Below are 57,671 nucleotides of genomic sequence, written 5' to 3'. Positions count from 1 at the left end.
ATAATACCCAATGTTCCACCTCTTGATAAAACAAAGCTTTCTCCTGCCGCAACATGGATACAAAACTCTAACTCCGGATCTACTTCTGCATCCACATTGGCAACTTTAGCAACCAATACAAAGAATGACGAATATGGTGTATTTATGTGGTATGACCTGGGAGGAACTAATGTTGCTAATTATCTGAGTACCGGTTCCAATATTCTTTATAATGAAAATACTCAATTAAGCGGCCAGTTGTATTCATGGAGCCAAGGCCAAACCTGTGATCCGCCTTTGGGACTTGATGTGAGCAATGTTACAGGGACTTCAGCCAAATTAAACTGGACTTCTAATGCTTCTCAAACCTATAATATCGACTATAAACCAGCGAATTCAACAACATGGGTGAATGTAGCCAGTAATTACTCAGGAAATAATTTGGTCATCAGTAATTTAACTTTAAATACGGATTATGACTGGAGAATACAATCTAACTGCTCTCCGACATTGACAAGTACTTACCTTTTTGCTCCTAGATTCAATTCTGGGAACGGATGTGCAACGCCTTCAGGATTAACATCCGGAAGCTATCTTGGAAATTCAACTCAGTTGTCATGGGATACCGGAACAGCTTCTTCGTATACATTGCAATACAAACAACTGCAGCTACTGCATGGAATGAAATTCAAAATATTAATGTCAATAGCTATTCTTTACAGAATCTTACCCCTAATACAAACTATGTATGGAAAGTACAAGCAACATGTAATGGAGGAACTACAAGCAGTTATTCAGGAGAAGGAGCGTTCAATAGTGGTTTTGCACCCGTATCAAGCCCTGGGCCAAGATCACTTTCCTTTAACGGAAGTACAAATTATCTGAATGCGGGACAATTTAATTTGAGTGGAAATGCTGTAACCATTGAAGGCTGGGTAAAAGTAAATGCATTCAAATCTGCTTTCCCTAATATTTCATCAGTTCTTGGTATTGAAGTAGGAGATAACAACTCTGCGATGTTGAGGTTCGGGGATGGTGGTCTGGCCAATAATAAACTTCAGTTTATCCTAAGTTTCGGTTCTTCTCAGGTGAAAATGAATACCAATACTGCATTTAATACTAATACATGGTATCATATAGCCGCAACGTATGATGGAACCGCCATGAAATTATATGTGAATGGTAATCTTGATGCAAGTACTCCGGTTACAGGGAACTTTACAGCAAATGGTATTCTTTATTTAGCCAGAAATTATGACAATTCCCGTGCTCTGAATGGTTCTTTGGATGAATTCAGAGTCTGGAAAAGAGCATTAACGGCTCAGGAAATTATGGATAACAGATGTAATGTGACGGCAAACTCACAAGGGCTGGAAGCCAATTGGAAAATGGATGAAGGAAGTGGAATAGGCGCTCTGGATACCACTCCGAATACGCATTTTGCAACATTGGTGAATATGAATGATACCAACTGGAAAACAGAAGTTCCTTGTAATGGATCTTTATCTGTAAGAGATGTTGAGACTGTAAAAGAGAGCAATGCTGTGTATCCAAATCCTGTTAAAAGAGGAAGTGATATTCACTTTACCATTACTGATAACTCTAGTGAAGTTTCGTTCTATGATGTTTCAGGAAAATTATTAAAAAAACAGCATGTTACTCAAAATAATAATACGGTGAATACGCAGGATTTAGCCACGGGTACTTATATTTACAAAATTGCATCCTCAAAAAATAAAGAAGTATCATCAGGTAAGATTATCGTGAAATAACAATCAGTTATAGAAATGTTTATCTGAAATAAGATAAAAGACCAATCATAAAACGGGCAAGCAGAATTAGCTCTTGTTTGCCTGTTTTTTAAGAGTAGAATTGTTAGAATTTAAAATAAAAATAATAATGCAGAATATAATAGGAATCGATATTGGAGGGTCACATATTACGCTGGCTCAGGTAGACCCTGAAAAACGTGAGATTATTACTTCAACCTATGTAAGAGAGCATGTTAATTCCTTTGATGATAAAGAAATTATTTTCTCTGCGTGGGCTTCAGCTATTGAGAAAGCGACTCACGATCTTATAAAAGCAGATCTTTTAATAGGAGTTGCAATGCCGGGACCTTTTGATTATGAGCAAGGAATTTCTCTGATGCAGCAAGGAAAATTCATCGATATATACCAAATCAATATAAAAGATGAGTTGGCTGCAAGATTATCCATTTCTCCAAAACAAATTCATTTTGTAAATGATGCCGCAGCCTTTATGGAAGGTGAAGTATTTGGCGGCTGTGTTCAAGGGTATAAAAGAATTTTTGGAGTAACACTTGGGACTGGATTAGGAACTACGTTTATAATGGAGATTTTGCTACCGATGAAGACTTATGGGATTCCCCTTTTAAAGATTCGATCTGCGAAGATTATCTGGCAACACGATGGTTTGTGAAACGCTATGAAGAATTAACAGGCGAGCAAATCTCTGGAACCAAAGATCTTCTGGATAAACCTTTAGAAATACAGCAGCAGATATTTGATGAATATGCAGACTCTTTCTCTGGGTTTATAGTAAAATATGTAGATCATTATAAACCGGAAGTTTTAGTTTTAGGAGGCAATATAGCAAAAGCTTATCCTTATTTTGAGCAAAGATTTATTCAAAATGTAACAGAGAATAATATTAACTTGCAGGTCAAAATTTCTGCCATCTTTGAAGATGCTGCCATTCTGGGAGCAGCCAGTTATGCATTAAAAAAGCTTATATAAATTAACAAACGAAACGATACAATGAAGTCTATTTTTTCTACTTGCTTTCTTTTATTACAGGCTCTGGTCTTTGGGCAGAATACATCTCCCGTAGATTATGTAAATCCATTGATGGGAACCCAGTCTAAACCTTCATTATCCAACGGGAACACATATCCGGCGGTCGGACTTCCATGGGGAATGAATCTTTGGACAGCACAAACCGGAAAGATGGGTGACGGATGGGCATATACTTACGATGCAGACAAAATAAAAGGATTCAAGCAAACCCACCAGCCTTCTCCATGGATGAATGATTATGGCGCATTTTCCATTATGCCGGGAGTAGGGAAGCTAAAATTTAAAGAAGATGACAGGGCAAGCTGGTTCAGTCATAAAGCTGAGGTTACAACACCTTATTTCTATAGCGTTTATCTGGCAGATATCAATGTAACTACTGAATTTACGCCTACAGAAAGAGCTTCTTTTTTCAAATTTGATTTCCCAAAAACGGATAGCGCTTATGTCGTAATCGATGCTTTGAATAAAGGATCGTATATCAAAATTTTGCCTAAAGAAAGAAAAATTCTGGGGTATACAACGAGATATTCGACAGGGAAATATGAGAACTTTAAAAACTATTTTATTGTTCAGTTTGATAAAGATTTTGAGGTGACAAAAACCTGGAAAGATGATAAATTGATCAACGATCAGTTAGAAATTACCAGTGATCATACCGGAGCAATAGTAGGATTTAAGCTTAAAGATAAAGAAACTGTTTATGCTAAAGTGGCCTCTTCATTCATAAGCTTTGAACAGGCCGAACTGAACCTTAAACGAGAGATCGGAAGCAGAAACTTCGAACAGGTAAAAACCGATGCTAAAAATATCTGGAATAAAACCTTGGGCAAAATAGAAGTAAAAGGAGGTACGGATCAACAAATGAGAACTTTTTATTCCTCACTATACAGAACTTTATTTTTTCCACAGAAGTTATATGAAGTTGATGCTCAGAACAAAATAAAACACTGGAGTCCTTATAACGGAAAAATTACAGACGGAAGAATGTTTGCCGGAACAGGTTTTTGGGATACTTTCCGAGCTTTATATCCTTTCCTGAACCTGGTTTATCCAAGTATCAATGTAGAAATGCAGGAAGGATTAGCCAATGCTTATAAAGAAGGAGGATTCCTTCCGGAATGGAGCAGCCCTGGATATTCTGATATTATGATTGGAAACAATTCAGCATCTGTAGTTGCAGACGCTTATATCAAAGGACTTCGCGGGTATGATGTGGAAACACTTTGGCAAGCTGTAAAACATGGAGCCAATAACGAAGGGCCAATAGAAGCCGTAGGACGCGCAGGTGTAAAATATTATAATGAGCTGGGCTATGTTCCTTATGATGTGAAAATTAATGAGAATGCAGCCAGAACATTAGAGTATGCTTATGATGATTTTTCTATTTATCAGCTTGGAAAAGCATTAGGAAAACCTGCTTCAGAAATTGATATTTACAAAAAAAGAGCGTATAATTACAAAAATCTGTTTGATAAGGAAACAGGATTGATGCGCGGTAAAAATAAAGACGGGAATTTTCAGAAACCTTTCAATCCATTCAAATGGGGGGATGCCTTTACAGAAGGAAATAGCTGGCATTATACCTGGTCGGTTTTCCAGGATATTGATGGCTTAGCCCAGCTAATGGGTGGTAAAAAGAAATTTGAAGCTAAACTGGATGAAGTATTTTCGCTGCCACCAGTTTTTGATGATAGCTATTATGGCGGAGTGATCCATGAGATCAGAGAAATGCAGATCATGAATATGGGACAGTACGCTCACGGAAACCAACCTATTCAGCATATGATCTATCTGTACAACTATTCCGGAGCACCTTATAAAACTCAATATTGGGCAAGACAGGTAATGGATAACTATATCACGCTACTCCAGATGGTTATTGTGGAGACGAAGATAATGGGCAGACCTCTGCATGGTACATCTTCTCAGCATTAGGCTTTTATCCGGTAACACCAGCAACAGATCAGTATGTATTGGGGGCTCCATTATTTAAAGAAGCAACCATTCATCTGGAAAATGGGAAGAAAATTGAAATAAAAGCACCGGAGAACAGTGCAGAAAACTTATATGTACAATCATTAAATGTGAACCAACAACCTTATTCAAAAAATTGGCTAAGTCATAAAGAATTGATCAAAGGTACAGTCCTGGATTTTAAAATGAACAACAAGCCCAATACAGACCGAGGATCTCAGGAAAAAGATTTTCCCTATTCAATGTCAAAAGAAGAATCAGGTAAATAATTTTAATTAAGAAAAACAAGGTATATGAGTGCAGAGAAAAGAGAAATATTTGAGAGCGTTGAAAAAATGCTGCAGACCCAGGGTTTTACGATTGCAGCAAAAGATGAAACCAGACCATGGGGAGGTTTTTTTGTGATTGATGAAACACAAGCGCAGGATTTCGCTAATCAATACTTTGATGGAATTGATGTAGAAAGCCTAAAAATAGGAGGCAAACTAAGTCCAAAGATTCTTATTGTAGCTCCTGAAGCACGATTAAGCTGGCAATATCACCACAGAAGAGCTGAAATCTGGCAGGTAGTAGAAGGAATCGTAGGAATCAAAAGAAGCATGACGGATGAAGAAGGTGAAATTGGAGAATACCATCCAAAAGATCAGGTAAAACTTCAGCAAGGAGAAAGACACCGATTAATTGGTCTTTCAGGCTGGGGAATAGTAGCCGAAATCTGGCAGCATACCGACGCCTCCAATCCTTCAGACGAAGATGATATCGTAAGAGTACAGGATGACTTTGGAAGATAAAATAAAAAAGCAGCATCAATTTTGATGCTGCTTTTTTTGTTTTGGTAGGGAAGCTGGATGCTGGAAGAGAGAAGTTACTTGACGTTTTCATCATACCTTTCCATCATTTTTATAAACTTAAAAAAATATGCGGACACTCAAACCTTATAGGTTTCTAAAACCTATAAGGTTTATCACCAATATATTTATCACCCCTAATTTTAAAAGGATTTTTATCCCATTAAAAAACCAGCATCAATTTGATGCTGGTTTATATTTTTAAGGATATTTCTGTTCAGAAAAAAAGAAGTTAAAAGGATTTCAATTAATAAGATGTCCAATAGTACTTCCAACTTTCAGCATCCATCATCCCTTATCTAAAACGTCACATCCAATCCCACATAGAAATTCGCTTTCATAATCGGAGCATATACCATTCCGCCATCAAAGTAGTTTCCGAAAGGATTTTTAAAATCGATGATTGCATTTTTCTGATAATATGAAGTAAGATTTTCTCCCCCCACATAAGCTCTAAGCTTCTTGTTGAAGTTCTTTGAGATCTGTGCATTCAGTACAGCATAAGAATTGGAATAAGTCGGTAATTGAAACTCTGCCGGATTACCTTCCATATTCGGAAGTCTTTGCTTTCCTACCCAGTTTAAAGTAGTATCAAAGCTCCAGAATCCACCTTTATCGTTCTTATTCGTAGCGTAAGCAAGATTGATAAATCCTCTGTGTTTTGCCATAAAAGGAACTTCTCTTCTTCCCCCCATATAATCAGCCTGTACATCGTAGTATTTATAAGCTAATCTTACATCAAAGTTTTTGAATGGGGTAAAATCCCACTGCGTTTGGAAAGAGTTAGCAAATGATTTCCCTTCCAGGTTATAAAATGTAAGTTGCTGTGGAGATCTATCTAAATCTACCAATACCTGATTCTGGAAGTCTGTTCTGAAGAAGTCAGCAATGATCGTAGACTTTCTTCCAAAAAGTTTAAATTCCTGCTGTAAACTAGCTCCATAATTCCACGCAATTTCAGGCTTTAAACCATAAATGTTTCCTCCATTCGGTAAAATATTGATCGCTCTGTTGGAAGCAAAATATTGTTGGCTTTCCGCAAAAACATTTGCTGTTCTAAATCCTCTTCCTGCAGAAAGTCTTAAAATAGTTTGTGGAGTAAAATCGTATTTAAAATTTACTCTTGGAGTAAACTGAGTTCCTGCCAGATTATGGAAATCCACTCTGGTTCCTGCTACTAAAGTATATTTTAATCCTGTTAAAGTATATTCAGCAAAGATTCCCGGAACGATTTCGTTTCTCTTAATATCATCTGTCAGATAAGTTTCCTCATATCCATCATACAAGAAGCTAGCTCCTGCTTTATACTTATGGTTGGTATTTCCAAGGATACTTTCAAAAATTAGATTTGAATAATAGGTATGCTGCTTTCCGGCATAATTTCTCAGTCCAAAGAAGCTATCTTGTTGGTGGTAAACATATTGGTTCATCCATCCGATACTTTGGTAAGGTTTTCCTTTAAAAACATATCCTGTTTTATTCCACACCTGGAATCTTGAAATATCTATTCCCACCCCATAAGCAGGTTGTTTATCCTGAGCTAATTTTTTATCAAAGCCAATCTGCCCTGCCGTTCTTTCATCTCTGATAAAGTTAATACCGAAATGCGACCCAAGACCTGACTTTTCCAAATCATTGTAATTAAGAAGATAAGCCGCATTGATTTGCGTTCCTTTTGGCCTGTCAAGAAAACCGTCATGATTCATATCTGTATTCCCAAAAGTTCCGTTTCCGTGAAGAAGAAAAGTTTGAGACCATTTGTCATTGATAGGCGCTACACTGGTGATATTCACTTCAGCTCTTCCATTAAAATCAGAAAAAAGATTCAGGGAAGTTTCAGGCGTTTTCGCGTTTTTCAATAATTCAGTGTTGATCTGTCCGGTAATACTCTCATACCCATTGGTTACCGTACTTCCTCCCTTAGTCAGCTGAATACTTTCGATCCATCTTCCCGGAATAAAATTTAACCCATAAGCCGAAGCCAATCCTCTGATTTCAGGTAACTGTTCTTTAGTTAAACTAGTATATTTTTGATCCAAGCCGAGCATTTTCAGCTGTTTGGTACCCGTCACTGCATTGCTGAACGATACATCTACCGTTGCATTCGTTTCAAAACTTTCAGATAAATTACAACATGCTGCTTTTAAGAGCTCTTTTTTGTCAATATTAAAAACTAACCCTGCTTCTTTCTTACTTAAAGAAGTGGCTGATTTAGAGCCTGTTACTACAACCCCGTCAATGCTTTTCTCTTGCTTGCTGTGAGATTCATTGTTGGCTTGAGCCGTATGACCTTTATGGTCTTCATGTTTTGTTTCCTCTTCATAATGAGCGGTTGGATTAGGTTCTCCAAAGGTAAAATCTCTATCGTAGAGGCAACATCCCGGAAGTCCTTTGTAAACATCATCTGAAGCCTTATATTTTTCGTTATCATGCCCTACATCGGCAATAGCCTTTAAGATCTTATCTGATGAGGTTTTTGTTGCATCAAAATTTAGAATTACGGTTTGTTTTTCTGGACTCCATTCCGCTGAATTAGCTCCTGCATCTTTGGCTGCCTTTTCAATTCTGGTTTTGCATGAAACACAGTTTCCTCTTACATAGAATTCATTTTCCTTCTTAGCCGTACCCGTAGTATTGGTATGATGCTCATGATGGGCTTCTGCTTGTAAAGATTGTAGATCTCTATCATATAAGCAACATCCCGGAAGACTCTTGTAAACATCATCCGAAGCTTTGAATTTTTCATTGTCATGACCTGCTTCTGCTACTTTTTTAAGAATGTCATCTGTAGAAACCTTATCCGTTTCTATAGTTAACGTTTGAAGATCAATAGAATAAACAGCAGTTTTCGCACCTGCTTTTTTAGCCGCTCCTTCAATTCTTGTTTTGCACATTTCACAGTTCCCTTTTACTTTGAACTGGTTTTTCTGAAGATTTTGAGCCGATATAAATTGTGTAAATAAGAATAATGCACCAAGTATAAACCTGGAAATATATAATTTCATTTGTTTAAAAGTTTAGATTAAATAAAATACGGTTCGTTATAGTGTATAACGAACTCAAAATGTTTTAATTAACCTATTTTGGGCGGTTGCCAGATTTCCTTTAAACGGTCTGAAAGATAAGGGTCTGAATATTGAAACTGAAGATTCTTATTTGCTTTGTAATAAGACAGTTCCAGACGTAGATTTTTTGAAAAAGGAGTCTCAATAAAAGTATAACAGGCAATGCATGAAGAACAGCAGTCATCATTACATGATGATTTTGTAGAATCATTTTTTCCGCCTTTTTTTGAGGAGTGATTTTTACAACAGTCACTCTTTTTCCCAGATTCTGCTTTGCAGCAGGTTTCCTGCATAGATTGAGCATAGAAGCCATCCTTAGGAACTAAAAAAATTCCTAAACAAAATACTATTGCCAGTATGTGAAACAGCTTCATATCTGCAAAAATACAAAATTTATGGTAAAGGATCACCAACTTGTATGGAACAACTGTGCCAAGGCTCTCCGTGAGCAGGGTTCATTTTTGGTTTTTCTCCCATAGCGAGATTTTGTGAGGCTACCTGAGCCGGGGTTGGAGTAGGAGTTACCTGTATATTATTTTGTGCAGGTTGAGGAGTCGGAGCCGGTTTACTGCTCAAAGGTTGTCCTACAGGAATATCACATCGGTGTCCTGGTTGTCCGTGTGGCGGATTCATGCCTGGAGCAGTTTTCACTGGTTTAGCATTATTGTCAGCTATTTTCGATGGAGATACTGAATTAGGATCAATTTGAATGGAATTATTAGCTCCTACATTGATATTTTGAGAAGCAGGAGTCGCTGATGGCTGACCATTTAAAGGCTGCCCCACGGGAATATCACATCGGTGTCCCGGTTGTCCGTGAGGAGGATTCATGCCCGGAGCTGCAGCCATAGCAGCTGGAGCTGCAGTGGATTGGATTCCTGCCTGATCCATCAGAGAGGTCTTTGGAGTAGTATTGGTAGCTACAGAAGGCTGTTGAGAACCAGCTTCTTCTTTTAAATAAGTTGCTCTTTCATCTTTCTTACAAGAAACAGCTAATATTGATACAGAGATCAAACCTAAAAACGTATTCTTCATATCCTTGATTGGGTATAAAGCAAAATTAGCAAAACATTTTTAATTGTTTTGCTAATTTTATGTTTATAATACGATTTTTTTGATTAATTTTTTACAAGAAGTCTAAATCCTTCTCCGTGAACATTGATAATTTCCAATCCTTCGTCATCTTTTAACAGCTTACGAAGCTTAGCAATATAGACGTCCATACTTCTTGCTGTAAAGTAATTTTCCTTTTTCCAAATCTTTCTTAGAGCAAGATCTCTTGGCATAAAGTCGTTTCTGTGAATGCAAAGAAGCTTTAATAATTCATTTTCTTTTGGTGAAAGCTTATATTCTTTATCACCTACCTTCAGTTGTCTCAACATAGAGTCAAAGAAGATATTGCTGATCTTGAATTGCTCCTGCTCTTCATTTTCCAAGGTAGAGCTTCTTTGAAGAATCGCTTTGATCTTATATAAAAGAAGTTCAGTATCAAATGGTTTTGTGATATAGTCATCAGCTCCCAGTTGATATCCCTTAAGGATGTCTTCTCTCATATTTTCTTGCCGTAAGGAATATGATCGGTGTATTTTTTTTATCAATCTTTTTTTACATCTTCAGCTAATGAAAAACCCGTCTTTTTTTTTAGGCATCATTACGTCGAATATACAGATGTCGAATTCATTTTTCTGTAAATTCTTTCAATCCCTGTTCTCCATCAGTAGCAAGGGTAACTTCAAAAATTATTGATTGTTAAATAATCTTTAAGCACCGCCCCGAAACTCTGATCGTCCTCTACTAATAATATTCTGTTGCTCATAACTTTTACTAATTACTAATTAACAATTAAGAATGAACTTCCTCACTCTCTCTTCTTATATTTTGTTTTTGGTTTCTTATTTTATCATTACCCCATTGGTAATTTTATTGTAAAGGTACTTCCATCCCCTTTATTGGAGTCTACAATAATCTCCCCTTTATGAAGTTCTACAATCTTCTTAACATAGGAAAGCCCTAGCCCTTGTCCTTTTACATTGTGAATATTTCCGGTTTCTTCTCTGAAGAATTTCTCGAAGATCTTTGTTTTATTCTGGGTTTCCATTCCCATTCCCTTATCTGAAATTTCAATAACATACCAATGACCTTCATTTCTGGTCTCCACATGAATTTCAGGCGCTTCCGGAGAATATTTATTGGCATTATCCAATAAGTTCACCAGCATATTCGATATATGAAACTCATCAATCTTAAAATTATAATGAGTAGCATTGAACTGCTGAGTCAGAGTACCATTTCTTTGTTTTACAATCAGATTAAAGGATTCTGTCGTCTTTTTAATCAATTCCCTTACGTTGGTTTCTTTCAGGAATAATTCTACTTCATTTCTCTCAAGCTTAGACATGTTCAGAATATTTTCCACCTGTTTTTTCATCCTCAGGTTTTCCTGCTTAATCAACTCTGAATAATATTTTACTTTATCCGGGTTGGTAGCAATCTTATCATTCGCTAATGAATCTGTTGCCACAGAAATAGTTGCCAATGGCGTTTTAAATTCATGAGACATGTTGTTGATAAAGTCTGTTTTTACTTCAGCAAGTTTTTTCTGCCTCATCATATAATTGATGGAAATAATATAAATCCCAAGAATGGTAAGCAATGAAAGGAAAGTTCCCAAGAGCATCGGCCAGTTGTTCATCGCCAAAGAATATTCTTTTTTAGGGAAAACTAAGGCAAGATTATATAAGGTATTATATTTTTTATCCGTGAAAAGAGGATAACTATACGTGTTGCTGTCTTTTTTCTCTTTATAGGCTTTGTTGGCAATGCTGGTAAGTTTATTGTCTTTGTCTACAATTCCATACCCGAATTTTGCGGTAATTCCTCTGATTTTTAATTCTTTCGTGATTACCGAATCAAGCGTGGCAGGACTTACCCTTTGGGCAATAGGTAAATTGTTTCCATATACCTTTACAAACTCTTTTACGGCGTAATCCCCGGTTTCAATATCCTGATTGATGTCCGAGGTAAGTATTTCGCGGTTTGTAGTGTCTCTTTTTATTTTGTAAGCAGCTTCATCAGTGTATAAAGTCGTTAGCTTTACAGAATCTCCTTTTTTAGAAATAGGAAGCTGTGCATTGGAAATAATATTCTTAGAATAGATGATCTGTCTTTGAGTTCCGGAATCTTCTACCTGTTGAATGGTAGTAAGTGAAGGATTTTTGCTGTTGGCAAGAATGGTATTTCTGTTATCCTTGGTCAGATATTTATCAGCTTCAATTTCTTCAATTGTTTTTGATGTACTTTCCAAAACCGAGTAAACTTTATTTGAAAAATCCTGTTCCAGTACCCCATAATAGCCTTTCAACCAATAAAATTGGAGCGTAACAAAGACAATCAGTGAGATCGTCATAAACACCGAAATTATTGGGATGAATTTATTATTCATTATTTAATTATATATGTTTTGGAAAAATGAATGTTAAAATTAATTGTTTTAAGACTACGTAAACAAAAAACGAGCCAAAAAATTATGGTTTTTATCTTAAAAGATAGTTTTTTAACAATTATTTATGAATTATTGTTTACTTGTCATATGAAAAGTCCTTTGTGTAAATAAAGAGCTAACTTTATTTAAAATTATTACTTTATGGAATCTAATATCATTTTCAACAAAGATTTTGACTCGAAAAGCGTCTATGTAATGATTATTTACAACGCTGATGTTTCGAAAGTGTGGAACTATTTTACCCAATCCGAATTATTGGATCAGTGGTGGGGGCCTAGACCCTGGAAATGCGAAACTGTGCATCAGGATTTCAAAGAAAACGGGATCTGGCTCTATGCTATGGTAGGTCCAAATGGAGAAAAATCCTATTCCCAATCGAAATATGGAGAGATCATGGAACATAGGAGTCTTGACTGGACGAGTGCTTTCTGTGATGAAAACGGAAATGTAAATGAGGATGCTCCAAGATCCCAATGGTTATTTGGTTTTACAGGAGTAGAAGAAGGAACAAAAGTGACTGTTAATATCCATTATCAATCTGAAGAAGTAATGAAGAAAATGTTGGATATGGGATTTGAAGGTGGATTTAAAATGGGACTTAACCAGCTTAAAGAAATCATTGGGTGATTTGAAAATGAAAAAGAGATAATAGATCATTAGTTTGATGATATGAAAATAGGGTACCTCAATCGAGGTACCCTATTTAATGAAATATGGAATGAAAAATGTTTTTTTGTTAAGCCTTACAGTTTTTCTATATTAATAAATGTTCCATCTGTAGGAACAATTTTATAAACGTCGGCAACTGTTAGAATAGAAACACCTCCTGAAACCTGTACTTTAAGTTTGTCTCCTTTGTCGAACATGGCTAGAAATTCCATGGTTCCAACTCTGTTGGCTCCAGCAGTAATCAGAATGGCTTCATTTAAAGGAACATCATTTCTGGCAAGAGTCGCCCCATTTTTTAATGCCCTGAAAGAGATGACAGGCGGGCTGACGTGAATACCCGAGGTCTTTACCTTCAAACTGATAAGAATCTTATAAAATCCTGACTCTTTGAAGGTGAAATTGTTGAAATTATTATTCACGTTTCCCTGAGGATCAATAATGCCAAGTTTATCACCATCCAATGTGTTGTTATAGAATCCAAACGGAACATCTTTTTCACCACATCCGATAAGTACACATCCTACAGAAGGGAAATCGCTTTCTACAGTTGTTGGATTCATGCTGGCGCGTGTAGTTCTTCCTCCGGTTTCGTAAAAAGTAGGCTTCCATATATCCCCGTCATACACAACAACTCTTTGAATATCTTTTCTATACATGATCATTCCCTGCATAGAAGGATCCTTGTCAAAGTGACTGGCTTGACTGGCATTGTATAAAGGTAACTCCATTTCATTGTTTACCGTTGGGATCATTATTCCCTTAGATCGTACCAGATTATCCTCTTTATTCACAATGCTGAACATAGAATTAGAACTTGGATTGGCTGCACTTCCGATAATGACTTGGGAATAAGTCATCTGAGCTGCCAATAAAAGGACAGCGATATAAATATTCTTTCTCATCTTAGTTCAATTTTTCTATATAGATAAAAGTATCTTTGTCATTCATTTTAAAGTTGACACCAGCGCCTACATTCAATCCTGTATCAGCTTGAATGCCGGCTCTTAAACGGATCTGATCTCCAGCATGCAGGTATTTTGTAGTGGAAAAATTATTCACAGAATTGGCGCTGCCCGCTGTTACCAACAATCCATAAAGCAAAAAGCTGTTTTCATGAATCTTTTGCCATCCTTCTGCTGTTGCATTGGCGTACAGCGCCTGAAGAGAAATAATAGTGGCGGCATTTCCTACAGATAGGCCTCCGGCACTGCTTGACTTTACTGATGGATTGATTCTGTAGAAACCATCTGCCGGAATGCTAATTTCTCCATTGGCATTGACTGTAAGCCCTAAATTATTGACATTATTTCTATCAAAATCATTTAAAATATTAAAAGCTAGGGTAGGACGCCCCGTAATTCCTAATACATTAGCGACAGATACATCTGCAGTATTAGATCCCAGAATACTTACATTTTTATAATTTTTGATACTTCTCTCTGTTGCGGCAATCCATCTGTAGCCATCATATTTTACCACATCCTTGATCTCCTTGCTATAAAATACCAAACCATTATCTTCAGGTTTATTTTCATATAGATCTGGGTGCGAAGCGTTGTAATTAGGGAGTTGAGTATGGTTTTCAACAACAGGAAGTATGATGCCTTTTGTATTATGCTCTATCTGTAAAACCGCTCTTGGATGAATCGTTTCAGGTCTTTTCCCCATTTTCATCTGGGCAAATCCTAATGTGCTTGCCGCTGTTAAAATAAAGACTTTGAGTGTAATCGTTTTTCTGATCATTTTAATCACTTACTTTGGTGAACATTATTTCTCTTGGATAGTATTTGGCGATATTGGCATTGGCAGAAGCGGTAAGAGTAACTACTACAGATACTGTTGCCAATGGAGAATGTATTCTCGAGACAATATAATCTCCCGGATTCAAACGGATTCTTGTGGTGGTAAAAGCTGCCGTATTGGTATCTCCACCAATTCCCAAAATTCCGTAATAGTCAGGGTAGAATGTGGTGAGCTTAACCTCATTATAACTTCCGTTACTTTGTTTCAGATAGGCTCGCAGCTGGTATTGAGGCCCGCTTGTAAGAGATACGGCTCCTCCCGTTTTAGAAGGAACATTCAGGTAGATGTCATATACCCCTGCTTCATTGATGACAAACTTGGCATTATCAAAATTTTTGTCTCCATAAAGTCCTCCTCCTGCTACTACAGCTGTTTCCCTGGTTATATTAAGGCTGTTGTAAGATTGTTTTCCATCAACAAGAGCGCCGAAGCCAAGACCTACATGTCGTCCGCATCCCAAAAGAACACAAGCTACATAAGTTTCTTCATCGGCAGTGGATAAAAATCGGGATTGTTTCATTTTGAAGTCGGCAGCCGTAGGTTCATTGTTCCATTTTGCTCCATCATAAGAGTAAAAGGTAGCATGCGTTTTTTCGAACATCATCATTCCTGTCATCTCACTGTCTGGAGTAGGGGAATTATGTAATGGGAGATTCTCTGGTACGGATACTTCAGGAAGCATCATTCCGTAACTCTTTCCTTCATATTTTCCGTCTACCTGTAAAATGGCCTTATTGTGGATTTCAATAGTTAGATTTTTTGAAATTCCTACTTGTGAAAAGGCCATGTTGATCATGAGCAACATTAAAGAAGTGCTAATTTTTTTCATGGTTTGATTTCTATTTAAATTTTAATCTGTTTTCTTCAGAAGAATTTTTTCGAAATACATAGTTTTTCAGTTCTTAGTTTTGTGTGTAATTTTTTCAAATTTTTATCCTGCCCGGCTCATGGCGAGTCGGGATATCATTTTGCTTTTGTCTTTTTTTTCAGAACTATACACCAAGTGTAAGGCTGAAGAAATTGACCATAGTATTCTGAGGGGAATTGACCATAGTGACAGGTCAAAAGAATGTGGTCTGAAGTGCCTAAATTACAAATCTAATATGGAATATGCCTATCAAATTCTAATAAATTGTGAACTATGAATAGTATATTCGTAAAATAAGCATCTAATAGCTTGGGAATGAAATGGTTTAAAATATTAACTATAAATAAAAAAATACGATATTTTTTTAATATCAATATTGTTTTTGTTTAAAAAAAATAGAGACAAGCCGAAAGCTTGTCTCTATTTGTATAAGGGATGCAGTGTTTTAGTAGTATTTAGCTAATAATACTAGTATTTCATTAGGGAATGTCTAAACTTCTGCGTTTTTGACTTAAATAAGTTCTTCCTCCTGAAAGTACTGAATAATTGCCTTTTTCATCAGTAAGGATTGCTCATTTGGCTTTAGTTCAGGAAGATCTTCCAGTTTGTCGAATTGGGGCCACCCATCTTCATAATGAGTGAATTTGTAATATCCAAAAGGTTCAAGCAGTCTGCAAACAGCAATATGAATCAAATTTACTTTGTCTTCCTTTGTATATTTCTGTTGTCCGCTGCCTAGCTCCTGTAGTCCTATTAAAAATAATAAGGTCTCAATGGGTGGGTTCTTCTCAGTCTGGAAATTGTCCTCGAAGAACTGTTCTATTTTTTTCCAGTATTCAGATTCGTTCATATTTTTATAATTGTCACTTTTTATGATGACAATACATTTTATTAATTGTTATTTTCTTTATTATTAAGATCTTCTTCTTTCGCTTTTTTCAGCATATCCTTAAGTTTTTCCTCTTGTTTGGACTTAAACTCTTCTCTTTTTTCTATTCTTGTTATTTTCTGTTTTTGTATCAGATAATAAATAACAGCTATTGAAATCAAAATTAATAATACCATAGGTCTTATATGTAAGAGATCGCAAAGAGAAAGTTAATCAAAACTATTTTTTGTTAATCTTTAATAAGAACGCATATTCTAGCGCGTCTTCTTTCAGGGACTCAAATCTTCCGCTTGCTCCTCCATGACCGGAACTCATATCTGTTTTAAAGATCAGAATATTATCATCAGTTTTCAATTCTCTAAGCTTTGCAGTCCATTTTGCGGGCTCCCAATATTGTACCTGGGAATCATGAAATCCTGTTGTAATCAGTATATTTGGATAATCTTTTGCCTCAACATTATCGTAAGGTGAATAATCCTTCATATAATGATAGTATTCTTTGTCATTAGGATTTCCCCATTCGTCATATTCTCCGGTTGTTAAAGGGATTGTATCATCCAGCATTGTAGTCACAACATCTACAAAAGGAACCTGTGCTACTATTCCATTGAATAATTGAGGCTCATAATTCATGACTGCACCTACCAATAATCCTCCGGCGCTTCCCCCCATAGCATATAAATGATCGGATGAAGTGTAGTTTTCCTTTATAAGGTATTTTCCTGCATCTATAAAATCGAAGAAAGTATTTTTCTTGAATAACATTTTTCCATCTTCATACCATTCTCTTCCCAAATATTCACCTCCGCGGATATGAGCGATAGCATAAATGAAACCGCGATCAAGAATAGAAAGTCTTACATTGGAGAAGCTTGCATCCACAGTATGACCGTAGCTTCCATATCCATAGAGTAAAAGTGGAGTATCTGCTGATTTCTTCGTGTCCTTATGATATACAAGAGAAATTGGAATTTTAGTTTCTCCATCTCTGGAATCTGCCCAGATTCTTTCGGAAACATAATTTTCCGGGAAGAATTTTCCGCCCAAGACTTCCTGTTGTTTCAGAAGTATAGTCGTTTTATCCTTCATGTTATACTCGTAAGTAGAACTTGGCTGCGTAAGGGACGTGTAGCCATAACGTAAAACCTCCGTATCGAATTCAAGATTGATTCCTATATAAGTAGTGTAGGTTGGATCAGAGAAAGGTAGGTAATAAGATTCCTTTGTTTTTTCATCAATAATTTTGATTTGAAGCAGTCCTTTTTCTCTTTCCTCCAGAACCAGGTGATCTTTAAAGATTTCAAAACCTTCCAATAAAACTTCAGCACGGTGAGGGATTACATCTACCCAGTTTTCCATACTGCAATTATCAATCTTTGTTTTTACAATTTTAAAGTTCGTAGCGTCATCAGCATTGGTGATAATGTAGAATTCATCTTCATAATGTTCTACAGAATACTCAAGATCATCTATTCTTGGCTGGATGACTTTCCAGTCTGCAAAAACATTGTCTGCAGGAATGAAATGATGTTCATCGGAAATGGTGCTAGAACTTGCGATAAAGATATATTGTAATGATTTTGTTTTAAACACATTTACATCAAAGGTGTCATCTTCTTCATGGAAGATAAGAACATCTTCAGCAGGATCCGTTCCCAGTTTGTGTCTGTAAACCTGGAATGCACGAAGACTTTTATCTTTTCTAATATAGAAAACATGTTGATTGTCATTCGCCCAAACTGCTTTTCCTGTAGTATTTAGAATTTTATCCGGAAGAATTTCACCGGTCTTCAAATTTTTGAAGTTTAATGTATAGATCCTTCTTCCTACATTATCTGAAGAAAAAGAAGTCAGTTCATTATTAGGGCTTACTGCTACGCTTCCTACTTCAAAGAAATCTTCACCTTCCGCTAAAATATTGACGTTAAGTATAATTTCTTCCTCATTATCCAGGCTTTTATATTTTCTGCAGAAGATTGGATATTCTTTTCCTTCCTCATACCGTACAATATACCAGTATTCATTAAAGATATAAGGTAGAGACTCATCATCCTTCTTATAACGGGCTTTCATCTCTTCGAAAAGTTCTTCCTGAAGCTCCTCGGTGTCTTTCATGATGAATTCTTCGTAAGCATTTTCTTCTTCAAGATATTGAATGACTTCCGGGTTTTCCCTTTCATTAAGCCAGAAGTAATGATCTACTCTTCTGTCGGCATGGGTTTCTAATATTTTTTCTATTTTTTTTGCTTGTGGAGCTTTCATCTATATTCTAATTTTTTACGTCCTGTGTTTTTTTGCAGAAACGTTGCAGTTGCATTCAATATTAATTCTTGTTCAAATATAAGAAAGGCTATCAGATTTTTGATAGCCTTTTCTTTAATATTGGATAATGGAGTTATTTTTTTATTGTTTTAATCGTTTTTATGCTCTCATCTTTCATTTTTAAAGTAACGAAATAAAGGCCATCTTCTAAATCCCTCATATCAAGTGAAGAAGAGGGCTTTTCAATTGTCTTGATCAGCTTTCCTGATATATCTGTAACCGATATGGACTTCACATCATTGATATCAGAGATGATAAGTACATCGCTAAAAGGATTAGGAAATACTGTGATCTTCTTTTTATTGTCAGCTACTTCATGAGTTGACAAGGTGCTGTCATCGTATGCTGAAATTTTGAACTTGCCATTTACTATATTTCCTTCGTATTTCCATACACTGACATACAATGTGTTTCCCGGAGTCTGTCCCGTTAATGTTATTATTGAAAAGTCATCACTGCAGCTGATTTCACTTAAAGTCCCGCAGTTGCCACTATAAACTGTAGTGGTGGGGTGATCAAATTGGGATCCTGGGCTTTTTTTAGTTTCGATCTTAAGGTTTCCGCTTGCGGTACCGTTGCTGTAAACCATATATTGTCTGCAGCATCTTCATTACATGTAGGCAATGTGCTGTCGGTAGTCGCTTCAACATTATTGGAGGTGATTGCTCCTGAATTAAAATTTGTTCCTATCGTCAGCGGAGTTGCCTGTGAACAACTGTTATTGTCTGGTGGGATAAATCCATAGGCTGAAATTTTAAACTCGCCTGTCCCGTTTGTCTGATTAAGTTTCCATACGTTTACATATAACGTGGCTCCCGGAGTTTGTCCGGTCAATGTTATTAATGAAAAATAATCATTTTTACATCCAATTTCAGTTAGGGAGCCACATGTTCCACTATATATACTAAGTCCAGCGCCAGAAAATAGGCCATTACCACTATCATTGACTTCTATTTTTAGATTACCATTTGTGGGACAATTACTTTAAACCAGATGTTATCGGTAGTGCTGGTTTGGCAGGATGGAATTGAGCCATCAGGAGTTGCTCCTGTATTGTCTACATTGATTGCCCCCGAATTGAAGTCTGTTCCTACGGTTAATGATATTGCTCCTGAGCATGGGTCATTGGCTGGTGGAGCAGGATCGAAAGCTGAAATCTTAAATGCTCCATTGCTAATATTTGAATTAAGTTTCCATACACTGATGTAGATGATTTCACCTGGAGTGCGGCCGTTAAATACTAATGGAACGTTGTAGCCGTAATCCTTGCAGCTGATTTGAGTTAATGAATTACACATGCCTGTATAAACGGTAATAACAGGATAAAGAAAAGAGGTTCCTGAAACTTCTCTCATCTCTATTGTTAGATTTCCGCTTTGGGGTACCGTTGCTTTGAACCATACGTTGTCAACGGCAACTGAGGTACAGGTGGGAGGAGTGCCATCGGTAGTTGCGCCGTTGTTATTTGCTGTGATGGCTCCTGATGTAAAATTTGTTCCTACAGGTAAATTGATTGCCCCGGTACAGTTGTCGTTTTGGGCGCTTACAAATACAATAATAAGTAAGAATAGAGAAAATAATAACTTTTTCATATTAGAGTTTTTTAATTGGTTCTAATATAAAGGATTTATAATGAGTTATTGAAAAATAGGAATAACTTAATTAATTGATTGTTAATTGTTAATGTTATTTTTTTTAATTAATATTTCACAAAAATAATTACGTCTATATAGATTAAGTTATTGAAGATTTCTGTTGCGTTTTTTGGTGTTTTTTTACATTTATGGTATTGTATGGGGTTGATCAGAGTTTATTTTATAGAAAAAATCAATTTTTGTTATATAAATGATATTGTTGATTGTGTTTTCTTGCCAGGGTTAGTGTGTTAGAGACAAAGATTCTTACAGATAGGAAAATAACTCATGTATGATCGTTATTTGGTGTTTATAAATGCGACAATATATAATAAGCCAATTGCTTGATTTTCGGTTTTGAACGGTTGATTAAAGTGTTCTTAAATAAAAAAACCATCTTTTCATAAAGGAAAGATGGTTGAGTTTATTTCTGTATTAAAGACTATTTGTGTAGAGCTTTAATATATTTTTCAAGAGCCATGGTCATAGAAGGGGTTTCCTTCGTAGGAGCCATTAGATCTACTTTTAATCCAGCTTCTTCAGCGGCAGCTAAAGTGGTGTTTCCAAAAACTCCGATCTTAGTTTCATCCTGCTTGAAGTCCGGAAAATTCTGTTGCAGAGACTTGATTCCTTGTGGGCTAAAGAAGATCAACATGTCGTAATCTTTAATGTTGATGTCCGTCAGGTCACTGCATACAGTACGGTACATGATTGCTCTTGTCCATTCTATATTGGCAGAATCCAAAGTTTTTACAATATCCGGGCTTAAAACATCTGAAGATGGCAACAGATATTTTTCAGTAGGAAATTTCTTGAACAGAGGAAGAAGGTCTGAGAAGTTTTTCTCCCCAAAGCTGATTTTTCTTTTTCTGTACACAATGTGTTTCTGAAGATAGTTGGCAATAGCTTCCGACTGACAGATATATCTCATTGTATCCGGAACTGCAAAACGCAATTCTTCTGCAAGTCTGAAGTAATGGTCAATAGCATTTTTACTGGTAAAAATGATACCGGTATATTGCGTCAGATCTATTTTCTGAGTTCTGAGTTCTTTATTGTCAACCCCTTCAACGTGGATAAATGGACGGAAATCAATCTTTATTTTTTCCTTCTTCGCTATATCCAGATATGGAGAAGATTCACTAGGCGCTGGTTGAGAAACCAATATGGACTTTATTCTCATCATTGACATTTATTAAAAAAATAACAATTTCCAAAGCAGTAATAATGGTGCGATTTGGAGCGTGCAAATATACAAAAATTTATAATACCATTTCTCCGGAAGAATCTTGTTCTTGTGAAATAAATAGAAAAAAACTTTGAAAATGAATACAAAAGAAAAGAAGGAGAAATAATATAAGAACATTTTATTTCTGTCTATAGGGAAGTAATAGTGGGTTACACACAAAATTATCAACAAAAATGACAGAATAAAATAGAACTTTGTCGAGGTGAAATAAAAAATAGTCCATTTCTTTCCATCCCCGATACTTTGGTAAAATAAAAAACCCAATGTTGACTTGATCAGATAAAAAAAGATAACTGCCAGCAGCGTATATCCAAATTTATTAAGCTGATATCCCAGAACCTGTAGATCTGCAATATATTTCGGAACTACCGGAATGTATTGTGAAATCAGAACAGATAAAGTAAGAGTAATCACACAGGAGGTGATAATCCAGCTTGGTAGATTGTTACTCGCGTCAAAATACTTTTGAAGCAGAAAATCTTTAAGACTCGCATCTCTTTCTATAATGTTCATCATGAAAACATATAAAAAGATACAGCCTATAAGTATAAAAATGACCCAATCGTTGTTCTCAGGTATTCTTACATAATTGATGTAGTTCGGTGACGATGGCAAATTTTTAAGTTTTTATTTTTTTATTTAACTATAAATAACACAACTTGGCATAGATTTTCTTTATTGCTTCATCTGCTAAATTTGATGTTAAGCCTATTTTTCAATTGATTTTGTGCATCATCTAAAATTATTGAATGCTATTTTTATTTGACCCACGAATCATTGAAAAATTTTTTGCAAAATTATAGATTATTTTGTATAAAATAAAAAGGTTAAATAAACTATCTTTGCAAACTGAAATGAAAAAACTCGTCATAATCCCAACGTATAACGAAAAGGAAAATATTAAAAATATTATTTCCGCTGTTTTTGCATTGGAGGATGACTTTCATATCTTAGTAGTGGATGATTCTTCTCCGGACGGAACCGCTGAAATCGTAAAAGAGCTGCAAAAGAGGTATCCACATTACCTGCATCTGTCAATAAGACATACAAAAGATGGTTTAGGTAAAGCCTATATTCATGGCTTTAGATGGGCAATCGAGAATAAATACGATTATATTTTTGAAATGGATGCCGATTTTTCACATAGTCCTAATGATTTACCTAAGCTTTTTGAAGCTTGTCTGAATGCAGATATGGCTATTGGATCTCGTTATTCAAAAGGGGTAAATGTAGTAAACTGGCCTATGGGAAGGGTTCTGTTGTCTTATTTTGCATCGAAATATGTGAGATTTATTTTAGGACTTCCTATTCATGATACAACAGCCGGTTTGTTTGTTTCTCCCGTAAAGTATTGGAAGAGATAGGATTGGATAATGTGAGATTGAAAGGATATGGATTTCAGATAGAAATGAAATTCAGAGCTTTTAAAAAAGGTTTCAGAATTGTGGAAGTTCCTATTATCTTTACCAATAGGATTTTAGGAGAAAGCAAAATGAATGGTGGAATTATCCATGAAGCTGTTTTTGGTGTTTTAAACTTAAAATGGAAGTCAATCATCAATAGATTGTGATGCAAAGATCAATTCTTCCATTAAAATTATAAAATTAAGCTGATGAAAAAGTTGATCCTTGTTTTTGCCTTTCTGGGGCTGTTTTCATGCAGTGATTATATTGATAAGCCTAAAAATCTGGTTGATCAGGATATTATGGCTGATGTTATTGCTGATCTGATTATTAATGATCAGGCTAACTTTATGTTTCGGGACAGAAATATGGAAGCAGGTACCCGATTTATTTTAAAATCACACAATGTAAAACCTGATGATTTTGTCGAAAGTTTTAAATACTATGTGATTAAAGAAGAAATGGAAGGGATAGCAAATGAAGCACAGCAGATTTTACTAAAGAAAGATCCTAAGGCCGAAAAATATGTAAAAGATAAGCTGAAGCAAGCCGAATTAGGAGTGCCTCAGAGATAAAATAATGATGAAGCGGGATTTTGCCCGACAATGAGAATCGCTAATTGCGGCGAACTAAAAAAGTGTACAGATGAAATTTTTTAATATAGAAAAAACCTCTGAAGGAAAAGCAAGAGCAGGGGAGATCACTACAGATCACGGAAAGATCCAGACTCCTATTTTTATGCCAGTAGGAACTGTTGCAAGTGTGAAAACAGTTCATCAGAGAGAATTAAAAGAAGACATTAAAGCCCAGATTATTTTGGGAAATACTTACCACCTTTACCTTCGTCCAGGAATGGAAACGATGCAGGATGCTGGTGGTTTACATAAATTTATGAACTGGGATCTTCCCATTCTTACTGATTCAGGTGGCTTTCAGGTATTCTCGCTGGCGAGCAACAGAAAAATGACAGAAGAAGGAGCCCGATTCAAATCTCATATTGACGGAAGCTATCACATGTTCTCTCCGGAGAGATCAATGGAGATCCAAAGACAGATCGGAGCTGATATTTTCATGGCTTTTGACGAATGTACTCCTTATCCTTGTGATTACAACCAGGCAAAATCATCTATGGAGCTTACCCACCGTTGGCTTAAAAGATGTATAGAATGGACTCATGATAATCCTGAATTATATGGTCATAAACAAAGGCTTTTTCCTATTGTTCAGGGATCTACCTATTCTGATTTAAGAAAGATTTCTGCGGAGGTTATTTCAGAAGCTGGAGCAGAAGGAAATGCTATTGGAGGACTTTCTGTTGGAGAGCCTGAAGAAGAAATGTACAGAATCACGGATGAAGTAACAGATATTCTTCCTAAAGAAAGCCAAGATATTTGATGGGCGTGGGAACACCTTGGAATATCCTGGAATCTATTGGATTAGGAATTGATATGATGGATTGTGTTATGCCTACAAGAAATGCCAGAAATGCAATGCTTTTCACATGGCAAGGGGTAATGAATCTTAAAAACGAAAAATGGAAACGTGATTTTTCGCCTTTGGATGAATTCGGAACCAGCTTTGTAGATCGTGAATATTCAAAAGCATATCTTCGTCACCTGTTTGTGTCCAAAGAATATTTAGCAAAACAGATCGCTTCAATTCATAATCTTGCATTTTACCTTGACTTGGTGAAAGCGGCAAGAGAACACATTGTCGCAGGAGATTTCTATGAATGGAAAAACTCTGTAGTACCAGTTCTTAGACAAAGACTATAAGAAGAATATGCTTAAAATTGTAGACAAATATATCATTAAGAAATACCTTGGAACTTTCAGTTTCATGCTGGTGCTATTGTCTATAGTGGTGCTTGTCATCGACGTTCAGCAAAAGATACCGAGAATAGAAAATGCAAAAGCTCTTGATCCCAAATTAGACCTTGGGTATTTCCTGATTCATTTTTATCCTTACTGGATTATTAATCTTGTGGTCACCTTCCTTTCCATTCTGGTGTTTATTACGGTGATTTATTTCACTTCCAGAATGGCAAATAACACTGAAATTGTGGCCATTATCAGTAGTGGTGCCAGTTTTCATAGGTTCTCAAAACCTTATCTGTATACTTCGATTTTGATCGCTTTAATGGCACTTGTAGTGTATCATTTGGTTCTCCCTTGGGCGAATATCAAGAAAAATGAATTAGAAGCTTATACCTATAATGCTGCCAACAAAGAAAAGATTCTGGGAACGGCCCCTGCTTCTTCGCAGTTGAGCAGAACAGAATATATATTTGTAGACTCTTGGAATAAAAGAGAAAAAAGAGGATCCAGCTTTGTTTACCAAAAATTCGATAAGAATAGAAGAATGGTATATGAACTAAAAGCTGGTGAAGTATATTGGGATCAGACTAAAAAACAGTTCGTTTTAAATAACTACCTGGAAAAAACAATCAATAAAGATAATACAGAAAAGCTGAGCAATGGCGTAGAGCTTAGAAGAAACTACAGTCATTCTCCTGAGGAGCTTTTCCCTAATGAACTTTTAGGTCAGAATAAACAACACCTGAATTGCTCAAATTTATTGAAAGAGAAAAGGCAAGAGGAAACAGTAACCTGAATTCTTACCTGAATGAGCTTCATCAGAGGACTTCAATGCCTGTTTCCATCATTATTTTAACCTTCCTGGCTCTTTCTCTGTCTTCTCAAAAGAAAAGAGGTGGTTTGGGGGTCAATCTTGCAATAGGGATTTCACTGGCCTTTCTTTTCGTCTTTTCATTTGAGGCTTTAAAAGTTGTTTCAGAGAATAAAAGTTTGCCGCCGGCTTTAGCGATGTGGCTTCCAAATCTTGTGTTTCTTCCGCTTACCCTTTATCTTTATATCAAAAGAGCCAATCAGTAAAGGAGCTTTACTTCTTTGTGGTAAAAAGAAGACATTCCATCTTTTTCCAATTCGATCCATAGCTCTCCTTTTTCATCCGCATTTCGGATGATGCCATTTTGTCTTTCTTTTTGAATTTCAAATACTGAGATCTCATCTTTTCGGAAAAGACTTTCGTTGAACCTGTCCAGAATTTCCTGGTCAGAAGGAATGTTTTTTAGTTTTTCTGATAAAAATTCGTGAAAGCTTAAAGTGAGGGCTTCAATATCAAATTCCTTACCTGTCTGCGTTAGAAGTGAGCCAGCGTTCGATATTTCTTCAAATTTATCTTGAAGAATATTAATTCCGGTACCTATAATAAAATAATTATTCTGATTAATTTTTTTCTTTTCAATCAAAATTCCAACGATTTTTTTACCTTTAAGGATAATATCATTCGGCCATTTGATTTTTACATCATAATCAGCCAAATTGGCAAGGAAATCTCTGACAATAATTGCGGTATAATAATTGAATATAAAGTCGGAACATACAATGTTCTGAGTATCTACTGCCAGCGTATATGCCAGGTTTTTTCCGGCAGTCGGAGTCCAGACATTTCCATACTGACCACGACCTTTAGTTTGATTAAAAGTATGCAATCCAATAAAATCTGAATTTTCATAAAGTAAAAACTTTGATATTTCGTCATTAGTAGAAGAACATTCTTTCAGATAGAAGAGTTGACTCATTTAAGAAAACTTTAAGACATTAAGGGGGTAAAAGTAAGGTTAAAGTAAAGAAAAAACAATAAATTTGCAGATTATAGTATTTTTTTAATGAATAAAACAGCAGAAAAACAAGCACTAATAGATAAAATCGTTGAAGCAATTCAAGATGTGAAGGGAGAAGATATCATGATCTTCGATCTTTCAAACATTGAAAACTCAGTAGCGGAAACGTTCGTAATATGTAGCGGAAACTCGAATACACAAGTTTCAGCATTGGCTGGAAGTGTTGAGAAAAAAGTGAGAAACGATCTGAAAGACAGACCTTGGCATGTAGAGGGTACAGAAAACTCAATGTGGGTATTGGTAGATTATGTTTCAGTAGTGGTTCACATTTTCCAAAAAGAAGCGCGTGAATATTACGATATCGAAGAACTTTGGGGTGACGCAGTCATTACCAAAATTGAAAATGAATAATAAAAATTTTAAAAAGTCTAAATGAATAACAAAGGATTCAATTGGTTCTTTCCTATTGCAATCATAGCTCTTTTGCTTTTCTTTGGTTCCAATTTCCTTGGCGGAGATACAGCAAAAACTATTGATGAAGATGGTTTCTTTAGAGAAATGCAGGCAGGGAAAGTTCAGAATATAATTATATACAAAGACATAGAGAAAGCTGATGTTTTCCTTACCAAAGAAGCAAAATCAGCAATGGTTTCCAAAACCGGAAAGGAAAATAATCCTTTTTCAGCTTTAGATATGGCTCCTAAAGCAGATTATTCTGTAAAATATGGAGATCTTCAACTTTTCCTTCAGAAATTTGAACAGATCAAGGCAACAAATCCTGCTATTAAAACAGCAAAAGATTATGGAACCGGAAAAAGCCCTTTCGCAGATATTTTAATCTCTGCATTGATCTGGATCGCCATTCTGGGATTATTCTACTTCCTTCTTTTCAGAAAGATGGGTGGTGGCGGAGGCCCTGGTGGACAGATTTTCTCTATCGGGAAATCTAAAGCTAAGCTTTTCGATGAAAAAGAAAGAATTCAGGTAACATTTAAAGATGTTGCAGGATTAGAAGGAGCTAAAGAAGAAGTTCAGGAAGTTGTAGATTTCTTGAAAAACTCTGAAAAATACACGAAATTAGGAGGTAAAATTCCTAAAGGTGTTCTTTTAGTAGGGCCTCCGGGAACAGGTAAAACCTTATTGGCTAAAGCTGTTGCAGGAGAAGCTAAAGTTCCGTTCTTCTCACTTTCAGGATCTGATTTTGTGGAAATGTTTGTAGGAGTAGGAGCGTCAAGAGTAAGAGATCTTTTTGCTCAGGCTAAAGCTAAATCTCCGGCGATCATCTTTATTGATGAGATTGATGCTATCGGACGTGCGAGAGGAAAAATAATTTCTCTGGTGGGAATGACGAAAGAGAGAATACATTGAACCAGCTTCTTACTGAAATGGATGGTTTCGGAACTGATACGAACGTTATTGTAATGGCTGCAACCAACAGAGCGGATATCCTTGATAAAGCTTTGATGAGAGCAGGACGTTTTGACCGTTCAATCTATGTAGACCTTCCTGAATTGCACGAAAGAAGACAGATTCTTGATGTTCACTTAAAGAAAATCAAGCTTGATGATAGTGTAGATAGAGATTTCTTAGCAAAACAAACTCCTGGTTTCAGTGGTGCAGATATCGCTAATTTATGTAATGAAGCGGCTCTTATTGCAGCGAGAAACAGTCACGAATTTGTTGTAAAACAAGATTTCCTTGATGCGGTAGATAGAATTATCGGCGGTCTTGAGAAAAAGAATAAAGCGATCAAACCTTCTGAGAAGAGAAGAATTGCATTCCACGAAGCTGGTCACGCAACCGTTTCTTGGCTTACTGAGCATGCCTCACCATTGTTGAAGGTAACAATTGTACCAAGAGGACGTTCTTTAGGAGCAGCATGGTATTTACCAGAAGAGAGACAGATTACAACCACTGAACAATTACTTGATGAGATGTGTTCACTTTTAGGAGGAAGAGCAGCAGAACAAGTAGCATTAGGAGATTATTCTACAGGCGCTCAGAATGACCTTGAAAGAGCATACAAACAAGCTAATTCAATGGTGACCATCTATGGTTTGAGTGAAAAAGTAGGGCACGTTTCTTATTATGATAGTTCAGGTCAGTCTGATTATTCATTCTCTAAGCCATATTCTGAGAAAACAGCAGAGGTGATTGATGATGAAATCAAGAGATTTGTAAGTGAACAATATGACAGAGCGATAAAAATTCTTACAGAAAATAAGGATAAATTAGATGCTCTTGCTAACAAGCTTTTAGAAAAAGAAGTGATCTTCCGTGAAGACCTTGAAGAGATTTTCGGAAAGAGAGCATGGGATCCTGAATTAACAGAGAAACCTGTGACCAATACAATCCCTGAGAAAGCTCCGGAAGTATTGGATATCCCTCAGATTAAAGAGAAAGAGGACGAAAGCGAAATACAGGCTCCTGAAAGCCCAACACAGCTTTAAAAGCCTTTTAAATAGGATAAATAAAACCTGACAACTCTAAAATTGTCAGGTTTTTTCATATTTAAGGAGATATTTTGGAATCTATTGTAATTTATTTTCTATTTTTGTATAAAGTTGACTAAAAATAGATTAAGTTGAATTTATTCAAGAGGATTGTAAGCAAACTTACCAACCAGCCTGAAGAAGAGGAAAAACAGAGCCTGGAGAAGCTTGGGGATTCGCTGAAAAATGCGGATCTTGACTATAAGTTTGCGCAATTATTTACGCATTCGGGGGGATTTTTTAATTATTGTGCAGATGAAGCGGAGGCTCTACAAACTTTAAATCAAATTATCAAAATAGAGGGGATAAACAACCTTTTCTGCTGGGATAAGGAACTTCAGAACTTTTTAAATGTTGTGAAAACTACTTATACCTCAGAATTGCAACCGTCAAATGATGCAACATTCATCACCTGTGAATACCTGATTGCTTACGACGGAAGAATAATGCTTTCCCATAATAATATTCTTCATTATCATTCTTCAAGGCTACCGGATAAAATTATTATCATTGCCAATGTTTCGCAGATTGTAAACAACCTGAATGATGCTATGGGGAAAATAAAAAGAAACGGAAATATCAAGAACCTTACTTCCATCAGTGGAAGCCAGTCTAAAATGGACAGTTCTTCCAATTCCAGTACAAAACTGTTTTTATTGTTGCTTGAAGATTAAGCACCCACTTCTAAATTTTAAATCTTGGACAAAAATCTCATTCAAAGAACCATCTCAGGCCTTGTTTATGTAGCCATTATCATTCTTTGTTCGACTCCGTTAGGAGCACAACTTATCAACGGTATTTTCCCTGGTCTTATCCAGCAGCAGTATCTTTATTATGGACTAATAAGCTTTTTGCTGCTTGTAGGAACTTGGGAATGTGTTAAAATCATGAAATTCGGAAAAGGATATGAAAAATGGGTAGTCTATCCATTGGTCATTTTCATATTCTATATTTTTTCCAAGCGGTATTTTCACCACGATTTCTTCTTTGATTTCAGATTAAGCGAAATATTAGCCCTGGCTTTGATTGGAATAGCTGTAGTTACTTTATTCAAATTTCCTAACGAACTATATTTTGATAGTGGTAAACTGATTTTTACGGTCATTTATGTGGCTCTGCCATTCAGTTTTGCATTAGGATTACCTAAGTTCTCCAGTTATAGTGATAATTTTTCTCTGGAAGTTCTTTTCCTTTTTATTTTGATCTGGAGCAGCGATACCTTTGCTTATCTTGTAGGAAAGTTCTTCGGAAAACATAAGATGGCTCCTAAAATTTCCCCTAAAAAAACATGGGAAGGGTATGCCGGAGGTGTTGTTTTAACCTTAGTATTATCTTACTTTATTGAACATTACCAACCTGAGTTGAGAGGAAACTGGATGGTTGTAGGATTTTTAATAGCAGCATTTGCTCCTTTGGGTGATTTAGTAGAAAGCCAGCTGAAGAGAAATTTCGGTGTGAAGGACAGTGGAAACATCATTCCTGGACATGGAGGTGTATTAGATAGACTAGATAGTTTTATTATCTGCGTTCCTGTCGTATATTTGTACTTTATTTTAGAAAAATTTATATAGTCTCATGAAATTGCATAGAGAATCAAAAGGAACAATTACAGTAGCAACAATACTTTTTCTGGTATTGGGTGCATTAGCAATCTATTTCCTTAAAATATGGTCCTTGTTGATCATCGCACCTTTGTTGGTTATTTACTGTCTTATATTCTGGTTTTTCAGAGTTCCAAGCCGTACTATTCTTGATCACAAAGAGAATGTAATAGCTCCGGTTGACGGAAAAGTAGTAATGATCAAAGAAGTGGAAGAAAATGAATTCATTAAAGGAAAAGCCATTCAGGTTTCTATCTTCATGTCTCCTTTGAACGTTCATATTTGTAGATATCCGGTTACCGGAAAGGTGGTGTATAAGAAATACCACCCGGGAAAATATCTTGTCGCTTGGCATGAGAAGTCTTCTACAGAGAACGAAAGAACGACGGTAGCTATTGAAACGTTAACCAACCATAAGGTGGTTTTCAGACAAATTGCAGGATATGTAGCCAGAAGGATCGTATTCTACTGTAATGAGGGCGATCAGGCCAAAGCTGGACATGAGTTTGGATTTATCAAATTCGGATCAAGAATGGACGTATTCCTGCCTTTGGATACGGAGATAATCTGTAAGATCGGAGACATTACCAAAGGAGGTCTGGATGTTATTGCTAAACTAAAGCATTAAAATTTACAATTTTTATTTACTATAAAAAATCAAGAGAGAACCATACAGGTTCTCTCTTTTTATTTAAAACAATCCCTATTCCCTTGAGCCGAGTTTAAATACGCATGAGTAGTATTGAGTATTCCGAAGTGATCTTTTTCCTATTGAGATAGGTAATTTTGTGTTATAATAATACTTGTAATGGTTAAAATCCGATTAATTGCAACCTTGAATTCTGAGTAATTTGAACCTTAATAAAAACGACTTAAATCACCCTCCTTTACCAAATAAAAATAATAAGCAATTCTTTTGTAGGCTTTATTATACCTGAAAAGAACTCTAAGGAGAGAATGAATTTTGCTGAATAGGATTGAACTTTTATTGGAACATAATAAACACTAAAATGATTTATAATTTTTTTTTTAAGATGATTAATAATGAAGTAGAGAAAAGTGAAGCTGATTACGGAAATCTTATTAACCGATATCTGTTTCTATTGTTTTTCATATTCCTGTTTTACTCTATTTTTATCATTGCTTTTTTCGGGGATATGATTATTTCAATATTTCTTTCTGTAATCACCTTTTTCTGGTTATTTCTGATGGCAATAAAAGGAAAAACAGAACGATTTGGAAAAATGTTGAAAATCTCTATTATTTCTATCTTTGTTTTACTTACGATTATTGTTAGTTTTTTTCATATCTACACTTATAAAAACGCAGGTGTAGAATATTTTTATTTTTGTCTTTTGTTTGCAGTCCCTTTTTTTCTCAATTACAAAACAGATTCGTTTTCTATCTATTTTATTGCTTTTATTATCAGCATCAATTTTATTGTCTGTCTGTATTTTGATTTTGATTTACTTTCTAAAAGCAAATTTTTAAAAAAGAATGATTTCAGGACTTTACGACTTTGGAATATCTTATTTTCTATTGCTTCTTTTGTAATGGATATTGTTTTTATTACTCAAAAAGATGCGCTGATCAAGGGGTTGATTCACGAAAAAGAAATAAAGGATTCCACCATCAAAGACTTAGTAAAGACCAATGCAGAATTAATGAAGCACCAAATGCTTATCAATAACCTTTCTGAAGATAATATTCAGGAAATTTTAAATCTTGCAGAAAATAATTCTCCTGTTTTTTTTGATAAATTTCAGATTTTCTTTCCACACTTCATCCCGGAAATTTTAAAGATAAGTCCTAGCCTTATTCATTCGGAGCTATTTTTTTGTGCATTGATGAAGCTTGATTTTGATACTAAAAGGATAGCACAATGTACCAATAATAGTATTCGTGCTGTTGAAAGCAAAAAATACAGGATTCGAAAAAAATTGAATATTTCCTCTGAAATAAACATCAATAGCTTTCTTATCAAGATTTAAACTTTATAATTCTAAGTTTTACTACTTATACGTAGTTTTGAGTAGGTGTGGATGTTATTTTTTTTGCTCACTGTTTATATTTTTACTTTAAAATAACACAATGAATATTAAAAACATTCATATTGGAACACTGATACAGTCTAAGGTGTCAGAACAACAGATTTCAATGGAACGGATTACGAAATTTTTAAGTAAAACAGAAAGTGAGGTTGAGGGCATGTTTCGTGATAAAAGTATTGATACAGATATCCTGTTGAAGTGGTGTAAGCTTTTAAAATTTGATTTTTTTAGATTTTATACTGGCCACCTAATACTATATGCTCCTTATTCCAGAACGGATACCACCATAAAACAACGAGAAGATACGATGGTTTTCAGAAAAAGTATCTATACACAGGAAGTGAAAAACTTTATACTGGAGAAGATAAGATCCGGAGCCATGTCTTCCAATGAAGTTATTACCAGATATAAGATTCCTAAGACAACGCTTCATAAATGGCTGAAAAAAATATAATATGACTCCGGACTATAAACAAATCTATTCAGATATACTGCAGGAAAAATTTCCTGAAAGATGGATTGATATTGAAGTAAGAAACAAGCTTGATACATTGAATTCAGCTCTGGATGTCCTGACATTTAATAAACTGGTTTTTGGAGAACCGGAATACATGATTGGGTTCAGTAATCAGAGACTTCGTTCCTATGATGAAGAATCTATTGTAAAAATTCTTAGATATCAGAAACAAAATAGGCTTAGCAACATGCAGATAAGTAATGATTTTAAGATAAGCAGAAACACAATTACCAAATGGAAATCTATTTTTAAAATATGAAATGAATTTCGTTTCAAATCGCAGGTTGATGCTTTTGGCTGAAGTTATTGAAGAATTATTGAAGAGATGAAGGTGCTTTATTCATGTCTATTATGAGTTTTACTACGCGTGAGTAGTATTGCGTAAGGCAATTTGATTTGTAATGATTTGTGGATGATAATTTTGTGTTGGTTAAATGACTAAGAAAAAATTTAATCATTAAAAAAATTATAACTTAATAAATGATGGACACAAAATTGAAAATGCCTTTGGTGAATGTTTTGCTTATTATGCTGCTTTCTGCCTTTGGAAGATTGTATTCGCAAACCAATAATGGGGCTGTGGGAATTAATACTGCTTCCCCCAATTTGAATTCTGTTCTTGACGTTGTTTCAGGAAATAATAACAAAGGAATGCTTATTCCCCGGCTTACTGAACTACAACGGAATGCCATTACAATCAATAAGACCAATGATGATGGCTTAACGATCTACAATACTACAGAAGACTGTTTCAACTACTGGAGCTTTGCAGATGATGAATGGAAAAGTGTATGCGGACAGATGGGAAAAGGAGTCTTTACTATAGATTGTTCCGCCACCCAGGCCATGGGTAGTTATGTAAAAGGTAAGGATCTTACCAATTCTAATTACTTAAATGTGAAAGTTAATGTAACGAAAGTAGGAAATTATACAATTTCCGGAACCACCTCAAACGGATATAATTTCTATGGAACAGGAGTATTTCTGAACACAGGAATACAAACCCTACAGATTTCAGGTCAGGGTAACCCTCAGAATATCCAGACTGACGAAGTAGCCCTTAACGGCAATGGTATTGATGTAACCTGCACGCCTCCGGTATCTATTACTGTTCTCAGTCCTGCGGGATCTTATACGATGAGCTGTGGAAGTGCAACGGTGAATGGAGTTTATAAAGTAGGAACGGCTCTTACTGCTTCCAATACCATTACTTTGCCGGTAAACGTTTCAGCATTGGGAAGCTATACGATTACCACCAATACTGTAGATGGAATTTCCTTCAAAGGTTCAGGAACTTTTACAGCTACAGGAAATCAGAATGTTGTGCTTCAGGGGACAGGTTCTCCTTCTTCCACAACTATAAAGACGATAACGATTACTTCGGACAGTCAAGGTGGGGTTTCAACAACATGTGCGGTAAATGTTATCGTGGTTGTTCCAAAGAAAAAACTTTTAACGATCGGAGCAGCACCCAATGGTTGTGGCTATAATGTATCGGGAACTTCTCCATCGGGTATGGTGACTAAAGCTGCTGCTAATTTTGGAACATTGGCCAACAGTATTGTAAAATATGAGGGCTGGGATCAGATCATAGATGGTACAGACAGCCCGAACGCTACACAGTTGACAAGCTGGACAACCGGGTCAAATCCTGTAGATATTATTGTAATAGGATATGCATGGGGAATGAATGCTGCAGAAGCACAGGTATTAAAGAACTATCTGGCAAAAGGAGGGGTAATCGTTGCTTATTCTGAAAGTAATGGTGGAATGCAGAATCTTTTCAGAAATGTTTTTGATGGATCAGTCAATACAGGAAGTGTAAACAGTGCAGGAGCGATCTATAAACTGCCACTGACTAATGATGAAATACTGAACGGTCCCTTTGGAGATATACGAGGACTACAGTGGGAGAAGATGCTTCTTCTACAACCTATGCAACAGGACTGCCTTCAAGTGAAATTACAGTATATTCAGGCGATACCAATATCTCTACCGCTTCACCGTCAGGAACTATAGGAAGGGTAACAGCATTTAAGCATAATACACTTAACTTCATCTGGGTAGGAGATGGGGGATTCAACTCTCAGTGTGGATCCGTGGCCTCCCCAAATACCTCAGATATAATATGCCCGTTCTACGCAGATACTAATTATAAGCCAATAGCTAAACCCAGTTATGGAAATGGGGCGGCTGCTTATGAAATGGAGGTGTATAACTCGATATTCTATGCAAACGCTCTTGCTTGGGCAATTAAAAGAGCAGAATTCAGTGGAATAAACACAAAATGATAAGTTTTTTTAAAGAAGACTCCGGTGCAATTATTTGTACCGGAGTTTTTATTTTATATAAGTTTTGATTTCTTCCAGCAGGTTCAATATGAACTCTACGGGTAAATCTTCTTCCACATCAATTAAAAGGATCTTAAACTTCTTTCTTCCATCTTGCGCCAGTTCCGGATAATCCAGCTTATCACCATGATAAAAACTGAGGTAGTGTTTCTTGTATTTTTTGCTGTAATAAAAATAGCACAGCATTTTCTTTTTGTATTTGATGAAGGGAAGTCCAAAGCTTAATGTTTCTGTCAGGTGTTCAGGATCTGAAGCTAAGATTGTTTCCCTTAAAAAAAGAAGAGTACTTCTTTCAGGCTCTTCGATTCTGTAGAAATACTCTTGTATGGGATTCATTTTTATATTGATTTAAAAATAATTAGTCAAAGTTTTGAAGCTCAACCAGCTTGTTGTACATGCCTTTTCTAGCAATAAGGTCATGGTGGGTTCCTTGTTCTACAATGGTTCCCTTTTCCATTACTACAATCCAGTCTGCCTTTTGAATCGTTGATAGACGGTGGGCAATAACTAATGAAGTTCTGTTTTCCATCATTTTTTCCAGCGCATCCTGTACAAACCTTTCAGATTCAGTATCCAGAGCTGAAGTGGCTTCATCCAGAATCATGATCGGTGGGTTTTTCAATACCGCTCTTGCAATAGAAACCCTTTGTTTCTGGCCTCCGGAAAGTTTGTTTCCATCATCTCCGATATTGGTGTCGTACCCTTCAGAAAGCCCCGTAATAAATGTATCTGCATTGGCGATTTTAGCGGCTGCAATCACTTCTTCCCTGGTCGCATTAGGCTTACCCATCAAAATATTATTGTAAACTGAATCGTTGAATAATACAGATTCTTGAGTTACCATTCCTAAAAGTTGGCGATATTCCTGTAATTTTAAATGTTTGATATCTACACCGTCAATCAAGATTTCTCCTTCGGAAACATCATAAAATCTGGCTAAAAGATTGGCAATGGTTGTTTTTCCACTTCCACTTTGTCCTACCAATGCTACGGTCTTTCCTTTAGGAATCGTTAAATCAAAGTTTTTAAGGATCAGGTTGGCTTTATCATAGTAGAATCCAATATTTTTGAATTCAATATTTTTATTAAGTGTTGAGATAGAAACCGGTTCTGCAATTTCTTCGATTTTTACATCTGCGTCCAGAATTTCCAATACTCTTTTCAAAGAAGCTTCTCCTTTCTGTACATTCGAAATAGATGTTGATAAACTCTTTGCAGGCGGTAGAATCTGGAAGAACATTCCCAGGAATACTAAGAAACCTGCAGGGGAAAGACTTTGTTCAACAATAATTTGTTTTCCTCCATACCATGCAATGATTAGGAAAGTGATAGATCCTAAGAATTCACTCATTGGCGATGCTAGCTCTTTCTTTCTTCCTAAGCTGATTGAGCTGGAGATCCATTTGTTCATAGATTTCATGAAACGGTTATCCATGATCTTTTCTGCATTAAAGATTTTAATAACCTTTGATGATTTCAAGGTTTCATCTACAATAGAGAAAATGGTTCCCATTTCATGCTGCGCCTCATGAGAGTCCTTTTTAAGACTTTTACCGATCAAGGCGATCATTGTTCCCATTACAGGGAGTACCAGTAAAGAGAAAAGAGTCATTTCCGGGCTTACAATAAACAATGAGATCAGAGTACTGATTAGCATAAACGGGGCATTGATTAATTCAACCAAACTCCCTAGAATATTTCCTTCCACTTCACCCACATCATTGGACATACGAGACATCATATCACCTTTTCTACTTTCTGTAAAGAAGGAAACGGGTAAAGAAAGTATCTTTCTGTACATAGCACCACGAAGATCCTTGGTAACACCTACACGATAATTAATCAAAAGATATGCTCCCAGATATCTGAAAATATTTCTTAGCAAGAACATGACGGCTGTAATGATACAAAGCCATGCCAGGACTTTTAAAGAACCATATTGAGCGACTAATGACTGTATATAATAATTAGCATAATCTTTTGCATACGTGAAAAAATCAAGAAGTTCTCCTGTATAGGTCGGAGCTACAGTCTTTTCGGCTTTAATTGTCCCGAAAAGCATTCCTAAAACCGGTAAAATAGTTCCTAGTGAAGCAATTTGAAATAAGGAATAGAGAATATTGAACAATAAACTTCCGTAGATATATTTTTGATGGGGTCTCGCGAACCTCAGAATTTTTTTATACTCATTCATTCAATGAAAAATTTGGATAGCAAAATTACGTAAATTTAAAAGATAAGACGTTCTTAATCCTGTTTTACTTTAATTGATATGTTTCAAAAAGAGAGGTTTTGTTACAACCCCTTGAAATAAAGTGAATAAGAATTTGAAATATGTTTCAGAAGACATTGGATTTATGGAGAGATTTAATTTTCTTGAAAATAAAAAAACCGCCTAAAATGACGGTCTTTATGATGAATTTTAAAGTATGTTTAAACTTAATTACAAAAGTCACAAAAGTTTTTATTTTTTTAAACACTTGAGTATACTTTAGAAAGTATAAGGAAATGCCGCAAAATTAAGTTCATATAAGATGAAAATCTTTGATTTTCAACAAAACTTTAGGGTACTTTTTAAAGTATATAGCTTAAACAGCTTTTAATTAAAATTTACCTGCTCGTTATATTTTGGAGCAAAATTCTTAGGGTTTAATTTATCTAGTGTTTTGCCAAAATTATTGATGATTTGAGTCATATTATCAACATCTACAATATTCATATCGTCGTTTACCTGATGATAGTGAGTTGCTTTGGTCATATCAACGGTGGAAAATGAGTGAGCAATAATTTTCTTTTTTACAAAACTAACATTGTCTGAACGATAGAAAAGCTGTTGTTTTGCGTAAGGATCAGCGTTGATTTTTAACCCGTTCACTGCCTGCTTATTGAATAATTCATCAAGATCTGAAAAACCGTCTCCCGTCATATATAATGCATTCTTTCCCCATTGGGATTCTGTTGCTACCATTTCAAAATTGAATAGGGCAGTCATATTGCTGTATATTTTATCGAGGTTTTTATCTTCAGAGATAGCCTGTGATCCAAGCATCCCTTTTTCTTCTCCATTAAAGGCCATGAAAACCATTGAAAATTCAGGTTTTTTGTTTTTGAAATAATCAGCGATTCCTACTAATGTTGTAATTCCGCTGGCATCATCATCGGCACCATTATAAATATTGTCTCCGCTTTTATTGTTGGCTCCGATGTGATCAAAATGTCCTGAAAAACCAAGGTTTTTATCCGATTTACCTTTCTTTATACCACAAACATTATAGGCTGTTTTACCCTTGTAATCAAAGGGGATCAGATAAGAATTTCCTGTACAGTATTCAAGATTATTTTCTTTGAAAAGAGTAGCAATATAATTCGCGGCATTGTCATTTTCTGGAGTTCCAATCTCGCGGCCTTTCATCTCATCAGATGCCAGTGTAGAAATAACAGTTTTTACTCTTTCTTTTGAAACTTCCTGTGCAAAAGTAAATACAGAGAATAATGATACAGTAAGATACGTTAGCTTTTTCATAGTCTTTAATTAAAAGTTATAGGATCTGTCGTCTTTTTGATCAAAATGTTGCAAGGAAGTTACAGAAATTAATTGATCTGTGTAGGAATAGGGAGGAATAGAGATGATATTTAGTCTATACAAATAAAAAACAGCTCCTAAAATTAGGAACTGTTCTCACTCAAAAAATCGTTGTAAGGTTACCGAAGTCTGTCTACAGATTTCACGAGCCTCTCATCTCTGCGGATGTATACGTTTGCTATAAGCAGACAGATTACCGCGATCAATGGGAAAATTGGCTCAATACCCTTCTCAGGAAATTGAATTCCTCCGGATAAGCTTAGCAGCCAGTACACCAATACACCAATCAACAAAGCGTTTATAATGATGCTGATGGTATTCAGCAAAATTTGTCTTTTTCTGTTTTTGAAACTGAAGATACTTAATGATCCAATGATAACAAGGACTATACATCCTATATTAAGTACAGGGATACTGTCGGAAATCACAACATCCTGTCCTGTTATAAAAAGGAAAGCAGCAGCTAAAACTGCTAATAAGGTCCATATGGTTTGTATTCTCTGTAGCATTGAATATTAAATTCTTGGCAAAAATAATATAAATTTTGCACAATTCAAAAATAAGTGTAGATTTGCATTATACAATGTACTTGAAAACCAAAGTCACCGGACTTACTTTTCTTACTCACAATTAATTACATTTTTACATTAAATATGTTTAACATAGAAACGTTAAGGTCAAAATCCGTAACGGAACTGACTAAAATCTTAAAGGATTTGGGCGTTAAAGTTGCAAGAACCAGCAATGAAAATGACAAAATCTTTGCAATTCTTGACTTTCAGGCTTCCAATCCTAAAGTAGCAAAAGATTATTTCAACGCCACCGAAACCAGCATAAATACTGAAGAAGCTCCAGCAGAAAAAACTGTAAAGGCTCCGGTAAAAAAAGCTGCCCCAAAAAAAGCTCCAGCAAAGCCAAGAGCCAATGCGAAAGCTCCAACAGAACCCGTAGTAGAAGAAAAAGTAGAAGAGAAAACGCCGGTTACTGAAGAAATAAAAGCAGAAGAGCCTAAAGTTGAAGAAGCAGTTGCTGCAACAACAGAAGAAGTATCTGCAGCTAATACAGCTAAAAAGAAAAGAAAAAGAGTTTCTCCTAATCCAGGAAATACAGAAACTTCTCAGGAGAGACCAGAAGCTCCTAAAAACACAGAACCTCAAGAGCCTGCTCAGGCCGAAGAAAAGCCTCACAACCCTCAGCAACAGCAACAACAGGCTAACAGATCTCCAAAAGGACACAACCATCCACAGAACAGTGGAAACCAACATAAGAATCAAAACCAGAATCAGAATCAACACCAACACCAAAATCAGAATCAAAACAGACATTCTGAAAAGGCAGAGGAGCAACACGACCATAAAAAAGAATTCAGTTTCGATGGAATGGTAAGCATTGAAGGGGTGTTGGAGATATTACCTGATAACTACGGATTTTTACGTTCATCAGACTTTAGCTATATCTCTTCTCCTGATGATGTGTATGTTTCTACAGCACAGATTCGAAATTATGGGTTAAAAACAGGAGATACGGTTAAAGGAATTGTAAGATTGCCGAAAGAAGGTGAAAAATACTTTTCATTATTAAAACCTACAGAAGTTAATGGACGTGATCTTGCATTTATCAAAGATCGTGTTGCTTTTGAATATCTGACTCCACTTTTCCCTGAAGAAAAATTCAATCTTGCAGGAAGTGAATCTACAATTTCTACAAGAATTGTTGATTTGTTTGCACCGATTGGTAAAGGACAAAGAGCAATGATCGTAGCACAGCCTAAAACAGGTAAGACGATGTTGCTTAAAGATATTGCTAATTCTATTGCAGCAAACCACCCGGAAGTTTATATGATGGTTCTTCTGATAGACGAACGTCCGGAAGAGGTTACTGATATGGAAAGAAGCGTAAATGCAGAAGTAATTGCTTCTACATTTGATGAAGCTGCTGAAAAACATGTGAAAGTGGCCAACCTTGTTCTGGCAAAAGCTCAGAGAATGGTTGAATGCGGGCATGATGTAGTGATCCTATTAGACTCTATTACAAGATTGGCAAGAGCATACAATACCGTAACACCAGCATCAGGAAAAGTTCTTTCCGGTGGGGTAGATGCTAATGCATTGCATAAACCAAAAAGATTCTTCGGAGCAGCAAGAAAAATTGAAGGTGGTGGTTCTTTAACGATCATTGCTACTGCTCTTATTGATACAGGTTCTAAAATGGATGAAGTGATCTTTGAAGAATTCAAAGGTACAGGTAATATGGAACTTCAGTTAGACAGAAAAATTGCTAACAGAAGAATTTACCCTGCTATTGACTTAATTTCTTCAAGTACTCGTAGAGATGATCTTCTTCTTGACGAAGTAACTTCTCAGAGAATGTGGATCTTTAGAAAATACCTTTCTGAGATGAACCCTGTAGAAGCAATGGAATTTGTAAATAAAAACATCAAAGGAACTCTTAATAATGAAGAATTCCTGATGTCTATGAATAAATAAATTTAATTTGTTAATATAAAAAGCACGGATTCTCAGGATTCGTGCTTTTTAGTTTTAATAATTTGTGTATTAAAAAAAAATATTTTGAATTTAATTCATTCTAAATCAATATATCAATGTTAAAGATTTATTAAAGTAATGCCCAATCTTTGATAATACCTTAAATATTGGCTAATTTTGAAGTATAACATTAAAAATAAAGATTATGTCATTTGAATTACCAAAATTAGGATATGCATACGATGCATTAGAGCCTACGATCGATGCAAGAACTATGGAAATCCACTATACGAAGCACCACCAAGCGTATATTGACAATTTAAATAAAGCAATTGAAGGAACTGACTTAGCAGGAAAAACTATTGAAGAAATCTGCCAGACAGGAACTGATAAGCCAGCAGTAAGAAACAATGGTGGAGGGCACTTCAATCACTCTTTATTCTGGGAAATCTTAACTCCTGGTGGAAGCAATGAGCCGGTAGGAAATGTAAAAGCTGCTATCGAAAACTACGGTGGTCTTGAAAAATTCAAAAATGATTTTTCTGATGCGGCTAAAACAAGATTCGGTTCAGGATGGGCTTGGTTAGTGAAAAATGCTGACGGATCTGTTTCTGTTTCTTCTACTCCAAACCAGGATAACCCATTAATGCCTGTTGCAGACGTTAAAGGAACTCCGGTTTTAGGATTAGACGTTTGGGAGCACGCTTACTACCTAAACTACCAAAACAGAAGACCTGACTATGTTTCTGCATTCTTCTCTGTAGTAAACTGGGATAAGGTAGAAGAATTATTCAACAAATAATTTTCAACTATTATAAAAATAAAAGGTTCAGAATTTTCTGAACCTTTTTTCGTTTTGATATTTTTAAAATTTATCTTTTTATTATTTTCTGTGTGAATACCTCGTTACCTGAATTTACTTTTACAATGTAGGTATTAGAAGGTAATGAATGAATGTCAACAGCAATTTCTTCTTCTTTACTAAATGATTTTTCAAACACAATCTTACCATTGATATCATTGATTTGTACTGATCCTGAACGTACTTTATCCAGTAATACCACAAACACACCATTATTAGGATTCGGTGATATCTGAATGTTCTTTGGCTGAACTTTTTCTTTAAGTATGGATTTTGAGTTGTTAGGATCTGCATTAAGATCAATGCGATAATCCTTATCCTGTGGTCTTGCAAATTTGGCTGCAGGAGAAGAAGCGGTATTGGTATCGGCACGCAGATTATCACAATACATAAAATCATATATGGAATTGATATCGTTTTCAGCATGAAGGCCATCATTATTTCCGGCATAAGAATAAACGAGTGTAATAATGAATTTATATTGTCCTGTAGGTGGATTGGTAAGGTCTGCCTGGTTTATTGTAAATTCAAACTCGTTTGGATTAGGGAAGTTCAGCGTAGCAGATGTTGGGTAAATTGAACTCGTTGCTATGTCTAAAAGGGATATCTCAAAATCTATTATGTTTGCACCCTGAGGGATCGCATAATTTCCATGTACCTGAAGCGGGAAGCTTGTTGGTTCTTTACAGGAGCGCGTTTGGTACGCAAAATTAACATAAGCCGTATTTATTTTACAGATATCATTGCTTAGGCTGGCGATTTCAGTATTGGTTAACGTAAAATTTGTTTTATTCAGGTAAAATCTAGGAAGTAAATTGTGATCCGGATCGTCATTATATTGCTCAATATTTCCGTAGTATGTGCCTCCGCGGCTGGCTATATTTGCTGCTGCTTCCATATAGGGCGCATAATTATTTGCGTGGACTACGATAAATTTTGCATTTCTATCCTTTTTAAACTTTGTGAAGGCTGCAAATGCATTGTCTTCATGGAGTCCGTTGGGTGGGTTGAAGTTGACTAAGTAAGACCCATTGCTGAAGCTTCCGTTTGCTCTTTCTGCATCAGTGAATAAAACAATAATTAATGGCCTTTCTTTATATCTGTCCAATGATTTTTGAGGACTTACAATATCAGAATTAGGATAATGATCCAGAGCTGATCCTATTAAGTTTACAGCTTCGTGAAAATGATCCCCGTTTCCTAGTCTTCTGGAGAAAGTTTGGGCGGTTGCCAGGTCGCTGGTGAAATTGGATTCTATATAAATTCTTGGAACAGAAGGAGTCATTCCCGGAAAATCGGTTCCATAATGTACTACAGCAACTCGATTGCCACGATTGCATTTTAAAATTTGTTCCGTTAATCTCATGGTAGAGACCGTCATTTGATTGAAAGCGACGTCACTTATAGATCCACTATTGTCAAGACAGAATATCACATCACTTCCGGAGATTTGCGAATACAATGAATTGAAGGATAGTAAAATTGAAAACAAGATAAGCTTACCTATTTTTTTCATAATTCATAAATTTTAAATGTTATTAATTAATGAATTGATGTCAGCTTTATCCAGTATTAGGATTTTTGAAATGGGGGAGAATGTAGGCATAGCTGGAAAGCATGCCTTGAGCAAAGAGTTTTTCATGGTTTTAAATTTTGTTTATGGTTGTTCTTCACTGAAAAATCAAAAATCAGTGATTAAACAAATATATTAAAACCTGAATCAAAAGTTAAAAATCTTTTTAAATATTTAATGTTTTAAGTATTTATTTTTGTTTTTTATTTATTTTATGTGTTTTTGTTCTTTTATTCATGGTGTATTATCTTCTGATTTCACTTCCGGATAAGCCATTCATTCTTAATCCATATTTCCAATTTACGTAAGCGAAAACCTGATAGAGTTTATACTCAAATTTTATCCCATAATTCTCTCTGGGGTCATAATCTATCCCGGATTCTATAATGTTTCTATATTTTCCGGTACTGTAATAGCTATTCCATTCGTTGACTAAGAATATATTTTTGGTTTTCAGAAAAGACTCTGAATACTGGCTGATGGGTTTGGCTACTGCATTGAGAAAATAGTCAAACTGAGTATCTATTACGGTAAGATCCCATTCTCCGTCTTCGTTTTTAGACGGTTTCATTTCAGACTTTTCTTTATCTTTTTTAGAGCTGTTTTGCTGAGAAAGACAGCTGAAGGGGATAAAGGCAATCAGGAATATTAAAACAATATTTTTCATGACTTATATGGATATAAAAAAAGCACTCCAATAAGAGTGCCTTTCTGTATTATTTTTTAATATATTCTTTCTGAACTACGGATACCGCAGGGAAGTGGTCACTATATCCACCTGTGAATCGGTCTCCATCCCAAGAACGTAAAGGATATCCTTTCCATTGTCCTTCTTTATTTACCAAGTAAGCGGGAGCATAGATCTCAGCTTTAAAAATGGTATAAGTAGGAGTGATTTTTTCCGGAGAATAAAGATTTCTGGAAACAATGATCTGGTCAAATAAGTTGGGAGCATCTCTGTACGCAAGAGAAGCTACACCTGCCTTATATAATTTATACATTAAGTTGTAATAAGGAGTCTTATCAGATAACTCACTTGGATCACCTACAGCTGCCAAATGTTTTTTCAAACTTGGGCTTACTGGGTCGTCATTATAGTCACCCATTGAGAATAGTTTAATCCCAGGATTTTCAGCAGTAACTTTGTCCATTTCCTCTTTCAATACAGTCGCAGCTGTATTTCTTTTAGCAAGAGAAATTGCTTCACCACCTCTTCTGGATGGCCAGTGGTTCATGAAGATTCCTACTTTTTCACCATCTAATAATCCGATAGCAATCACAATATCTCTCGTGTATTCTCTTTTTCCGTTTTCATCATAGATCTTAATTTCTTTCTTATAAGAATCTAAAACAGAGAATCTCCCTTTCTGGTAAATGATAGCTACATCAATTCCCCTTGAATCATAAGAATTGAAATGTACAATTCCATAGTTGCTTCTTGCTAGAGCCGGTTGTTTGATAAGGTCTTCAATCACCTGTCTGTTTTCTACCTCAATTAATCCGACAATGGCAGGATTATCATTAGTATATTGTCTTCCAAGTTCCGAAATTACTTTCGCTTCATTGGCTAACTTCTGGTTGTAGTACTTTGTTCCCCATCTTTTTGGACTGTTGGCAGTGAAGTCTTCAGATAAAAACTGTTTTCTGATCACTTTTTTCCCAATCAAAAGATCATCACTCCATTCACCTTTGTAATCTTCTGTTGTTTCAAGATATTTAAGAGAATCTACAGGTACACTTCTGTGAAATTTAGGATTAGAACGGGGTAATGTTCCGTCAATATAATCTGCGGAAGGGATTGTGTCCCAAAGGTTTTCTACGTTCAGGAATGCGACAGCTGCTCTCTTTACCTGCCTCTGTTGTGATAAAGCAGAACCAAAGCAAAATAGGGCGGCGATGATTAAATATTTTTTCATATTCTTAGTATATTCAAAAAATTGAGGGGGTAAAATTACTAATTTTATATAAGAATAAAGATTAAAATAATCTGAGTTTAATTTAACAAATGGTTAACGTTTAGATAGAAAGTCTGAAGGAAATACATTATCGTTCATTATTTTGATATTGTTACTTGGTATTTATTATTTGTATAATGCTAAAAAATAAGCTGTTTGTTTGGGATTAAAAATATTCTATAAAGATTGTTCAGTACTTTCCTTAATATCTATTACTGTTTTTTGTGATTGATTAAAATTAGCCTATATTTTTAGGATAATTAATGGAGGTTAAGAAAAATTAATAGAATAAATAACTTAAAATGTTTGAGTTAATGAAAATAGTCCTAAATTTGTTGCCCCTTAAATAAAGAAGGAGTTAAAAATAAGTTTATTATGATTAAAAAACTATCCCTAATCTCTTTGTTTACTTTAATGCCTGCCTCTTTTTATTTTGCGCAAACTACTGTGTTTGCATATGTTAAAGATCAGGATGGTAAGCCTTTAGAGAAAGCAGAAGTAGATCTAGCACAGTCCATTGACGACACATCTGTGGATAAAATTGGATACTTCCAGTTTGTGGATTTAAAACCTGGCCACTATCTTATTACAGTGACAAAACCAAATTTTGAGTCTAAAATCTTAGAGTTTGATGTAACTGCAGATGAGAAGAAAAAAGATTTAGGTGTTATTACACTTAATTACAACTTAGGATCAGATGCAGGAGTAATAGTTATTGACGACTCGGCAAATGATACTGAGGATGGAGGTTCAGCAATGCAACCTACTGTAGGACTTTTAAGCTCAGGAAGAGATGCTTTCCAAAATGTTTCCGCTTTTGAATTGGGTGCATACTGGTTCAGACCAAGAGGAGTAGACAACAGATTTGAGGATGTACTTTTTAATGGAGTATCAATGTCTAAAAATGATGACGGGAAAGTAGATTTTAATAACTGGGGAGGTCTTAATGATGTAACAAGATATCCTTATGAAAATGTAGACAACATTACTCCTTCAGAATATACTTTTGGTAACTTAGGAGGGGCTGTGTATTATAATACAAGAGCATCCAGCTATAGAAAACAAACTTCATTAGCCTATTCATTTACTAATAGAAGTTACTTACACAGAGCAATTGCTACTTATTCTTCAGGACTTTCTAAAAATGGTTGGGCATTCACATTCTCTGCAAGTAGAAGATGGGGAGACAAAGCAATTATTGATGGGGTGTATCAGGATGCATATGCTTATTTTGCTTCTATTGAAAAGAAATTTAGTGATAGACACTCTCTTAACTTAACGGCCTTCGGTTCTCCTACATACAGGTCTTCCAATGCTCCAAACACTCAGGAAGTTTATGATCTTATGGGAAAAAACTATAACTCCTACTGGGGATGGCAAGATGGAGAAAAAAGAAACTCCAGAATCAGAAATGTGTTTGAGCCTGTGTTCATGTTAACAGATTACTTGAAAGTAGGGAAAAGCTCTAACTGGATCAATACGTTTTCTTATCAGTTTGGTAGCGATGCAAGAAGTAGATTAGACTGGTTCCATGCAGCTGATCCAAACCCAACGTATTACAGAAAATTACCAAGCTACGGTCTTTTGACTGCTGATGAATTCAGACAACAGTCTCAGATCGATTGGAATTATTTATATAACACAAACCGTATTAACAAGTTTGAAATGGATGGGGTAACTCCTAGAGGAGCATCTTATACATTGATCGATGATGTTAATAAAGATAAAACTTTCAACTGGTCATCACACTTTGATACAAAGTTGAAAGATAACTGGAAGTTGAATATTAATTTCAATTATCAGAATCTTAAGTCAGATAACTTTAGAAGAATTAATGATTTATTAGGAGCAAACTATGCTAATAACCTTAATCCTTTCAACAATGATGTAAGATACAACCTTGATGATGCGAATACACAGGTAAGAGTAGGAGATAGAACTCAATATTCTTATCAATTAACCAGAAACCACTATTCATTAAACGTTTCTACTGAAATTGATTTCAAAAAATGGAATGTAGTGGCCTCTGTATTTGCTTCACAGTCTGAATCTTACAGAAATGGAGATTATAGAAGCGGAATTGCACAGTTTACAAATAATTCTAAAGGGAAAAGTGCAGTATACAATGCTTTAGATGCAGGTATTAAAGGTAAAATTACCTATAAAATCAACGGTAAAAACTTTATTGTATATAACGGTGCTTTCTTCAGTCTAGCCCCTACCCTTAATGAAATCTATATCAACCCTAGAGTTTCCGATTTCCTAACACCAGGTGTTAAAAATCAAGTTATCAACTCGAATGATATTAGCTATATCATGAGAGGTCAGATCTTGAAATTAAGATTATCAGGATACTACACTACAATCAGTAATTCTACTGAATTAGCAAGATATTATGCGGCTGTTTCTACAGACACAGGATCATATAACACATTGATCAATGAGGCTATGAGCGGTGCTGATAAGAGATATCTTGGTGCTGAATTAGGATTTGATGTAAAAATTACACCTACTATTAACGCGGTAGGGGTAGCAAGTGTTGGTGAATACAAATTTACAAACACTCCGCAAGTATATTCAGTTGATGACCTTAATGGTTTCAGAAGCTATGGCGCTGCTAATATTAAAGATTATAAAGTAGCAGGTACACCACAGAAAGCATTCTCTTTAGGATTAAAGTATAATTCACCTAAATACTGGTGGGTAGGAGCTTCTGCTAACTATCTGATGGATCAGTATCTGGATTTCTCAGCACTTAACAAAACAGCTACATTGTATACAATTCCAGATTCAGGAGGTCTTATTTATGATGGAGCTACACCGGAAGTTATTCAGCAGCTTACTGCTCAGAAGAAATTTGATGACCAATTTATGCTGAATGCTAACGCTGGTAAATCTTTCCAATTTGGAAAATACAGAGTTGGAGTAAGTATTTCTGTGAATAACATCTTAAATAACAGAAATTATGTGACAGGAGGATTTGAACAAGGGAGAGCAGCTAACTTTACAGATGCACTTGCAGAATCCCAAAGAGCAATTCCTTATTTCGGACCAAAACTTTGGTATGATAGAGGAAGAACTTTCTTTACTAACGTTTATTTAAGATTCTAATAAGACTACAATGAAAAAATATAATTCAATTTTAAAATATATTTTTATCACAGCCGCTTCCCTATGGATCACTGTAGGATGTGTACATGATGATAAATATGATGAGCCTAATCTTGACGGCTATCAGTGTGTCGCTGATTTTCAGGCGAATGTAACATTAAGCGAACTGAAAAAGAAGTTTACTGTAAATAACCCTACAGGTGCTGCTTATGTATTTCCTGAAGATAAACCCAATGATACAAGCGATGATTTGTATATTGAGGGATATGTTTCTTCTACAGATGAAACGGGAAATATCTATAAGACAATCTATATCCAGGATGCATTAAAAAATCCTACTCATGGTTTTACAATCAGTGTAGATATGGTAAGTTCTTATACAAGATTTCCACAAGGATCTAAAATATATGTAAAGCTTAATGGCCTTGCAGTGGGTACTTACGGAGGTGTAGTTCAGCTTGGGGTAAAAACAGGAGCAGAATCAGCAATCAATGGAGTATCCAGAATTCCTGAGAAATTAGCGCCTAAAGTAATTTCAAGATCTTGTACTACAAGAGGTGAAATTATTCCAAGAGTAATCACTTTAGCTGATCTTAAAAATAATGAAGACCTAATCGGATGTCTTGTTCAGTTGGATAAAGTAGAATTTGATGGTAAATCACTATGTTCAAATTTTGCTCCTAATGGACAAACTGTAGATAAAGTAATCGGACAAGGATGGGTTGAATCATCAAGCTCTTATGTTACGACTGCAGTAGTAAGAACAGTGGATATTCTTCATTTGCAAATCAATATATTCCTGCAGGAAATGGAACATTTAAAGGGATCTTCAGTAAATTCCAGTCAGGAGCTAACACAACATACCAATTCTATATCAACAAAGTAAATGACCTTGATATGGAAGGGAAAAGTGCAGATGGTATTGACCACCATTTCCCGCGTCTTGATAAAGTTCAGGAAAACCCTTGTAGATTCAGCAATGCAAATCTTACCGCTAAAACAGTTTCTGATATCAAGCAACTTGCTGGTGGATTAGCTCCAAACGGTTTGGTACAGATTACAGGAGATTTCTATCTGAAAGCTCAGATTACTGCAAACGATGAAGCTGGAAACTTATTCAAATATGTATATGTAGAAGATGCTACAGGAGGTATTAAATTAAATATCAATAAAACAGACTTATTCCAGGACGCTAGATTTAAAGTAGGAAAAGATCTTAATATTAAATTGAAAGGATTATACATCAGAAATGTAGCAGGTGAATTACAGCTAGGTTCTAATGATGGAACATCTGCGATTGGATATAGAATTAAGGAAGAAGACGTATACAAATATTTATATGACTCTAATGAGCCTGCAAGAGCAGTAGTAGCTTCTGAAAGAACAATTTCTCAGTTAACTGCTGGAGATGTGGGAAGATGGATCAAAATTAAAGATCTTGAATTCGTTAACGGAGACTTAGGGAAAACGTATGCGGATGGTTCAGCACTTTCAAACAGAACTTTAGAAGACTGTTCAGGAAAGACCATTACTTTAAGAACAAGTGGACGTGCTATTTTCGCTACGAAGCCAGCAAGTGCAATTGAAGTAGCAGGAGGTAAAGGAGATGTATATGCTATTTTAAGTGTATTTAATGGGACTTACCAATTATGGTTTACTAAGCTTCCGGATCTTCAATTAACGAATCCTAGATGTGATGGAAGTATTTATACACCGCTTCCGGTTCTTTATAAAGATGATTTTGTAGCAGGTGGATTCAGTTCAGACTGGACAGTAGTTAATAAAGTAGGACCAAACCAATTCTGGGGAACTTCTAACCAAGGAAATGGGACCAACTATTATGCAATGATGAATGGTAATGCAGGAGGTGCAGGGAATAACTTTGCTAACGAAGACTGGTTGATTTCTAAAGCTGTAAATTTAGCAGGGAAATCTAAAGCGATCGTAACATTTACTACAGATGTAAGATATGCAGGAAATGCTTTACAGGTATTCGCTACAGATAACTATACAAATGATGTAGCAACTACTACCTGGACTCAGCTTCCGGCAACTCTTGATACAAATGCCAATGCATTTGGAGATTGGGTAAGTTCTGGAAATGTAGATCTAAGTGCTTTCTTAGGTAAAAACGTAAGAATTGCATTTAAATATACTTCTACAACAGCAGCAGCTGCAACATGGGAAGTAGATGACTTCAAAATTAAAGGGCAATAATTATTGTTTCTATATATAGTAAAAGCCAGCTCGAAAGAGCTGGCTTTTTTTGTGGGGTAATTATTTACAATTCTTTGTATTTTAGTACTTGTCAGTTCACATGATATTTAATAAAAAATAATATGATACAGATTGAAAAACTGAAGGAGGTTATCAATCATTACTATCCTATAGTAGTAACGGATATTACTTCGATGGAACCCGGTTGGGCAGCACTAGCTTATAAAGTGTATGCAGATGACGGAAAAATGTTTTTCTTAAAAGTATATGATAAAAATAGAAGCTCTATTGCCTCTATTTTGGATAGGGTACCTGTCTATTTATTTTTTATAGGTTGGCTCAATTCGGATGCATTTCTAGAAGGAAAAATTTCAAAATTGGTTAATACAAAGGATGATCATATTAAGGTAGAAGATGAAAACTATCTCTATATTATAATGGAGTACATAGAAGGATATACGGTAGGGGAGCGAAATCTTACTCAGGAGCAAATTAAAGAACTTGCTGAAATCATAGGACGATTACATACAATAGTTCCACCAAATCTCCGTACATGGAGTCAATTACTGAAAGATTTGAATATTCCTGGCTGAATACATTTAGATTCTCTCTAACAACTCAATTTAGATTGCTGAACCAGGACATCCAGAACATTGTGGAACCGTATCTTGTAAGTTTGATTGACCAAATTGAGGAATTGGAACACCAAGGTGAGCCGCTTTCTAAATCTGAGTTCTCATTCGTATTTTGCCATACAGACATTCACAACTGGAATATCATTGCAAATGAAAGCAATATTTATCTGATAGATTGGGAAGGAATAAAGTATGCTCCAGCTGAAGCAGATCTTTTTGGACTTTACAATGAGTCTTACTTTTCTGAGTTCTTGAAATATTATCAAAAAATACATCCGTCCTATCAAATGAATATGGAACTTCTTAGGTATTATATGATAAGTAGACATATGACGGATCTTTGGGAGGGAATAGAACAGTTGCAATTCGATACATTATCATCTGATGAATATAATCAACAGTTAGAAGGATTGAAGGATGTATGCGAAGAAAATGCAGCATTTATCAACAGTGTCCAATAAGCTGTTTAAAAAAACAAAAACCACCGCAAAAGCGGTGGTTTTATATTAAAATTTGTTTTGTCTAAAAGGAAACCTCGTTCACTTCTTTTCCTCTTTGAAAGTTCATCATTTTCTGACTTCCTTTATACCCTATACTAACCAGGTTAATTTGCTTAGGAAAAGCGCTTAAAAGTATCGTATTTTTAATCTTTAAGGTCGTAATATCTGAAACCCCTCCGGTCTCAAAATATACCCATACAGTTTCTCCGCTGATCTGACTTCCTGTGAAGGTAATTGTTTTGGGAGCACCATTGACAAATACATCAAAATTATTGTTCACATATTTTTTCACTTCTGCTTCAAATCCTGCTGTGTTAGGATTGATCTTAATTGCATCAGAGATATGGCTTGTATTCATTTTTGTGGTAAACTTCAATGTCTTGCTTCCATCAATATAATCCACTTTGGTCATTGAAGAGAAAAAGTCTACATACATAAAACTCATTAACACAAAAAATGTTAAAATTCCTGATATATATAAAAGTTTTTTCATCTTAATTAATAGATTTACAATCATTCTTGCTAGTTATAGTTCACAAATAATATGCCAATTAAAAATTTACATTCACAGAATATTTATCATAAAACGCTTTAATGTGTGCTACTGCCTCGTCAGCAGTGTCTACCACACGATAAAGATCAAGATCATCTTCTGCAATCATTACTTCTTTTACTAAAGTAGCCTTGAACCAGTCAAGCAATCCACCCCAGAAATCACTTCCTACCAATACGATTGGAAATTTACCAATTTTATTAGTTTGAATCAAAGTTAAAGCTTCTGTCAGTTCATCCAATGTTCCGAAACCACCCGGCATTACCACAAAGCCTTGAGAATATTTTACAAACATTACTTTTCTCACGAAAAAGTAATCGAAGTTCATCGAATAGGATTTATTGATATATGGGTTGAAATGTTGTTCAAAAGGAAGGTCAATATTTAATCCAATTGATTTTCCTTTAGCATTGAAAGCTCCTTTATTTCCAGCTTCCATAATTCCAGGGCCACCACCGGTAATGATTCCAAAACCTAGTTTTGTGATTTTCTCAGCAATTTCAACGGCCATTTCATAATATTTATCCTCCGGCTTCAAACGTGCTGAACCAAATATAGATACACATGGGCCTATTTTTGCCAGTTTTTCGTAGCCATCTACAAATTCAGCCATGATCTTGAAGACCATCCAGCTGTCTTTAGTGATCGTTTCATCCCATGTTTTCTGTCTGAAACTATTATGCAGTTTTGTCTCGTTGCTATCAAATTCCGGGTTTACTAAGCTTTCATCCCTAATTCCATCCATTTCCATTTGCAAAATTATTTAAAATGTTTTTCGGCTTCTATTACGGATGCTGGTCTTCCAACATCTATAAGAATACTGTCATGCAAAAAGCCATGTATGTGCTCAGTCTGCATTAGATCCAGATATTCCTCCATAACAGAGAATTTGCCTTTCCTTTTTATTTTTTCAAAGATAACAGGATTGATACAGTGAACTCCACTGAAGGCAAGAGCTTTAAACCCTTTGTTGAACTCGGCAAGCCTTTGCTCTCCTGTTTGTACATTCAACCAACCTCTTAATACCATGTCATCATTGAAAAGTAGTTTTCTCGAACTTTCACGATCCGATATTGCTAAAGTAGCAAAATCTTTTATTTTTTTGTGGTATTCTACCAATGCATTGATATTTAGATCGGTTAAAATATCGGCATTTAAAATTAAAAAATCTTCTCCATGATCAAGGAATCTTCTGGCAAAAATCAAGCCGCCCCCGGTTTCCAATAGTTCATTGGTTTCATCGGAGATTTCAATCTTACAGCCGAAGTTATCATTTTTATTTAAAAAATCAACAATTTGATCCCCAAAATGATGAATATTAATCACAAAATCTTTTATTCCATATCCTTTTAGATAATTGATATTTCTTTCTAAAAGGGGAATGCCATTCACCTTTGCCAAAGCTTTAGGGTGATGATCTGTAAATGGCTTAAGCCTGGTGCCTTTTCCGGCGGCAAAAATAAGAGCCTTCATATGGTATGAGTGATAGATAATGAGTAATATAATACCTGTAAGCAAGTATTACTAAGGGTTCACTACTGATTACTACTGTTCAGTTGTGGTTGCTCGTCATGGTGGATCGTTACTTCCGTTCCGTTCGGATATTTTTCTTTGATGAACTCAGCAATTTTTATGGCAGAATATACAGATCTGTGTTGCCCGCCAGTACATCCGAAATTAACCTGAAGATTTTCAAATCCTCTTTCCAGATAATCCTCAATATTGATAGAAATGATTGATTTTATCAGTTCTAAGAATTTAGGCATTTCAGTTTTTGTTTCAAGATATTCCTGAACTCCAATGTCGTTTCCTGTTTGACTTTTATATTCTTCAATTCTTCCGGGATTTAATATTCCTCTGCAATCAAAGGCAAATCCGCCTCCGTTTCCTGAGTTATCTTTTGGAATCCCTCCTTTCTTGTATGAAAAACTGTGTATGTCGATGTGTAGCATTTTATTCTTTATTTTACTATTTTGGATGGAACCATTAAGGGAGCTTAATGGTTTAAATTTAATATTTCTTTAATCTTCTCTTGTGTATTAGAAGAGCTTAACTGCTCTATAACTTTTTTAAGTTCCGGATAATTATGCATGTCTTCCCAGGAAGAAGCAAATTGCGAGATATTTTGGATTCCTTTTTCAAGGCTTGCCATAAAATGTTGTTTTCTTTGAATTAATCCTCTGAAGCCGTATGCTCCCAGTACTTGAAGGAATCTCATCATTTGAATTGGTTTAACCGATTCTTTTAGTTGATTTTGGGTTCTTTGATCTTCAGAGAGTTGGATGTAGAAGTCTAGCATTTCAGATTTGAAATTTTCAGGAAAATCTGCCTTGGCCTGAAATAAGAATGAAATGACATCATACATCAGTGGGCCTCTCATTGCTGATTGATAATCGATGAATGAAACTTCATCTTTTTCGTTCACCATAATATTTCTTGCCTGAAAATCCCGAATCATGATTCCTTTGGGTTCAAGAGTTTCTACTAATGCTACAATTTTTTTAAACTCTTTCAGTAGAGTAGATTTATTATACTCTAGCTCCAGAACATCCGCTACGAAATTTTTAAAATAATAAAGATCATGAATGATAGGAAGTTCATCATAACTTTCATATTCAAACGTTTTGGAAAAATCAATGTTTCCTTGGGTTTGAGTTTGTAGTGTGAAAAGCTTTTTGAGTGTCTGCTGTACCAATGATTGTACACGGGATGATAAATGCTCCTCTGTAATCACCTCTGACAAAGTTTGTTCTCCTAAAAACTCCTGAATGTACATTTTCCTGTCGTCTGAAATCGCAAGAATAGCCGGTGTATTCAGGTTCAGTTCAGAAAAGACTTTGGAATAGTAAAGAAAACTTTCATTTTCTGGGGTATTCTCGTTATAAGTGATGATGTATTTGTCAGTATTGGTTATGGCCAAAAAATTGACCCTTGCAGAACCGCTTTGAGCTAATGTGATGAATTCAGTGGATTTTTTACCAAGATGGTTTTCAAAAAATCGTTTTGCGTTTTCAGAAGTCATAATAATAAGTAAACAAATATAGCAATTTAAGGTGAGTTGGAAATAGATCGCAGGTTTTGTTTTAAGGGTAAGAAAAAAAGGCTTGAACTTAAAGGTTTCAGAGAGAAAAATTATATTTTTTCACTGATTGGTGGCATTTTGTCTGTTTGTATTGAGCTTTCAGCTTTGTTACTTTAACTTTCTTAGTTCTGGTTCAGGTTATTACAGTCTAATTTTTATCTTTGTAGTATGTTAAAGGATTTTAAGCCTGTGCTAGGTATTTTACTTCGCTTCATCATTGTTTATCTGGTGTTGCTTTTTGCCTATCAATTTTATTTGAATGCAAGTAAGGATTCTGGTCTGGATCCTTTTTCAAGAATTATTGCCAATCAGGTGAGTGCTTTACAAAATGTAATAGGTTATCCATCCCAGCTTTATAATGATATAAATAATGAACAGGTTTGGTTCTATGTCAAAAAGCAATATGTAACGAGAATGGTGGAAGGATGCAATGCTATTTCTGTGATGATTCTCTTCGTATCTTTTGTTTTTGCATTTTATAAGGGTATCAAAACTTTTGCTTTCGTGGGAGTAGGCTTGGTTTTACTTTATATAATGAACCTTTTGCGGATTGTAGGGCTGAATGTTGTGATGGCTGAGCATAAGGAATATGGTAAAATGTTTCATGATTTTGTCTTCCCGGCAGCTATTTATGGTAGTGTCGTTTTACTTTGGTTAGTCTGGATTAAATTCTTTGCTTTAAAACATGAAAATTCTTAATTGGCTTCTCGTTATTTTAGGAATCGGTGGTCTGATAGGAATCAGAGTGCTGGAAGATCAACTATTTTATGATCCGTTTCTGAACTATTTTCATGAGGCCAATAAAAATATTGCCTTTCCTGTATTTGAATGGGGACAATTAATAGGAGGAAATATATTCAGGTTTGTTCTTAATTTATTTTTTTCCTGCCTGATTATTCAAGGATTATTTAAAAATAAGCAATGGACTATTCAGGGTGCCTTGATGATGGTCATTGTCTTTGCGATTTCTTTTCCCATCTATCTCTACTGTATTTACGATACATTTGAAATAGGATACCTTTTTTCTTTTTATATGCGGAGGTTTGTCATTCAGCCTGTAATTATCCTTTTGATTGTTCCTATGTTTTATTATAGAAAACAAATGGATAAGGGGTAAAAAACAAGGTCGGAAAGAGAACAAGAGTATATTGTGTATTGGTGTATTCGCTTTCTAAGTCTTCTCTGATTTATATATTTTTCTTTGTTATTCTATGGTATGCTTTTCTACGCGAGTTATATTTTCGGCTGTCCATTCTACTTTTTTTACAAAGTCTTTTTGGCGAACGGGACAGTTTTCAATCTGACATACAGGACATGAAATAGGTTTACAGTCATCCATATGGAAATTAAATTCAATACTTCGTTTGATATTGTTGGCCAAAAGAATAATAACTTTTTCCATCTCATTATGAGCATCACGAAGATCATAATA

Annotated in this window: 53 protein-coding genes and 6 pseudogenes (2 of these 59 only partly in view); 29 read left to right on the top strand and 30 right to left on the bottom strand. The window is 35.4% G+C overall.

All coding sequences use genetic code 11. From position 1 onward, the window contains the following. The 6 genes and pseudogenes from QWZ06_RS25315 to QWZ06_RS25290 form a co-directional block, all read left to right on the top strand. A protein-coding gene (locus QWZ06_RS25315) for an endo-beta-N-acetylglucosaminidase H (RefSeq protein ID WP_290301900.1) crosses the window boundary here: on the top strand, positions 1-864 show its 3' portion. 654 nt of this gene lie to the left of the window's left edge; only the last 864 of its 1,518 coding nucleotides appear in the window; its start codon lies off the left edge, out of view; its stop codon occupies positions 862-864. Positions 865-881: 17 nt separating this feature from the next. Then, the gene (locus tag QWZ06_RS25310; RefSeq protein WP_290301899.1) at positions 882-1,751 is read left to right on the top strand and encodes a LamG-like jellyroll fold domain-containing protein; all 870 of its coding nucleotides are present in this window, start codon (positions 882-884) and stop codon (positions 1,749-1,751) included. Positions 1,752-1,878: 127 nt separating this feature from the next. After that, the gene (locus QWZ06_RS25305; RefSeq protein ID WP_290301898.1) at positions 1,879-2,421 is read left to right on the top strand and encodes an ROK family protein; all 543 of its coding nucleotides are present in this window, start codon (positions 1,879-1,881) and stop codon (positions 2,419-2,421) included. Next, entirely contained in the window at positions 2,418-2,738 is a 321-nt protein-coding gene (locus tag QWZ06_RS25300; RefSeq protein WP_290301897.1) for a hypothetical protein, read from the top strand. The genes QWZ06_RS25305 and QWZ06_RS25300 overlap by 4 nt, the downstream gene beginning before the upstream one ends. A 21-nt stretch (positions 2,739-2,759) precedes the next feature. Further along, positions 2,760-5,041, top strand: a pseudogene (locus QWZ06_RS25295) (GH92 family glycosyl hydrolase). 24 nt (positions 5,042-5,065) lie between these two features. Beyond that, positions 5,066-5,563 (top strand): cupin domain-containing protein, encoded by a 498-nt coding sequence (locus QWZ06_RS25290; protein ID WP_290301896.1) that lies wholly within the window; start codon positions 5,066-5,068, stop codon positions 5,561-5,563. Between the two features lie 356 nt (positions 5,564-5,919). Here QWZ06_RS25290 and QWZ06_RS25285 read toward each other — a convergent pair whose 3' ends face one another. The 5 genes and pseudogenes from QWZ06_RS25285 to QWZ06_RS25265 all read right to left on the bottom strand — a co-directional run bounded on the left by QWZ06_RS25285 (position 5,920) and on the right by QWZ06_RS25265 (position 12,127). After that, positions 5,920-8,625 carry a TonB-dependent receptor domain-containing protein gene (locus tag QWZ06_RS25285; protein WP_290301894.1) on the bottom strand — a complete coding sequence of 902 codons (2,706 nt, stop codon included), beginning with the start codon at positions 8,623-8,625 and terminating at the stop codon, positions 5,920-5,922. A 68-nt stretch (positions 8,626-8,693) separates the two neighbouring features. Continuing rightward, positions 8,694-9,059, bottom strand: a complete 366-nt coding sequence (locus tag QWZ06_RS25280; RefSeq protein WP_290301893.1) for a hypothetical protein — start codon at positions 9,057-9,059, stop codon at positions 8,694-8,696. A gap of 19 nt (positions 9,060-9,078) precedes the next feature. Continuing rightward, on the bottom strand, positions 9,079-9,720 hold the full coding sequence (locus QWZ06_RS25275; protein WP_290301892.1) for a polyadenylate binding domain-containing protein: 642 nt from the start codon (positions 9,718-9,720) through the stop codon (positions 9,079-9,081). 83 nt (positions 9,721-9,803) lie between these two features. Further along, a pseudogene (locus QWZ06_RS25270) lies at positions 9,804-10,501 on the bottom strand (response regulator transcription factor). 87 nt (positions 10,502-10,588) lie between these two features. Continuing rightward, complete coding sequence (locus QWZ06_RS25265; RefSeq protein WP_290301891.1) at positions 10,589-12,127, bottom strand: sensor histidine kinase; 1,539 nt, start codon at positions 12,125-12,127, stop codon at positions 10,589-10,591. A gap of 201 nt (positions 12,128-12,328) precedes the next feature. Here QWZ06_RS25265 and QWZ06_RS25260 point away from each other — a divergent pair, with 201 nt between their 5' ends. Beyond that, on the top strand, positions 12,329-12,814 hold the full coding sequence (locus QWZ06_RS25260; protein WP_290301890.1) for an SRPBCC family protein: 486 nt from the start codon (positions 12,329-12,331) through the stop codon (positions 12,812-12,814). Between the two features lie 116 nt (positions 12,815-12,930). Here QWZ06_RS25260 and QWZ06_RS25255 read toward each other — a convergent pair whose 3' ends face one another. The 11 genes from QWZ06_RS25255 to QWZ06_RS25205 all read right to left on the bottom strand — a co-directional run bounded on the left by QWZ06_RS25255 (position 12,931) and on the right by QWZ06_RS25205 (position 22,236). Continuing rightward, positions 12,931-13,758, bottom strand: a complete 828-nt coding sequence (locus tag QWZ06_RS25255; RefSeq protein WP_290301889.1) for a hypothetical protein — start codon at positions 13,756-13,758, stop codon at positions 12,931-12,933. Between the two features lies 1 nt (position 13,759). After that, a complete protein-coding gene (locus QWZ06_RS25250; protein ID WP_290301888.1) occupies positions 13,760-14,599 on the bottom strand; it encodes a hypothetical protein in 840 nt (279 codons plus the stop codon). A 1-nt stretch (position 14,600) separates the two neighbouring features. After that, on the bottom strand, positions 14,601-15,488 hold the full coding sequence (locus QWZ06_RS25245; RefSeq protein ID WP_290301887.1) for a hypothetical protein: 888 nt from the start codon (positions 15,486-15,488) through the stop codon (positions 14,601-14,603). A 550-nt stretch (positions 15,489-16,038) separates the two neighbouring features. After that, positions 16,039-16,377, bottom strand: coding sequence for a hypothetical protein (locus QWZ06_RS25240; RefSeq protein ID WP_123858642.1), 339 nt, complete (start codon positions 16,375-16,377; stop codon positions 16,039-16,041). Between the two features lie 41 nt (positions 16,378-16,418). Continuing rightward, complete coding sequence (locus tag QWZ06_RS25235; RefSeq protein WP_290301886.1) at positions 16,419-16,592, bottom strand: hypothetical protein; 174 nt, start codon at positions 16,590-16,592, stop codon at positions 16,419-16,421. 43 nt (positions 16,593-16,635) lie between these two features. Next, positions 16,636-18,678, bottom strand: a complete 2,043-nt coding sequence (locus QWZ06_RS25230) for a S9 family peptidase (protein WP_290301885.1) — start codon at positions 18,676-18,678, stop codon at positions 16,636-16,638. Positions 18,679-18,811: 133 nt separating this feature from the next. Next, a complete protein-coding gene (locus QWZ06_RS25225; RefSeq protein ID WP_290301884.1) occupies positions 18,812-19,327 on the bottom strand; it encodes a T9SS type A sorting domain-containing protein in 516 nt (171 codons plus the stop codon). Then, the gene (locus QWZ06_RS25220) at positions 19,210-19,572 is read right to left on the bottom strand and encodes a hypothetical protein (protein ID WP_290301883.1); all 363 of its coding nucleotides are present in this window, start codon (positions 19,570-19,572) and stop codon (positions 19,210-19,212) included. Before QWZ06_RS25220 ends, QWZ06_RS25225 begins: the two co-directional genes overlap by 118 nt. 122 nt (positions 19,573-19,694) lie before the next feature. Beyond that, positions 19,695-20,330: a hypothetical protein gene (locus tag QWZ06_RS25215; protein ID WP_290301882.1), complete on the bottom strand. Its 636-nt coding sequence runs from the start codon at positions 20,328-20,330 to the stop codon at positions 19,695-19,697. 484 nt (positions 20,331-20,814) lie between these two features. Continuing rightward, positions 20,815-21,555 carry a uroporphyrinogen-III synthase gene (locus QWZ06_RS25210; RefSeq protein WP_123276203.1) on the bottom strand — a complete coding sequence of 247 codons (741 nt, stop codon included), beginning with the start codon at positions 21,553-21,555 and terminating at the stop codon, positions 20,815-20,817. Between the two features lie 12 nt (positions 21,556-21,567). Further along, a complete protein-coding gene (locus tag QWZ06_RS25205) occupies positions 21,568-22,236 on the bottom strand; it encodes a DUF4271 domain-containing protein (protein ID WP_290301881.1) in 669 nt (222 codons plus the stop codon). Positions 22,237-22,475: 239 nt separating this feature from the next. On the opposite strand from QWZ06_RS25205, the pseudogene QWZ06_RS25200 reads away from it, so the two are divergent. From QWZ06_RS25200 to QWZ06_RS25185, 4 genes and pseudogenes are all read left to right on the top strand, one after another. Beyond that, positions 22,476-23,191 (top strand): annotated as a pseudogene (locus QWZ06_RS25200) (polyprenol monophosphomannose synthase). A 42-nt stretch (positions 23,192-23,233) separates the two neighbouring features. Then, positions 23,234-23,599, top strand: coding sequence for a DUF4296 domain-containing protein (locus QWZ06_RS25195; RefSeq protein ID WP_290301880.1), 366 nt, complete (start codon positions 23,234-23,236; stop codon positions 23,597-23,599). Positions 23,600-23,669: 70 nt separating this feature from the next. Further along, positions 23,670-24,799: pseudogene (gene tgt, locus QWZ06_RS25190) on the top strand (tRNA guanosine(34) transglycosylase Tgt). A gap of 7 nt (positions 24,800-24,806) precedes the next feature. Then, positions 24,807-25,918 (top strand): annotated as a pseudogene (locus QWZ06_RS25185) (LptF/LptG family permease). Here the strand turns inward: QWZ06_RS25185 and QWZ06_RS25180 are convergent. Then, positions 25,912-26,628 (bottom strand): biotin--[acetyl-CoA-carboxylase] ligase, encoded by a 717-nt coding sequence (locus QWZ06_RS25180; protein ID WP_290301879.1) that lies wholly within the window; start codon positions 26,626-26,628, stop codon positions 25,912-25,914. The pseudogene QWZ06_RS25185 and the gene QWZ06_RS25180 sit on opposite strands and share 7 nt — an antisense overlap. 87 nt (positions 26,629-26,715) lie before the next feature. On the opposite strand from QWZ06_RS25180, the gene rsfS reads away from it, so the two are divergent. The 9 genes and pseudogenes from rsfS (at position 26,716) to QWZ06_RS25135 (ending at position 35,350) form a co-directional block, all read left to right on the top strand. Further along, entirely contained in the window at positions 26,716-27,081 is a 366-nt protein-coding gene (rsfS, locus tag QWZ06_RS25175) for a ribosome silencing factor (RefSeq protein ID WP_290301878.1), read from the top strand. 21 nt (positions 27,082-27,102) lie between these two features. Then, a pseudogene (gene ftsH / locus QWZ06_RS25170) lies at positions 27,103-29,120 on the top strand (ATP-dependent zinc metalloprotease FtsH). Between the two features lie 134 nt (positions 29,121-29,254). Then, entirely contained in the window at positions 29,255-29,836 is a 582-nt protein-coding gene (locus tag QWZ06_RS25165; RefSeq protein WP_290301877.1) for an LUD domain-containing protein, read from the top strand. Positions 29,837-29,860: 24 nt separating this feature from the next. Then, positions 29,861-30,733, top strand: coding sequence for a phosphatidate cytidylyltransferase (locus QWZ06_RS25160; protein WP_290301876.1), 873 nt, complete (start codon positions 29,861-29,863; stop codon positions 30,731-30,733). Positions 30,734-30,737: 4 nt separating this feature from the next. Further along, positions 30,738-31,391 carry a phosphatidylserine decarboxylase family protein gene (locus tag QWZ06_RS25155; RefSeq protein WP_290301875.1) on the top strand — a complete coding sequence of 218 codons (654 nt, stop codon included), beginning with the start codon at positions 30,738-30,740 and terminating at the stop codon, positions 31,389-31,391. Positions 31,392-31,797: 406 nt separating this feature from the next. Beyond that, positions 31,798-32,754, top strand: a complete 957-nt coding sequence (locus QWZ06_RS25150; protein WP_290301874.1) for a helix-turn-helix transcriptional regulator — start codon at positions 31,798-31,800, stop codon at positions 32,752-32,754. A gap of 100 nt (positions 32,755-32,854) precedes the next feature. Then, positions 32,855-33,268 (top strand): transposase, encoded by a 414-nt coding sequence (locus tag QWZ06_RS25145; RefSeq protein WP_290301873.1) that lies wholly within the window; start codon positions 32,855-32,857, stop codon positions 33,266-33,268. A 1-nt stretch (position 33,269) separates the two neighbouring features. Next, positions 33,270-33,590, top strand: coding sequence for a helix-turn-helix domain-containing protein (locus tag QWZ06_RS25140; protein ID WP_290301872.1), 321 nt, complete (start codon positions 33,270-33,272; stop codon positions 33,588-33,590). 221 nt (positions 33,591-33,811) lie between these two features. Next, the gene (locus tag QWZ06_RS25135; RefSeq protein ID WP_290301871.1) at positions 33,812-35,350 is read left to right on the top strand and encodes a phage tail-like protein; all 1,539 of its coding nucleotides are present in this window, start codon (positions 33,812-33,814) and stop codon (positions 35,348-35,350) included. 320 nt (positions 35,351-35,670) lie between these two features. Here the strand turns inward: QWZ06_RS25135 and QWZ06_RS25130 are convergent, their stop codons facing one another. The 4 genes from QWZ06_RS25130 to QWZ06_RS25115 form a co-directional block, all read right to left on the bottom strand. Further along, on the bottom strand, positions 35,671-36,018 hold the full coding sequence (locus tag QWZ06_RS25130) for a DUF1801 domain-containing protein (RefSeq protein WP_290301870.1): 348 nt from the start codon (positions 36,016-36,018) through the stop codon (positions 35,671-35,673). A 22-nt stretch (positions 36,019-36,040) separates the two neighbouring features. Then, positions 36,041-37,876 carry an ABC transporter ATP-binding protein gene (locus tag QWZ06_RS25125; protein ID WP_290301869.1) on the bottom strand — a complete coding sequence of 612 codons (1,836 nt, stop codon included), beginning with the start codon at positions 37,874-37,876 and terminating at the stop codon, positions 36,041-36,043. A gap of 405 nt (positions 37,877-38,281) precedes the next feature. After that, a complete protein-coding gene (locus QWZ06_RS25120) occupies positions 38,282-39,205 on the bottom strand; it encodes a M28 family peptidase (protein ID WP_290301868.1) in 924 nt (307 codons plus the stop codon). Between the two features lie 179 nt (positions 39,206-39,384). Next, positions 39,385-39,774 (bottom strand): DUF4293 family protein, encoded by a 390-nt coding sequence (locus QWZ06_RS25115; RefSeq protein ID WP_290301867.1) that lies wholly within the window; start codon positions 39,772-39,774, stop codon positions 39,385-39,387. Positions 39,775-39,918: 144 nt separating this feature from the next. Between QWZ06_RS25115 and rho the strand changes: the two genes are divergently transcribed. Then, on the top strand, positions 39,919-41,751 hold the full coding sequence (gene rho, locus QWZ06_RS25110) for a transcription termination factor Rho (RefSeq protein WP_290301866.1): 1,833 nt from the start codon (positions 39,919-39,921) through the stop codon (positions 41,749-41,751). Between the two features lie 205 nt (positions 41,752-41,956). Then, a complete protein-coding gene (locus tag QWZ06_RS25105) occupies positions 41,957-42,553 on the top strand; it encodes a superoxide dismutase (RefSeq protein ID WP_129057865.1) in 597 nt (198 codons plus the stop codon). 70 nt (positions 42,554-42,623) lie between these two features. On the opposite strand, the gene QWZ06_RS25100 is transcribed toward QWZ06_RS25105, so the two are convergent. The 3 genes from QWZ06_RS25100 to QWZ06_RS25090 form a co-directional block, all read right to left on the bottom strand. Beyond that, positions 42,624-44,129, bottom strand: a complete 1,506-nt coding sequence (locus tag QWZ06_RS25100; protein ID WP_290301865.1) for a T9SS type A sorting domain-containing protein — start codon at positions 44,127-44,129, stop codon at positions 42,624-42,626. 301 nt (positions 44,130-44,430) lie between these two features. Continuing rightward, the gene (locus tag QWZ06_RS25095; protein WP_290301864.1) at positions 44,431-44,853 is read right to left on the bottom strand and encodes a DUF6146 family protein; all 423 of its coding nucleotides are present in this window, start codon (positions 44,851-44,853) and stop codon (positions 44,431-44,433) included. A 49-nt stretch (positions 44,854-44,902) separates the two neighbouring features. Further along, positions 44,903-46,102, bottom strand: a complete 1,200-nt coding sequence (locus QWZ06_RS25090) for an endonuclease/exonuclease/phosphatase family protein (protein ID WP_290301863.1) — start codon at positions 46,100-46,102, stop codon at positions 44,903-44,905. 414 nt (positions 46,103-46,516) lie between these two features. Here QWZ06_RS25090 and QWZ06_RS25085 point away from each other — a divergent pair, with 414 nt between their 5' ends. From QWZ06_RS25085 to QWZ06_RS25065, 5 genes are all read left to right on the top strand, one after another. Beyond that, entirely contained in the window at positions 46,517-49,252 is a 2,736-nt protein-coding gene (locus QWZ06_RS25085; RefSeq protein ID WP_290301862.1) for a carboxypeptidase-like regulatory domain-containing protein, read from the top strand. 10 nt (positions 49,253-49,262) lie between these two features. After that, on the top strand, positions 49,263-50,138 hold the full coding sequence (locus QWZ06_RS25080; RefSeq protein ID WP_290301861.1) for a DUF5689 domain-containing protein: 876 nt from the start codon (positions 49,263-49,265) through the stop codon (positions 50,136-50,138). Further along, on the top strand, positions 50,048-51,469 hold the full coding sequence (locus QWZ06_RS25075) for a DUF5689 domain-containing protein (RefSeq protein WP_290302381.1): 1,422 nt from the start codon (positions 50,048-50,050) through the stop codon (positions 51,467-51,469). The genes QWZ06_RS25080 and QWZ06_RS25075 overlap by 91 nt, the downstream gene beginning before the upstream one ends. Positions 51,470-51,591: 122 nt before the next feature. Then, a complete protein-coding gene (locus tag QWZ06_RS25070; protein ID WP_290301860.1) occupies positions 51,592-52,062 on the top strand; it encodes an aminoglycoside phosphotransferase/kinase family protein in 471 nt (156 codons plus the stop codon). After that, positions 52,023-52,565 (top strand): phosphotransferase family protein, encoded by a 543-nt coding sequence (locus tag QWZ06_RS25065; RefSeq protein ID WP_290301858.1) that lies wholly within the window; start codon positions 52,023-52,025, stop codon positions 52,563-52,565. The genes QWZ06_RS25070 and QWZ06_RS25065 overlap by 40 nt, the downstream gene beginning before the upstream one ends. Before the next feature lie 61 nt (positions 52,566-52,626). Here QWZ06_RS25065 and QWZ06_RS25060 read toward each other — a convergent pair whose 3' ends face one another. From QWZ06_RS25060 to QWZ06_RS25040, 5 genes are all read right to left on the bottom strand, one after another. Further along, positions 52,627-53,097, bottom strand: coding sequence for a DUF6702 family protein (locus QWZ06_RS25060; protein WP_228452174.1), 471 nt, complete (start codon positions 53,095-53,097; stop codon positions 52,627-52,629). A gap of 58 nt (positions 53,098-53,155) precedes the next feature. Continuing rightward, positions 53,156-53,908: an LOG family protein gene (locus QWZ06_RS25055; protein ID WP_290301857.1), complete on the bottom strand. Its 753-nt coding sequence runs from the start codon at positions 53,906-53,908 to the stop codon at positions 53,156-53,158. Positions 53,909-53,916: 8 nt separating this feature from the next. Beyond that, complete coding sequence (locus QWZ06_RS25050; protein WP_290301856.1) at positions 53,917-54,630, bottom strand: nucleotidyltransferase family protein; 714 nt, start codon at positions 54,628-54,630, stop codon at positions 53,917-53,919. 62 nt (positions 54,631-54,692) lie between these two features. Beyond that, positions 54,693-55,109, bottom strand: a complete 417-nt coding sequence (locus QWZ06_RS25045; RefSeq protein ID WP_290301855.1) for a RapZ C-terminal domain-containing protein — start codon at positions 55,107-55,109, stop codon at positions 54,693-54,695. A 44-nt stretch (positions 55,110-55,153) separates the two neighbouring features. Beyond that, positions 55,154-56,179, bottom strand: a complete 1,026-nt coding sequence (locus QWZ06_RS25040) for an aminoglycoside phosphotransferase family protein (RefSeq protein ID WP_290301854.1) — start codon at positions 56,177-56,179, stop codon at positions 55,154-55,156. 228 nt (positions 56,180-56,407) lie between these two features. Between QWZ06_RS25040 and xrtF the strand changes: the two genes are divergently transcribed. Both xrtF and QWZ06_RS25030 read left to right on the top strand, forming a co-directional pair. After that, complete coding sequence (gene xrtF, locus QWZ06_RS25035) at positions 56,408-56,938, top strand: exosortase family protein XrtF (protein WP_290301853.1); 531 nt, start codon at positions 56,408-56,410, stop codon at positions 56,936-56,938. After that, positions 56,925-57,356 (top strand): exosortase F system-associated membrane protein, encoded by a 432-nt coding sequence (locus tag QWZ06_RS25030; protein ID WP_290301852.1) that lies wholly within the window; start codon positions 56,925-56,927, stop codon positions 57,354-57,356. Before xrtF ends, QWZ06_RS25030 begins: the two co-directional genes overlap by 14 nt. A gap of 87 nt (positions 57,357-57,443) precedes the next feature. On the opposite strand, the gene QWZ06_RS25025 is transcribed toward QWZ06_RS25030, so the two are convergent. Further along, positions 57,444-57,671, bottom strand: partial view of a cation diffusion facilitator family transporter gene (locus tag QWZ06_RS25025; RefSeq protein WP_290301851.1) — the 3' end only. Its footprint extends 771 nt past the window's final position; 228 of the gene's 999 nt are visible here — the last part of the coding sequence; the start codon falls outside the window, past its right edge — the gene reads right to left on this strand; the stop codon is at positions 57,444-57,446.

The sequence above is a fragment of the Chryseobacterium tructae genome, from assembly GCF_030409875.1.
Taxonomy (GTDB): Bacteria; Bacteroidota; Bacteroidia; order Flavobacteriales; family Weeksellaceae; genus Chryseobacterium; species Chryseobacterium tructae.
The sequence above is the reverse complement of the archived record's forward strand: the minus strand, read 5'-3'. Positions and strand labels throughout refer to the sequence as shown.

Coding starts and splice junctions, on each gene's coding strand:
- QWZ06_RS25305 (WP_290301898.1), top strand. CDS start 1,879: ATGCAGAATATAATAGGAATCGATATTGGAGGGTCACATATTACGCTG.
- QWZ06_RS25290 (WP_290301896.1), top strand. CDS start 5,066: ATGAGTGCAGAGAAAAGAGAAATATTTGAGAGCGTTGAAAAAATGCTG.
- QWZ06_RS25285 (WP_290301894.1), bottom strand. CDS start 8,625: ATGAAATTATATATTTCCAGGTTTATACTTGGTGCATTATTCTTATTT.
- QWZ06_RS25280 (WP_290301893.1), bottom strand. CDS start 9,059: ATGAAGCTGTTTCACATACTGGCAATAGTATTTTGTTTAGGAATTTTT.
- QWZ06_RS25275 (WP_290301892.1), bottom strand. CDS start 9,720: ATGAAGAATACGTTTTTAGGTTTGATCTCTGTATCAATATTAGCTGTT.
- QWZ06_RS25265 (WP_290301891.1), bottom strand. CDS start 12,127: ATGAATAATAAATTCATCCCAATAATTTCGGTGTTTATGACGATCTCA.
- QWZ06_RS25260 (WP_290301890.1), top strand. CDS start 12,329: ATGGAATCTAATATCATTTTCAACAAAGATTTTGACTCGAAAAGCGTC.
- QWZ06_RS25255 (WP_290301889.1), bottom strand. CDS start 13,758: ATGAGAAAGAATATTTATATCGCTGTCCTTTTATTGGCAGCTCAGATG.
- QWZ06_RS25250 (WP_290301888.1), bottom strand. CDS start 14,599: ATGATCAGAAAAACGATTACACTCAAAGTCTTTATTTTAACAGCGGCA.
- QWZ06_RS25245 (WP_290301887.1), bottom strand. CDS start 15,488: ATGAAAAAAATTAGCACTTCTTTAATGTTGCTCATGATCAACATGGCC.
- QWZ06_RS25240 (WP_123858642.1), bottom strand. CDS start 16,377: ATGAACGAATCTGAATACTGGAAAAAAATAGAACAGTTCTTCGAGGAC.
- QWZ06_RS25235 (WP_290301886.1), bottom strand. CDS start 16,592: ATGGTATTATTAATTTTGATTTCAATAGCTGTTATTTATTATCTGATA.
- QWZ06_RS25230 (WP_290301885.1), bottom strand. CDS start 18,678: ATGAAAGCTCCACAAGCAAAAAAAATAGAAAAAATATTAGAAACCCAT.
- QWZ06_RS25225 (WP_290301884.1), bottom strand. CDS start 19,327: ATGGTTTACAGCAACGGTACCGCAAGCGGAAACCTTAAGATCGAAACT.
- QWZ06_RS25215 (WP_290301882.1), bottom strand. CDS start 20,330: ATGAAAAAGTTATTATTTTCTCTATTCTTACTTATTATTGTATTTGTA.
- QWZ06_RS25210 (WP_123276203.1), bottom strand. CDS start 21,555: ATGAGAATAAAGTCCATATTGGTTTCTCAACCAGCGCCTAGTGAATCT.
- QWZ06_RS25195 (WP_290301880.1), top strand. CDS start 23,234: ATGAAAAAGTTGATCCTTGTTTTTGCCTTTCTGGGGCTGTTTTCATGC.
- QWZ06_RS25180 (WP_290301879.1), bottom strand. CDS start 26,628: ATGAGTCAACTCTTCTATCTGAAAGAATGTTCTTCTACTAATGACGAA.
- rsfS (WP_290301878.1), top strand. CDS start 26,716: ATGAATAAAACAGCAGAAAAACAAGCACTAATAGATAAAATCGTTGAA.
- QWZ06_RS25155 (WP_290301875.1), top strand. CDS start 30,738: ATGAAATTGCATAGAGAATCAAAAGGAACAATTACAGTAGCAACAATA.
- QWZ06_RS25150 (WP_290301874.1), top strand. CDS start 31,798: ATGATTAATAATGAAGTAGAGAAAAGTGAAGCTGATTACGGAAATCTT.
- QWZ06_RS25145 (WP_290301873.1), top strand. CDS start 32,855: ATGAATATTAAAAACATTCATATTGGAACACTGATACAGTCTAAGGTG.
- QWZ06_RS25140 (WP_290301872.1), top strand. CDS start 33,270: ATGACTCCGGACTATAAACAAATCTATTCAGATATACTGCAGGAAAAA.
- QWZ06_RS25135 (WP_290301871.1), top strand. CDS start 33,812: ATGATGGACACAAAATTGAAAATGCCTTTGGTGAATGTTTTGCTTATT.
- QWZ06_RS25130 (WP_290301870.1), bottom strand. CDS start 36,018: ATGAATCCCATACAAGAGTATTTCTACAGAATCGAAGAGCCTGAAAGA.
- QWZ06_RS25125 (WP_290301869.1), bottom strand. CDS start 37,876: ATGAATGAGTATAAAAAAATTCTGAGGTTCGCGAGACCCCATCAAAAA.
- QWZ06_RS25120 (WP_290301868.1), bottom strand. CDS start 39,205: ATGAAAAAGCTAACGTATCTTACTGTATCATTATTCTCTGTATTTACT.
- QWZ06_RS25115 (WP_290301867.1), bottom strand. CDS start 39,774: ATGCTACAGAGAATACAAACCATATGGACCTTATTAGCAGTTTTAGCT.
- rho (WP_290301866.1), top strand. CDS start 39,919: ATGTTTAACATAGAAACGTTAAGGTCAAAATCCGTAACGGAACTGACT.
- QWZ06_RS25105 (WP_129057865.1), top strand. CDS start 41,957: ATGTCATTTGAATTACCAAAATTAGGATATGCATACGATGCATTAGAG.
- QWZ06_RS25100 (WP_290301865.1), bottom strand. CDS start 44,129: ATGAAAAAAATAGGTAAGCTTATCTTGTTTTCAATTTTACTATCCTTC.
- QWZ06_RS25095 (WP_290301864.1), bottom strand. CDS start 44,853: ATGAAAAATATTGTTTTAATATTCCTGATTGCCTTTATCCCCTTCAGC.
- QWZ06_RS25090 (WP_290301863.1), bottom strand. CDS start 46,102: ATGAAAAAATATTTAATCATCGCCGCCCTATTTTGCTTTGGTTCTGCT.
- QWZ06_RS25085 (WP_290301862.1), top strand. CDS start 46,517: ATGATTAAAAAACTATCCCTAATCTCTTTGTTTACTTTAATGCCTGCC.
- QWZ06_RS25080 (WP_290301861.1), top strand. CDS start 49,263: ATGAAAAAATATAATTCAATTTTAAAATATATTTTTATCACAGCCGCT.
- QWZ06_RS25070 (WP_290301860.1), top strand. CDS start 51,592: ATGATACAGATTGAAAAACTGAAGGAGGTTATCAATCATTACTATCCT.
- QWZ06_RS25065 (WP_290301858.1), top strand. CDS start 52,023: ATGGAGTCAATTACTGAAAGATTTGAATATTCCTGGCTGAATACATTT.
- QWZ06_RS25060 (WP_228452174.1), bottom strand. CDS start 53,097: ATGAAAAAACTTTTATATATATCAGGAATTTTAACATTTTTTGTGTTA.
- QWZ06_RS25055 (WP_290301857.1), bottom strand. CDS start 53,908: ATGGAAATGGATGGAATTAGGGATGAAAGCTTAGTAAACCCGGAATTT.
- QWZ06_RS25050 (WP_290301856.1), bottom strand. CDS start 54,630: ATGAAGGCTCTTATTTTTGCCGCCGGAAAAGGCACCAGGCTTAAGCCA.
- QWZ06_RS25045 (WP_290301855.1), bottom strand. CDS start 55,109: ATGCTACACATCGACATACACAGTTTTTCATACAAGAAAGGAGGGATT.
- QWZ06_RS25040 (WP_290301854.1), bottom strand. CDS start 56,179: ATGACTTCTGAAAACGCAAAACGATTTTTTGAAAACCATCTTGGTAAA.
- xrtF (WP_290301853.1), top strand. CDS start 56,408: ATGTTAAAGGATTTTAAGCCTGTGCTAGGTATTTTACTTCGCTTCATC.
- QWZ06_RS25030 (WP_290301852.1), top strand. CDS start 56,925: ATGAAAATTCTTAATTGGCTTCTCGTTATTTTAGGAATCGGTGGTCTG.